Raw genomic sequence first — 53924 nt, 5'->3', positions numbered from 1 at the left:
GTCGACCAGTCGACCGACTCCGGCGAGTGGGGCCCGGCCGACGGCCGGGCCGGGGTCAGACCTCGACCGTGAACTCGTTCTCGTGCTCGGTGCCCTTGGCACGCTCGTAGGAGCGGCGGATCTCCGCCTCGGCGTCGCTGCGGCCCTCCCAGTGGGCCCCCTCGACGCTCTTGCCGGGCTCGAGGTCCTTGTAGACCTCGAAGAAGTGCTGGATCTCCAGGCGGTGGAACTCGGAGACGTCCGTGAGCTCCTGGCGGCGCACCTGGCGCTGGTCGCCCACCGGCACGGCGATGATCTTGTCGTCGCCGCCGGACTCGTCGCGCATGCGGAACATGCCCAGCGCGCGGCAGCGGATCAGGCAGCCCGGGAACGTCGGCTCCTCGAGGAGGACCAGGCAGTCCAGCGGATCGCCGTCCTCGCCCAGCGTGCCTTCGATGAACCCGTAGTCGTCCGGGTAGCGGGTGGCGGTGAACAGCATCCGGTCCAGCCGGATGCGCCCGTTGTGGTGGTCCACCTCGTACTTGTTGCGATTCCCTCGAGGGATCTCGATCGTGACGTCGAACTCCACGTCTGCGGCTCCGTTGCGGTGCTCATCGCCCTGTGGGCGCGGTCAATGGTCCTCACACTCTATGCGGAGAGTGGTCCCGACACTCTATATCCTGGGATCCATGCGGACCGAGAAGCTCTGGCGCGCGATCGCCATCACGCTGTGCGCCGCAGTGCCTGTCAGCTTCTACGTGGTGGGCGACCTCACGGACGCGTTCCCCGGGGTCCTCACGCTCTCGACCGAGCATCAGGGTGAGAACGCGGGCCCGCGCGCGCAGGGCGAGGACTACGACCGGGAGCAGGCCGATCCGATCGTCCCCACCCCCGCGACCGCCTCGACGAGGGACGCCGACGAGGACCTCGCGGGCCGCCTCGCCTCCCACGCGAAGGATCCCGTGATCGACGGGGGACTGTCCTACTCCGTCGTCGACGCCGACTCCGGCGACGTCATTGCCGAGCGCGACGCCGACACCGCGCGCGTCCCCGCCTCGACGCTCAAGCTCCTCACCGCCTCGGCTCTGCTGCGCAGCGTCGACGGCGACCAGCGCCTCACCACGCACGCCGTGCTCGACGGCAGGACCCTGACCCTCGTCGGCGAGGGCGACATGACCCTGACCCGGGAGCGCGTGGACGCGCTCGCGAAGGATGCGGCGAAGCTCGCGAAGAAGAACGGCCAGGACCAGGTCGCCCTGCGCCTGGACACCAGCGCCCTGCCGGGAGGGGAGAACCCGGCCTGGGGCGACAACGGCCGCGCGGGCGGCTGGGTCACGCCCACCGCGGCCCTCGCGGTCGACGAGGGCTGGCTCGACGGCGAGCAGTACGGCAGGAAGTCCGCGGACCCTGCGGGCGATGCCGCGAAGCTCTTCGCGAAGGACCTCGAGAAGCACGGTCTGAAGGTCTCCGGCGGGGCCGACGCGCACGTCGAGGGGGCGAAGGCGCCCGAGGTCGGCGGCGACGTCGTCGAGGTCGCGACGCGCTCGGCGCCGCTCACCGACATCGTCCAGCACGCCCTGCAGACCTCCGACAACACGATCGCCGAGCTCATGGCGCACCTCACGGCCAGGGCCCAGGGTCTCGAGCCGACGCCGAAGAACGCCGCGAAGGCCGTGGACACCGAGGTGCGGTCCCTCGCCGACGAGCTCGGCGTGCCGGAGAAAGACCTCGAGGAGCTCGTGATCCGCGACGGCAGCGGCCTCTCGACGGGCGATCGCGTGCCGCCGCGGCTGCTCAGCGCGATCCTCGGCGAGGTCGCCTCCGGCGGTGCGCCGCAGCTCGAGCCGCTGCTGTACGACGTGCCGATCGCGGGCCTCACCGGCACCCTCGAGGAGCGCTTCGGCGCGAAGGGCGTCGCGGGCGCCCGCGGCACCGTGCGCGGCAAGACCGGATACCTCGCGGGCACGTCGGCCCTCGCCGGCGTGACCGTTCTCCCCGACGGCCGCACGGTCGTCTTCGACATCGTGGTCCACGGGTTCGACGGGGCCGACGCCGACAAGGCCAAGGCCGCCGTGGACGACGTCGCCTACGAGCTCGCCCGTCGGACCTAGGAGCACCCACCCCATGGCAGGACCCCCGCGCGTGGTCGCACGCGCCCGCAGCGCCGTGCGCGCCGCCCTCCTCGCGCGCCTGGCGGACCTCGCCGACGCGACCGGCGGGGGCGCGCTCTCGCCGCGCGTCCTCGTCGGCCTCAGCGGCGGAGCCGACTCCCTCGCCCTGCTGACCACCACCTGCTGGGTCGGTGCGCGGCTGGGCCTGGAGACCGAGGCCGTGATCGTCGACCACGGCCTGCAGGAGCGATCCGCGTCCGTCGCCGAGCGCGCCCGCGCCCAGGCCGAGCGCCTCGGCGCGTCGGCCGTCCACGTGCTCGCCGTGCATGTCGATCCCGACGCGCCGGGCGGGGTCGAGAACGCCGCGCGCGACGCCCGCCACGAGGCGCTCGAGACGCTCCTCGAGCAGCGCGGGGGCCTCGCGCTGCTGCTCGGCCACACCCTCGACGACCAGGCGGAGCAGGTGCTCATGGCGCTCGCCCGCGGCGCGGGGCCGCGCGCGCTCGCGGGCATCCCGGCCGCCCGCGGCCCCCTGCTGCGGCCCTTCCTGGGCGACGGCCGCGACGAGACGACCGCCGTCTCCCGGGCCGACACCGAGGAGATCTGCCGCGTGCACGACCTCGAGTGGTGGGAGGACCCGATGAACGCGGACACCTCCCTGCTGCGCGCCCGCGTGCGCCACCGGGTGCTGCCCGTGCTGCGCGAGGAGCTCGGCGACCAGATCTCCCAGAACCTCGCCCGCAGCGCGGCGCTGGTCAGACCCGACTCCGACATGCTCGACGCCGACGCGGCCGCGCTGCGCGAGTCGCTCGAGCGCGACCTCGGGGAGCTCGAGGAGGAGGGGGACGTGCTCGCCCTGGACGTGCACGCCCTCGCCGCGGCGCCGACGCCCCTGCGCACCCGTGTGCTGCGCGATGCGTCACGGCTCGCGGAGCGGCGCGGCGGCGCCCCGTCGGACAAATCCCTGCTGCGCCGCCACGTGCTCGCGGCCGACGCGCTGGTGGTCTCATGGCACGGTCAGGCAGCCTCGCCCCTTCCGGGTAGGATCGAGGTCGCTCGTCGTGACGGACTGCTGGTGTGGCGACGCTCCCGCGACGGGGGCGCACGCGCGTGAACAGCACTCCGGCGCCGAACCCGCGCGACGCCGAGCCGAAGCCGACCCACGGAGGAGACCGCGTGTCCGTCAACCCTCACCAGGACGTCGAACGCGTCCTGCTCGACGAGGAGACCATCCACGAGCGCCTGCGCGAGATGGGCGCCAGGATCGCCGAGGACTATGCGGACGAACCCCCGCTGCTGGTGGGAGTCCTCAAGGGCGCCGCGATCGTCATGTCCGACCTGGCCCGCACGATCGACCTCGACGTCGACATGGACTGGATGGCCGTGTCCTCCTACGGCTCGGGGACGAAGTCCTCGGGAGTGGTGAGGATCCTCAAGGACCTGGGCACGGACATCTCCGACCGCCGGGTGCTGATCGTCGAGGACATCATCGACTCCGGGCTCACCCTGAAGTGGCTGCTGGCCAACCTCCGCTCGCGCGGCCCCAAGAGCGTGGACGTCGCCGCGCTGCTGCGCAAGCCCGAGGCCGCGCGCGTCGAGATCGACGTGAAATACGTCGGCTTCGACATTCCCAACGAATTCGTGATCGGTTACGGCCTGGACTACGACGAGTCCTACCGGAACCTTCCCTACGTGGGCGTCCTGAAGCGCTCCGTGTACGAGGACTGAGATGGCAAGCACCACCAAGAAGAAGCGGCCGGGCGCGTCCATCGCGATCTGGGTCGCCGTCGCCCTGCTCCTGGGCATCCTCGCGTTCACCTTCCTGGGACGCGACAGCTACCAGCAGGTCGACACCGAGCAGGGCCTCCAGCTCCTGCAGGACGGCAAGGTCGAGCAGGCGAAGATCATCGACGGCAACCAGCAGAGGGTCGACCTCGTGCTGAGCCAGGACTTCGACGACAAGGGCAAGAAGGTCTACTTCTCCTACGTCACCGCGCGCGGTGACGCCGTCGTCGACGCCGTCGACAAGGCCGACCCGAAGAAGGGGTACACCGACGAGATCGCCACCAGTCCCTGGTGGTCGACGCTGCTCGTCTCCTTCCTGCCCCTGCTGCTGTTCATCGGCGTGTTCTGGTTCCTCATCATGAACAGCCAGGGCGGCGGCCGCGCCATGCAGTTCGGCAAGTCCAAGGCCAAGCTGTTCAACAAGGAGGCGCCGCAGGTCACCTTCGCCGACGTGGCGGGGGCCGACGAGGCCGTCGAGGAGCTCGACGAGATCAAGCAGTTCCTCGTCGATCCGGAGAAGTACCACGCCGTCGGCGCGAAGATCCCCAAGGGCGTCCTGCTCTACGGCCCTCCCGGCACCGGCAAGACCCTGCTCGCGAAGGCCGTCGCCGGCGAGGCGAACGTGCCCTTCTACTCGATCTCCGGCTCGGACTTCGTCGAGATGTTCGTGGGCGTCGGCGCGAGCCGCGTGCGCGACCTGTTCTCGACGGCGAAGGAGAACGCCCCGGCGATCATCTTCATCGACGAGATCGACGCCGTCGGCCGCCACCGCGGCGCCGGCATGGGCGGCGGGCACGACGAGCGCGAGCAGACCCTGAACCAGATGCTCGTGGAGATGGACGGGTTCGACGAGAACCAGAACGTCATCCTCATCGCCGCCACCAACCGCGTGGACATCCTCGACCCCGCGCTGCTGCGCCCGGGCCGCTTCGACCGCCAGGTCGCCGTGGGACTGCCGGACCTCAAGGGCCGCCTGCACATCCTCAACGTCCACGCGCAGGGCAAGCCGCTCGCGGAGGACGTCGACCTCGAGATCGTCGCGCGCCGCACGATCGGCATGTCCGGTGCGGACCTCGCGAACGTGCTCAACGAGGCCGCGCTGCTCACGGCGCGCTCGAACAACCAGATCATCGACTCGCGGGCCCTGGACGAGGCCATCGACCGCGTCTCCATGGGTCCGCAGCGCTACTCCAAGGTGATGAGCGACCGCGACCGCCAGATGACCGCCTACCACGAGGGCGGCCACGCGCTCGTGGCGGCCGCGCTGAACTACTCGGCGCCGGTCAACAAGGTGACGATCCTGCCGCGCGGCCAGGCCGGCGGCTACACGATGGTCGTGCCCACCCAGGACCGCAACTACCAGTCGCGCAACGAGCTCCTGGACCGCCTGTCCTACGCGCTCGGCGGCTACGCGGTCGAGGAGGGCATCTTCCACGACGTCACCACCGGCCCCAGCTCGGACCTGCAGAACGCCACCAAGATCGCGCGCACCATGGTCACCCAGCTAGGCATGAGCGCGAAGGTCGGCCAGGTGTTCTACGGCAGCGGCCAGGACGAGGTCTTCGTCGGCATGCAGCAGGGCGGCGACGTCCAGGTCTCCGACGAGACCGCACAGCTCATCGACGAGGAGGTGCGCCGTCTGGTCGACGAGGCGCTCTCCGAGGCCTGGGCCGTGATCTCCGAGAACCGCCCCGTCCTCGACCGCCTGGTGCTCGAGCTCCTGGAGAAGGAGACGCTCAACGAGCACCAGCTGGCCGTGGTCTTCGAGGGCGTCACCAAGCGCCCGCAGCGCGACGTCTGGCAGTCCTCCGCGCAGCGCCCCGTCTTCACGGCGCCGCTCGTGGGCGGCAACCCCGGCGATGCGAGCAGCGAGCACGGCGACGCGGGCGACCCGCTCACCCCCGGTCCGCCCGAGCTGCCCTCCCCGGGCGGCGACGGACCCCAGATCCCCGGCTACCCCGGAGGCACCGATCGCGGGACCGGCGGTTCCGGGCCGGAGGGTCTCCAGGGCACCGACGGTCCTGCGACCGAGGACCGCTGAGATGGACGAGGAGCTGGCTCCCGAGGAGTCCGGCGCTCCCGGCGTCGACGCCCCACGCATCGAGGCGGCCGTGCGCGAGATCCTCGCCGCGATCGGGGAGGACCCCGACCGCGACGGGCTCGTGCAGACCCCCTCGCGCGTGGCCCGCATGTACGCCGAGGTCTTCGAGGGCATGCGCATGGACGCCCACGAGCCCCTCTCGGTGACCTTCGGGGACATCGAGCACCAGGAGCTCGTGCTGGTGCGCGACATCCGCTTCCACTCCATGTGCGAGCACCACCTGCTGCCCTTCTTCGGCACGGCCCACGTGGGCTACATCCCCGGCGCGCGCGGAGTCACCGGCCTGTCGAAGATCGCACGGCTCGTGCACGTCTACGCGCGTCGGCCCCAGGTCCAGGAGCGCATCACCACCCAGATCGCCGATGCCCTCATGGAGGAGCTGCGCGCCGCCGGTGCGATCGTCGTCCTCGAGGCCTCGCACATGTGCATGTCGATGCGCGGCGTGCGCGCCGAGGGCGCGCAGACCGTGACCTCGGCCGTACGCGGCATCCTGCGCAAGGGCACCACGCGCTCCGAGGCCATGTCCCTCATCATGCGGGGCTGACGCCATGAGGACGCGCCCCGACGGACTGCCCGCGGACCTCGCGCGGGATCGCACCCTGGTGATGGGCATCCTCAACGTCACCCCGGACTCCTTCTCCGACGGCGGCGCCCACATGCGCCCCGAGCAGGCTCTCGACCACGCCGAGCGGATGCTCGGCGAGGGAGCCGTGATCATCGACGTCGGAGGCGAATCGACCCGGCCCGGCGCCGAGCGCGTCGAGGAGGCCGAGGAGCTGCGCCGCGTGATCCCCGTGGTCCGCGAGCTCAGCGCGCGCGGCGCCGTCGTGAGCGTGGACACCATGCGCGCCGCCGTCGCGGAGGCCTCCCTCGAGGCCGGCGCCCTCATCATCAACGACGTCTCGGCGGGCCTCGCCGATGCCGCGATGCCCGGGCTGCTCGCGCGCGCCCGGACCCGTCTGGGAGCGCCGCCGGTGGTGATCGCGATGCACTGGCGCGGCCACAGCGACATCATGAACGACCTCGACGAGTACGCCGACGTCCCGCGGGACGTCGAGCGCGAGCTCGGGGCGCGCCTGGCGGCGCTGCGCGAGGCAGGGGTCGAGGACTCCCAGCTGGTCGCCGACCCCGGCCTCGGCTTCGCGAAGAACGGCGCGCAGAACTGGGAGATCCTTGGGGACTGGGACGCCCTGCTCGCCCATGACCTGCCGGTGCTCATCGGGGCCTCCCGCAAGCGCTTCCTGAGCACCCTGCCCGGGGACCGCGACGTCGCGACCGCGTCCGTCAGCGCCCTGTGCGCGCGCGAGGGCGCCTGGGCGGTGCGGGTGCACGACGTCGCGGCATCCGTGGCCGCCGTCGAGGTGGGGGCCCGATGGGCCGCCAGCGAGCGCGCGGCGCACCGCACGATGAGCGCGGACCGGTCGCCTCGGGCCGACGGACCCTCCCTCACGGGAGGCACCCGATGAGCGCCCTCGTCGTCCCGCCTGACCTCGCGCGGGCCCTGCACCCGGGCCCGCCCGACGCGATCGAGCTGATCGGCCTGCGGGCCCGCGGCCATCACGGGGTGCTCGAGCACGAGCGCCGCGACGGCCAGGACTTCCTCGTGGACCTGAGGATGGACGTCGACACCGCGCCCGCCGGACGGGCGGACGCCCTGGGCCGCACGGTGAACTACGCGGAGGTCGCCGATTCCGCCGTCGCCGAGATCGAGGGCGGTCCCCATCAGCTCATCGAGACCCTCGCTGCGCGCATCGCCGGGCGGATCCTCTCCGAGCAGATCCTCGTGCGCCGCATCGAGGTCACCCTCCACAAGCCGTCGGCCCCGATCCCGCACCCCTTCTCCGACGTGCGCGTGCGCATCGAGCGCAGCGCCCCCGCGACGCCTGCGGTGCTCGCACTGGGCACCAATCTGGGTGCGCGCGAGAAGCACCTCTCCCGCGCGCTCGGCCTGCTGCGCGCCGCCGACGGCATCGAGATCGACTGGACCGCGCCGGTCGTCGAGACCGACCCGGTGGGGGGCGTCGCACAGGACGCCTTCCTCAACACGGTCGTGGGCATCCGCAGCGAGCGCGGGCCGTGGCGTCTCCTCGACCTCGCCCACGCCCTCGAGGAGGACGCCCGACGCGTGCGCGAGGTCCGCTGGGGGCCCCGCACCCTCGACGTCGACCTCATCGCCTACGGCGACCTCGTCCAGGACGACGAGGAGCTGACGCTGCCGCATCCCCGCGCCCACGAGCGCGCCTTCGTGCTGGCGCCCTGGCATGCCGCCCGACCCGCGGCGGAGCTGCCCGGGCACGGCCCCATCGGCCCGCTCCTCGCGCGCGCCGAGGATCGCGACGGCGTGCGCCCCGGCCCCGCGCTCGGAGGGTTCGGCGCCTGATGCGCCCGCTCTCGGTGCCGACGCTCGTCGTCCTCGGTCTGCTCGCGACCGTGTTCGGCGCGGTGCTCGCGAACTTCGTGACCGGGCGCGGCGCCGTGCTGCCGGTGACCGGCTGGGTCACCGGGCTGCTGCTGCTCGCCCTGGCCGCCGTGCTGCTCGTGTGCGGCCTCCCGCTGCGCCGTTACACGAAGGAGAGTGAGGAGAGGCGGGAGAACCCGAGCACGGCCCCGCGCCGCCACTCGATCGACATGCTCACCGCCTTCCGCACGATCGTGTTCGCCCGCGCGTGCGCCTACACGGGGTCGATCGTCGGCGGCATCCAGCTCGGCCAGCTCGCCTTCTTCCTGTCCTCGGGGACGGGGACCGTCGTCGGCGCCCTGCTGCCCACGGGCTTCGGCGCCCTGTGCGGCATCGCCCTCGCGGTGCTCGGCGTGATCGTCGAGCGCTGGGGGACCCTCCCTCCGGACGACGGCGAGGGCGGGGCCCGCTCGACCGCCTCCTGAACCTCGCGAGCGGCGCTGCGACGCAGGTCAGGGGTCGCCTCGGACGATCGTCGGGTGCCCCGGCGCCCGGCGGCCTGCGAGGATGGTCCCATGGACGATTCGACGCGACCCCAGCGGCTGGGCGGACGGGAACTCACCCCGGTCTCGCCGCGGCTCGTGCCCGCCCGTTACCTCGCCGCGGTCCCGTGGTGGGTGATCTCCCTGGCGATCGCGATCGCCTGCCTCGTGCTGGGCCTGCGCCTGGGATGGTGGTGGTTCGAGGTGCTCGCGATCGTGCCGATCCTCTGGTGCCTCCCCGGGGTTCTGCTCACGCCGCGCCGCGTGCGGGCGATCGGCTACCGGGCGGGGGAGGAGGAGCTGACCCTCGCGAGCGGACTCATGTTCCGCTCGGTCACCACCACGCCCTACGGCCGCGTGCAGTCCGTGGAGATCCACGAGGGCCCCGTCGAGCGCCGCTTCGGGATCGCCCGTCTGGCGTACTCGACCGCTTCCGACGAGGCCGACGGCACCATCCCCGGGCTCCCGCGCGAGGACGCCGAGGAGCTCAAGGAGCTGCTCACCCGGCGCGGCATCGAGAGGATGCAGTCGCTGTGAGCACCGAGGACGCAGCTCACGGACCGGCCGGGCAGGACGGTTCCCGTCGCACCCATCCGCTCACGCCCCTGCTGACCGGCTGGAAGATCTTCGCCGGTGTGATCGCGGTGATCGCGGCCCAGAACCTGGCACAGCTCGTCGGCGAGTTCACCGTACGGCGCGCGCTGCTGGGACTGGGCGCGCTCGTGATCGCCCTGGTCATCGCTGTCGGCGTGAGTGCCCTGATCTGGTGGCGCACCACCTACGAGATCTCGTCCGACGGTGTCACGCGGCGCTCGGGCCTGCTCACCCGCACCGGCCGCACCGCTCCGCGCGAGCGCATCGAATCCGTGTCGGTCGAGCGGCCCGCGGTGCCGCGCCTGCTGGGCCTGGCGAAGGTGCGCGTCGAGTTCGCGGGCGGCTCCGAGTCCCATCTGGACATCGCGTACATCACGGCGGCCGATGCCGAGACCATCCGCACCGAGATCCTCGACGTGGCTGCCGGCGGGCCGGCCGGGCGGGCCGGGACGACAGGGGTGGTCGGCGCGGCCGCCGGCGGATCGGTCGACGGCGGTCCGGCCGTCGACGGGACGACCGCCGACGACCTGGCCGCCGGCGACGCCCCCGGCACTCCCGCGCAGGCTCCGAAGAGCGCGGAGGACGGGATGCCAGGCGCTCCCGCCCGCGACCGCGGTCTGCGAGAGAGCCTGCGCGAGGTCGCGTACGACGGCGTCACCGACGGCGATCTCATCGCGCAGATCCCCACCACGCGTCTCCTGCACGCGATGCTGCGCGACGTCGGCTGGCTGATCGGGCTGGTCGTAGGCGTGGTCTGGATCATCGTCACGGCGATCATCGCCTGGCGCACCGACGGCGCGGGCACCGGGCTGATCGCGGCCGCGCTGCCCGCGATCGTCGCCGTGCCGCAGGCCGTGCTGCACCGCCTCGAGGGCGGCTGGGGCTTCGTCTCCTGCGACACCGACCGCGGACTGCGCATGCGCCGCGGCCTGTTCTCCACCCGCACGGACAACCTCGGCGCCGGACGCGTGCAGGACCTGCGGCTGCGCCGTCCGCTGCTGTGGCGCGGTCCCGCATGGACCGAGGCGCGGGTGAGCGTCGCCGGGATCGGCGAGGACGACTCCTCGGCCGCGACCAGCGCCCTGCCCGTGGGCACGCGCGAGGAGCTGCTGCGCACCTTCGGCCACCTGCTGCCGACCCTCGGCACCGAGGACGACGCGGCGCTGCTGGACCGTCTGCTCACCGCCCGCGCGCGGGATCTGGGCGGCATCGGGCCGCGCCACCGGCTGTTTTTCATCGGTCGACGCACGCGCCGCGTCCTGCTGCTGCGCGGCGCGCTCGTGCTGCGCAGCGGCGTGATCACCGCGAAGGTGCAGGTCGTCCCGCGCGAGCGCATCCAGGGCCTGGCCCTCGCGCAGGGTCCCGTCGGCCGCATGACCTCCACCGCGACCCTCACGGTCGGCGTCGCCGCGGCCCGCGCCGAGATCGCCGGCGTCGACATCGCCGACGTCCTCGAGCTCGAGGACGCCCTGCGCCCGGACGCCGCGCAGGGCCGCCGCTACCGTGATCGCGACGACTGGCCGCGGCCCCCGCTCGGGCCCCACGCGCACGCGCCGTCGGCCCCCGCGCCGCCCATCGCTCCCGACTCGGCCCCCGCGCCCGACTCGGCGCCCGCCCCCGTCTCGACCCCCGCCCCGGCCCCGGGGGACGACGCATGAGCGCCCCGCGCCTGGGCGTCGGCATCATCGGCGCCGGCCGCGTCGGCGCCGCCCTCGGCGCCGCCCTGCGCGCCGAGGGGCACGCGATCACCGGTGCCTACGCCGTCTCGGACGCCTCCCGCGAGCGCGCCGCGCAGATGCTCCCGGACGTCCCCCTGCTCGAAGTCGACCGGATCGTCGAGCGCAGCGAGCTCGTCCTGCTCGCCGTGCCCGACGACCAGCTCGCGCCGCTGGCCGCGGGCATCGCCGCGACGGGCCTCGCCCCCGGCGGGCAGATCTTCGCCCACACCTCCGGCCTGCACGGCATCACCTCCCTCGCCCCGCTCGAGCGCACCGGCGCGATCGCCCTCGCCCTGCACCCGGCGATGACCTTCACCGGCACCGCCGCGGACCTCCCGCGCCTGGTCGGCTGCCCGGTCGCCGTCACCGCCCGCGAGGCCTTCCTGCCGATCGCCCAGGCCCTCGTCGTCGAGATCGGCGCCGAACCGGTGACCCTTGCCGAGGGGGATCGCGCGCTCTACCACGCGGCCCTGTCCCACGGCGCGAACCATCTGGTGGTGCTCGTGGACCAGGCGCGCGAGCTGCTCGCCAGGATCGGCATCGACCAGCCGGGGGAGTACCTGCGCCCCCTCATGACCGCCGCCCTGGAGGAGTCCTTGCGGCGCGGTGCGAACGCCCTCACCGGACCGGTCTCCCGCGGCGACGCCGGCACCGTCGAGGCGCACCTGTCCGCGCTCGCCGAGGCCGACGGGACGGCGGGCGCCCTGTCCCCGGGCGACAGCGCCCGCACCTACCGGGCGCTGGCGCGCGCGGCGCTCGCCCGCGCGGGACTCGGTGCGGCCGAGGAGCGCGCGATCCGTGAGATCCTGCGGGAGCCCGGCGCAGAGGAGTGACCTGCGGGCCGACGTGCGTCGGAACGGGCGGGACCAGGAGGAGCAGATGACGAAGCCGGCCACGCAGCTGGTGACGACGAAGGACGCCCTGCGCGCCGCCCGCGCGCGGCTCGAGGGGCCCGTCGCGGTGGTGATGACGATGGGCGCCCTGCACGAGGGGCACCTGAGCCTTGTCCACCGCGCCCGCGAGGTCGCCCGCCACGTGATCCTCACCGACTTCGTCAACCCTCTCCAGTTCGGACCGGGCGAGGACCTCGAGACCTACCCGCGGGATCTCGACGCGGACCTCGCGCTCGTGGATGGACTCGTCGACCTCGTCTTCGCCCCGTCGGTCGAGGAGATGTACCCGGTGCTCCCGCCAGCCGTGAGCGTGAGCGCGGGACGTCTGGGCACCGCCCTCGAGGGAGCCGCCAGGCCCGGGCACTTCGACGGCGTGGTCACGGTCGTCACCAAGCTCCTGCAGCTCACCGCTCCCGAGGTCGCCGTGTTCGGCCGCAAGGACGCCCAGCAGCTCGCGATCGTCCAGGCCCTCGTGCGCGACCTCGACCTCCCGGTCCGCATCGAGGCGGCGCCCATCGTCCGCGAGCCGAGCGGGCTCGCGCGCTCGAGCCGCAACGTGCGCCTGGACGCCGCAGGCCGCGAGCACGCCCTCGCCCTCTCGCGGGCCGTGCGCGCCGCCGAGGCCGCCGCGCCGTCGGCCCCCGGGATCCGCGTGGCCCTCGCGGACGCCGTCTCCGCGGGGTCGCCCGGGGTGCGCTGGGACTACGCGCTCGCCCTCGACCCGGTGGCCTTCGAGGAGATCGCCGACGACCACGCCGGCGAGGTGCTCGTGGTGATGGCCGCGCACGTGCACGGGGTGCGTCTCCTGGACGCCGCTGTGGTGGAGGCGACACCGTCCTGAAGACCACCCCGCCTGGGATACTCCGGGCCGGTGATGCGAGAATCACCTCTATGACTGCACAGCCCCCCAGCGATCAGCATCGCGCCCCGGACGCCCTGGACACCTCCGACCAGATCGCTGTCCGCAAGGCCAAGCGCGAGCGGCTGATCGAGCGGGGCGAGGAGGCCTACCCGGTCTCCGTGCCCGTCACCACCACGATCGCCGCGGTGCGCGAGTCCTATGGTCACCTCGAGGCCGGCCAGGAGACGCAGGACGTCGTCGGCGTCGCCGGGCGCGTGGTCTTCCAGCGCAACACCGGCAAGCTCTGCTTCGCGACCGTCCAGGACGGCGCCGGCGAGCGCCTGCAGATCATGCTGAGCCTGGCCGAGGTCGGCGAGGAGCGCCTCGGCGCCTTCAAGGCCGATGTCGACCTGGGCGATCACGTCTTCTTCCACGGTCGCGTGGGTGCCTCTCGCCGCGGCGAGCTGTCGATCTTCGCCGACTCCTGGACGATGGCCGCCAAGGCCGTGCGCCCCCTGCCCGTGCTGCACGCGGACCTCTCCGAGGAGTCCCGCGTGCGCCACCGCTACGTGGATCTCATCGTGCGCGAGGAGGCCCGCGCCTCCGTGCGCCAGCGGGCCGAGGTCATGCGCTCCCTGCGGTCCTCCTTCCAGGACCGCGATTTCGTGGAGATCGAGACGCCGATGCTCCAGGTGATCCCCTCGGGCGCCGCGGCGAGGCCGTTCGTCACCCACATGAACGCCTTCGACATGGACCTGTTCCTGCGCATCGCCCCCGAGCTCTTCCTCAAGCGCGCGGCCGTGGGCGGGCTCGAGCGGGTCTTCGAGATCAACCGGAACTTCCGCAACGAGGGCGCTGATTCCACGCATTCGCCGGAATTCGCGATGCTCGAGGCGTATCAGGCCTACGGGGACTACAACACGATCGGCGAACTCACCCGTTCACTCATCCAGGAGGCGGCAGAGGCCGCGACCGGTTCCCAGGTCGTCACTCTCGCGGACGGCGAGGAATACGACCTCTCGGGGACCTGGGACCGGATCACCGTCTACGGGTCCCTCTCGGAATCCCTGGGACAGGAGATCACGCCGGAGACGACTCCCGAGGAGCTGCGGAGGATCGCGCGCTCGCTCGATCTGGATCTCGACCATCCGAAGTTCGGTCACGGGAAGCTCGTCGAGGAGCTCTTCGAGCACCAGGTCTCCGATCATCTCCACGCCCCCACGTTCGTCCGCGATTTCCCGGTCGAGACCAGCCCGCTGGTGCGCGCGCACCGGGAGACGCCGGGCGTCGTGGAGAAATGGGATCTGTACGTGCGCGGATTCGAGCTGGCGACCGGGTATTCCGAGCTCGTGGATCCCGTCGTCCAGCGCGAGCGCTTCGAGCAGCAGGCGCGTCTGGCCGCCGCCGGCGACGACGAGGCGATGCGCCTGGACGAGGACTTCCTCGAGGCCATGGAGTACGCGCTCCCGCCCACCGGCGGCATGGGCATGGGGATCGACCGCCTGCTCATGGCGATCACCGGCCTGGGCATCCGCGAGACCATCACCTTCCCGCTCGTGAAGCCGGAGGCCTGAGATGGACAGCGGATTCTGGTACGAGGCCGGCTCCCTCCTCCCGCCGATCGGCGTCGGACTGCTGTTCTGGTTCACGATGCGCGCGATCCTGAGGGCCGACCGCCGCGAACGCGAGGCGGAACGCCAGGCGGAGCGCGAGCTCCGCGCCCAGCAGGGGAACTCAGGAGAGCGTCCGGACGCACCGTGACCGAGATTGTTATGAGATGAACAATGCCTGACGCGTGATTCATCGGCCGAGGAACAGCGCGGTGCAGGAATTCGCGTTCGGATTGTATTCTCAGGTGCGGTGTGCAGATAATGGGGCGCGTCCAACATGAGTTAGGCGCTCCACACGCATCAAGGAGAACCATCCCATGGCACGGAAGACTTTCGTTGAACTCATCGACGACGTCGACGGGTCCAAGGCCGAGGAGACGGTGAGCTTCTCGCTGGACGGCGTCGCCTACGAGATCGATCTCTCGGACGAGAACGCGGAGAAGCTGCGCGCGGAGATCGGTGAGTGGGTCACCCGTGCGCGCCGCGTGGCCGGGCGCCGTATCCGCGGCACGGGAAGCGGCTCCACCTCCAGCTCCTCGAACGATTCCGCGAAGATCCGCGTCTGGGCCCGCGAGAACGGCCGCGAGGTCTCGGACCGCGGCCGCATCCCCGAGGAGCTCCGCCAGGCCTACTACGCCGCCAACTGACGGCGCGACGGCCTCCTGCACGAGGGCCCCGGGACGCATCAGCGTCCCGGGGCCCTCGTGCATGCTCGGACGGTCGCGCCGTCCCTCGGCGTCACCAGCCGCGGATGCTCCAGGAGGCCGTGTGCTCGGTGCCGGGGGCGAGCCGCACCAGGTCCTCGCCGCTGCGGAACGCGTCGGGCGGGCAGGTCATCGGCTCCACGGCGAGTCCCTTGCGGTCGTTCTCCGGCTCCGGGCGGTCGCCGGTGTGGACCTGCACCCAGGGACAGGCGCCGTCGGCGGAGATCTCCACCCCGGTCCCACCGGGTGCGGTCGCCGTGACGCGCCAGCGGCCGTCGGCCTCGGCGGAGAGATCGGTAAAAGCGTGGTCGAGGAAGCGGCCGGCGATCGGGCGCGCCCGCCGCAGATCGAGATCCGAGCCCTCCTCGACCGCGCGGGTGCCGACGGGCAGCAGGCGGTCCGGGGTCACCTCGAGGACCGTCGCGGCCGGGCACGACAGCGTCCACTCGTCCAGCGGCTCGGGGCCCGCGAGCAGGTACGGGTGCGGGCACACCCCGTAGGGGGCGTCGGCCGATCCGACGTTGCGGGCGGTGACCGTGGTGGTCAGGCCGCTCTCGGCGTCGAGCCGGTGCTCGACGCGCAGCTCGAGCGCGAAGGGGTACCCGGTGGTCGGGTACAGCACGGTGCGCAGCGCGAGCGCCGCGGCGCTCTGCTCGGCGACTTCGTAGGCCTGGAAGCTCAGCAGCCCGTGCAGGGCGTTGTTCCGCTCGACCTCGGTGATCGGGACCTGCAGCTCCCGCCCGTCCCAGGTGTACCGGCCGTCGCCGATGCGGTTCGGCCACGGGGCGACGACCGCCCCGCGGTAGAAGAGCATCGGGCCCTCGGCCGGACTGCGCAGCAGCAGGTCGCGCCCGCCCACGGTGAGCGACTCGAGGGTCGCGCCGACCTCGGACACCTCGGCCGCGTACTCGCCGGCGGCGATCCTGTGCAGAGCGCCGCGATCGCGCACGCTGCCGGGGGTCGTCACGTCCATCGTCTCCTCGGCCATGGCGGTCAGCTGTCCTCGAGGCCCAGCAGGTGGGCGGTGCGGGCGAGGGACGCCGAGGCCGCCGCCGGGTCCTCGGCGAGGTGGGTGCCGAAGCTCGGGATGATCTCGCGGATCCGGGACTCCCAGGTGCCGAAGCGGTCGGGGAAGACCTTCTCGAGCATGCCCAGCATGATCGTGGTGGCGGTCGAGGCGCCGGGCGAGGCGCCCAGCATGCCGGCGATCGAGCCGTCGGCCGCGGTGATCAGCTGCGTGCCGAACTGCAGCACGCCCACCTTCTTGGGATCGGGGGCGATGACCTGCACCCGCTGACCGGCGGTGATGAGCTCCCAGTCGTCCGCGCGGGCCGAGGGCATGTACTCGCGCAGCGCGTCGAAGCGCTTGGCGGGCGAGGCGATGAGCTCGCCCGCGAGGTACTTCATGAGGTCCAGGTTCGGCGGGGCGACCGCCATCATCTGCGCGATGTTGCCCGGCTTGATCGACTCGAACAGATCGAGGTTCGAGCCCGTCTTGAGGAACTTCGGCGACCAGCCGGCGTAGGGGCCGAACATGAGCGCCCGCTTGCCGTCGATGTAGCGGGTGTCCAGGTGCGGGACGCTCATCGGCGGGGCGCCGACGGCGGCCTTCCCGTACACCTTCGCCTCGTGGCGGTCGATGATCTCGGGGTCGGTGCAGCGCAGCCACTCGCCGGAGATCGGGAATCCGCCGAATCCCCGGATCTCGGGGATCCCGGAGTCCTGCAGGATCGGCAGCGCGTTGCCGCCGGCGCCCACGAACACGAAGGGCGCGCGGACCACGCGCACCTCGCCGGAGGTCGAGCGGGCCATCACGCCCCAGTCGCTGCCCATGCGGCGCAGGGAGGTGACCTCCCAGCCGGTGGAGACCGTGGTGCCGGCTGCCTTCGCGACGTCCAGGAGCTCGCGGGTCAGGCGCCCGAAATCGACGTCGGTGCCGTCGGGGGAGTAGGTGGCGGCGATCGTCTCGGTCTCGGGACGGGCCTCGGTGACCAGCGGCGCCCATTCGCGCAGCTGTTCGTGGGACGTCGTGAACTCCATCGAGTCGAACAGCGGGTTCTTCACGAGCGCATCGTGGCGGCGGCGCAGGTAGTCCACGCTCTCCATGCCGTGGACGAAGCTCATGTGCGGCACCGGGTTGATGAAGGCGCTGGGGTCCTCGATCTTCCCGGTCTCCACGAGATGCGCCCAGAACTGGCGGCTGACCTGGAACTGCTCGTTGATCGAGATCGCCTTCGCAGGGCTCACCGAGCCGTCGATGTCCTGCGGGGTGTAGTTCAGCTCGCACAGGGCGCTGTGGCCGGTGCCGGCGTTGTTCCAGCCCTGGCTGGACTCGAGGGCGACGTCGTCGAGCTTCTCGAGCACCTCGATGCGCCAGCTCGGCTCGAGGTCGGTCAGCAGGGCCGCCAGGGTCGCGCTGGCGACCCCACCCCCGATCAGCACCGCATCCGCTCGGGTCACGTCCACCGTGAGCTCGCCCATGACACTCCCGTCCTCATCGCTGATGTGCTCCGAAGAGGCTACCCCGGTCCACCTGGGCGGGGTGCTCGACCGACGGAGGGCGGGCTGTGGTCCGTGGCACGGCGGGGCGTCGTCCGGCCCGGGCCCGTGGAGCTCGAGCGCAGCACGATGAGGCGCGCGAGGGCGCATCAGCGCGCCGCTCCGGGCCCCGCCCGGATCTCTGATGAGGTGGGTGCATGTCCGACGACGTGCATCCCGAGTCACCGCAGCGCCCCGTCCCACCGCTGCAGCCGAGCGACCCCCTGCGGCCGACGACTGAGCAGCTCGCATGGCAGCGCGAGGGGCTGGGCGTCTTCTTCCACGTGGGCGTGAACACCTTCGCCGGTCTGGAATGGAGCGACGGGACCCTCTCGCCCGGCATCTTCGACCCCACCGATCTGGATGCCGACGAATGGGTGCGCACCGCGCACGACCTCGGTGCCGCCTACGTGGTGCTCACCGCCAAGCATCACGACGGGTTCTGCCTGTGGCCCACCGCGACCACCGACTACAGCGTGCGCGCGAGCCCGTGGCGGCAGGGGCGCGGCGACCTCGTCGCCGAGGTCGCCGCGGCCTGCGAGCGCTGGGGACTCGGTCTGGGTCTGTATCTCTCGCCCTGGGACCGGCACGCGCCCGAGTACGCGGATCCCGCGCGCTACGACGCCTTCTACCTCGCGCAGCTGCGCGAGCTGTGCACGGGGTACGGGCCCCTCCACGAGCTCTGGTTCGACGGCGCGGGCTCGGCGGGCCGCGAGTACGACTGGGAGGCCATCGGCGATCTCGTCGACGAGCTGCAGCCGGGGGCGATGGTGTTCAACATGGGGCGCGCGACCATCCGCTGGGTGGGGAACGAGGACGGTCTGGCGAGCGATCCCGTGGAGTACGTGACCACGAGCGCCGACCTCAACAACTATGACGACGACGTGATCGAGACGGCGGCCCCGCGCTACCTCCCGCCCGAGTGCGACGTGTCCCTGCGCGACGGCTGGTTCTGGCAGGAGGGTGAGCAGCCCAAGTCTCTCCCGCACCTGCTCGCGATCCACGACCGCTCGATCGGCCTGGGCGCGAACCTGCTGCTGAACATCCCGCCGGACCGCCGCGGCCGCATCGATCCGGCCGATGCCTCCCGGGTCTCCGAGCTCGCCGGGGCCCTGCACGCCCGGTTCGGCTCGCCGATCCCGGCCCGCTGCGAGCCCGCCTCCGCGGTGCTGCGCCTGCCCGGGCCGACGACCTTCGACCATGTCGAGCTGCGCGAGCACCTCGAGGACGGCCAGCGCATCCGCCGCCACCGGATCCTCGACGCAGAGGGCCGGGAGCTCGCGGCCGGCGGCACCGTCGGCGTGCGCAGGATCCACAGGCTCGCTGCGCCCGTCACCGCCGAGGTGCTCCAGCTGGAGATCGAGGGGGAGGGCGCCGCGCTCGATGCGGCCTGCGTGCACGACGCCCGCGGAACCGTCGTCCCGGACCTCTCCGGCTCCCGGCGGGCCCCGACCACGGCGCCGGACGGGCCTCTGCCGGAGTGACCGCTGCCGGGGCGACCGCTGTAGGACTGATCTGCGGGCCCCCGTCGCGCGCCGTCACGCCCGCGGCGAACAGCCATCGATCGACGGTGGGGTTCCGACTAGTCTCGATCCATCACCACCGCCCGATGGGGGAGAGACATGTTCGAACGCTTCACCGACCGCGCGCGGCGCGTCGTCGTCCTCGCACAGGACGAGGCCCGCCTGCTGAACCACAACTACATCGGCACCGAGCACATCCTGCTCGGCCTCATCCACGAGGCCGAGGGCGTGGGCGCGAAGGCCCTCGAGGCGCTCGGGGTCACCCTCGACGCCGCCCGGGACCAGGTGCGGGACATCATCGGCGAGGGGAACCAGGCCCCCACGGGTCACATCCCCTTCACGCCGCGCGCCAAGAAGGTCCTCGAGCTCTCGCTGCGCGAGGCGCTCCAGCTGGGCCACAACTACATCGGCACCGAGCACATCCTGCTCGGCCTGCTGCGCGAGGGCGAGGGCACCGCGGTCAAGGTGCTCTCCCGTCTGGGCGCCGAGCCCGCCGCAGTGCGCCAGGAGGTCATCGAGCGCCTGTCCGGCTACCAGGGCAAGGAGCCCGCGAACGCGGGCGGCCCCGCGGAGGGCCAGCCCGCCGGCTCGCTCGTGCTGGACCAGTTCGGCCGCAACCTCACCCAGGCCGCGCGCGACGGCAATCTCGACCCGGTCATCGGCCGCGAGCACGAGGCCGAGCGGGTCATGCAGGTCCTCAGCCGCCGCACCAAGAACAACCCGGTGCTGATCGGCGAGCCCGGCGTGGGCAAGAGCGCCGTCGTCGAGGGCCTCGCCCAGTCGATCGTGCGCGGCGACGTGCCCGAGACCCTCAAGGACAAGCAGCTGTACACGCTGGACCTGGGCTCGCTGGTCGCCGGCTCGCGCTACCGCGGTGACTTCGAGGAGCGCCTGAAGAAGGTGCTCAAGGAGATCCGCACGCGCGGCGACATCATCCTGTTCATCGACGAGATCCACACGCTCGTCGGCGCGGGGGCGGCCGAGGGCGCGATAGACGCCGCGAGCATCCTCAAGCCGATGCTCGCCCGCGGCGAGCTGCAGACGATCGGCGCGACCACGCTCGAGGAGTACCGCAAGCACATCGAGAAGGATGCCGCGCTCGAGCGCCGCTTCCAGCCGATCCAGGTCGACGAGCCCTCGATCGCCCACACGATCGAGATCCTCAAGGGGCTGCGCGACCGCTACGAGGTGCACCACAAGGTGACCATCACCGACGGCGCACTCGTGGCCGCGGCGAACCTCTCGGACCGCTACGTCAACGACCGCTTCCTGCCGGACAAGGCGATCGACCTGATCGACGAGGCCGGCGCGCGCCTGCGCATCCGCCGCCTCACCGCGCCGCCCGAGCTCAAGGAGTACGACGAGAAGATCGAGGACGTCCGCAAGCGCAAGGAGGAGGCGATCGACGGCCAGGACTTCGAGAAGGCCGCCTCGCTGCGCGACGAGGAGCAGACCCTCAAGACCGAGCGCGACGAGAGCGAGGACGCATGGCGCAACGGCGAGACCGACGCGGTGACCACGGTCTCCGAGGAGGTCATCGCCGAGGTGCTCGCCGCCTCGACCGGCATCCCGATCGTCAAGCTCACCGAGGAGGAGTCCTCGCGCCTGCTCCACATGGAGGACGAGCTGCACAAGCGCGTCATCGGGCAGAACGAGGCCATCAAGGCGCTCTCGCAGGCGATCCGCCGCACCCGCGCCGGCCTCAAGGACCCCAAGCGTCCCGGCGGCTCGTTCATCTTCGCGGGCCCCACAGGCGTCGGCAAGACCGAGCTCGCCAAGGCCCTCGCGGAGTTCCTGTTCGGCGACGAGGAGTCCCTCATCCAGCTGGACATGTCCGAGTTCGGCGAGAAGCACACGGCCTCGCGGCTGTTCGGCTCGCCCCCCGGGTACGTCGGCTACGACGAGGGCGGCCAGCTCACGGAGAAGGTGCGTCGCAAGCCCTTCAGCGTGGTGCTGTTCGACGAGGTGGAGAAGGCCCACGTGGACATCTTCAACTCGCTCCTGCAGATCCTCGAGGACGGCCGCCTGACCGACTCGCAGGGCCGCGTCGTGGACTTCAAGAACACCGTGATCATCATGACCACGAACTTGGGCACCCGCGACATCGCCAAGGGCGTCTCCATGGGCTTCACCGCCGGCGGGGATCTCTCCACCGACTACGAGCGCATGAAGTCGAAGGTCCACGAGGAGCTCAAGCAGCACTTCAAGCCCGAGTTCCTCAACCGCGTCGACGACGTGGTGGTCTTCCCGCAGCTCTCCCAGGAGGAGATCGTGCAGATCGTCGACCTCATGGTCGCCAAGCTCGGCACGCGCCTCGCGGAGAAGGACATGGACATCGAGCTCACCGAGGGCGCCAAGGAGCTGCTTGCGGAGAAGGGCTACGACCCCGTGCTCGGCGCGCGTCCGCTGCGCCGCACGATCCAGCGGGACATCGAGGACGCGCTCAGCGAGCGGATCCTGTTCGGCCAGGTCTCGGCGGGCGACCACATCGTCGTCGACTCCGAGGGCGAGGGCCTGCTGGGCGAGCTCGTGTTCCGCCGCCGCACCGACGGCGGGTCCCTCGAGGCCCTCTCGGACGACGTCTCCGTCAGCGCGATGACGGAGGCCCGCACCGAGGACGCCGCCCACCCGGACGTGCCGGAGGGCGAGAGCTCCTTCGGGAACGACGACGGGACCGACGCGGGCACCGGCTCCGGCACGGAGTCCTCCGCGGACACCGATGTGAGCTCCTCGCGCTGACCTCCGGGTCGGCAGAGCAGTGAGCGCCCGGCGCCCCCTGAGGGCGCCGGGCGCCGTCGCCGGAGGCACGGCGCAGGCGGACGGAGAGGCGGAGCGCGATCGTGGGAGTGGGCACGTTCCAGGCGTGGATGACCGGTCTGCAGGACTGGATCGTCGCCGCGGGCGATACCTGGTGGGTGCACCTGGTGGTGTTCGCGCTGTGCGCGATCGACGCCTTCTTCCCCACGGTCCCCAGCGAATCGGTCATCGTCGCCCTGTCCTCCCTGTGGGCATCGTCCTCCGTGCCCCCGATCTGGCTGACGGTGCTCGCGGCCTGGGGCGGCGCCTTCCTGGGCGACAACATCGCCTACCTGATCGGACGCACCGTGGGCTGGCAGCGCTTCGGCTTCCTGCACCGAGGACGCGGGCTGAAGGCGGTCCAGGCGGCGGAGCGCGGCCTGGACCGGCGCGCCCTGCTCTTCCTCATGACCGCCCGCTACATCCCCTTCGGCCGCACCGCCGTGAACCTCACGGCCGGTGCGGTCCGCTATCCCTGGCGCCAGTTCTGGCACCGCTCGCTCGCGGCGACCTTCGTGTGGGCCGTGTACTCGTGCGGCATCGGCGCCGTGGCCGGCAGCTGGTTCGAGGACAATCATCTGCTGGCCATCACGGTCGCCGTGGTCATCGCGGTCGTCGTGGCCCTCGTCGTCGAGCGCCTGGTCTCCCTCATGAACCATCTCCTGGACGGCCGCCACGAGCGCGCCGCCCAGCAGGCCGAGCAGGAGGCGGCGCAGCGGGAGGACGGAGGCTCCGACGAGCAGCCGTCGGACGGCGCCGAGGACCATGCGCAGAGCGGCGACGGCCCGTCCGCGGCGCCGCGCGAGACGACCGACGGCGTCGACGCCCGGGCGAGTAGCGTCGGGGAGCACGAATCGTCGGACGAGGACCGATCGGCCGAGAACCCGGGGGCCGAGAGCGACGCCGACACGGACCCCCGAAGGACGGCATCCCCCGCATGAGCATCGAGCTGCGCCCCGCGCTCCCGGCCGACGTCCGGGCCATCGATCGCCTGGTGCAGCCCTTGGCCGCCCGCCAGATCCTGCTCGGCAAGGAGCTCGTGGTCTATTACGAGGCCATCCAGGAGTTCCTCGTCGCGGTCGACGAGGACGGCACCGTGATCGGCTGCGGCGCGCTCCACGTGATGTGGGAGGACCTCGGCGAGGTGCGCACTCTGGCGGTGAGCGAGGACGCGCGCGGCACGGGTCTGGGCCATCGCATGCTCGAGGCGCTCCTGCAGCGCGCCCGCGACCTGGGGCTCGAGCGCGTGTTCTGCCTGACCTTCGAGGTCGACTTCTTCGCCCGCCACGGCTTCCGCGCCATGAGCCCGGATCCGCTGCCGCCCGAGGTCTACGCCGAGCTGCTGCGCTCGAGCGACGAGGGCGTGGCGGAGTTCCTGGACCTCGCGCGGGTCAAGCCCAACACCCTGGGCAACACGAGGATGATCCTGCGCCTGGCCGACGCACCGGTCTGACCCCCAGTCTCGGCTGCGGTGTCAGGGCAGGCGCACGGTCCCGTCCTCGATCACCGCGAGCCCGTCGGCGACGAGGGAGTCCAGGCAGCGCGGCACCCTGTCGTCGGCCTCGTCGCTGCGCAGGAGCGCGATCCGCTCCCTGCGCGCGGGGCCCTCGCGCAGCAGCGCCATGATCCGTCCGCGCATCTGACGGTCGGTGCCCTCGAAGGCCTGGGGACGCGACGGCGTCCTGGAATCCGCAGGGCGCCCCTTGGCCAGCCACGCGCAGTGCGGGGCGAGCGGGCAGATGTCGCAGTGCGGGGAGCGGGCCGTGCACACGAGCGCCCCGAGCTCCATCACCGCCTGGTTCCAGCGCACCGACCGTTCCGTCTCGGCGGGGAGGACCTCGGTGGCCAGCGCCCGCTGGGATGCGGTGAACGTGCTGCCGGGGGAGGCCTCCCCGCGCACGCAGCGCACGACCACCCGCCGGATGTTGGTGTCCGCGACCACCGCGCGGCCGTGGTGGGCGAATGCGGTGACGGCGGCCGCGGTGTACTCGCCGATCCCCGGCAGGGCGCGCAGGGCGTCGAGCCCGAGGGGCACCTCGCCGCCGTGCTCCTCGACGATCGCGCGGGCGCAGGCCTGGAGGCGCAGCGCCCGGCGGGGGTAGCCCAGGCGGTCCCATGCGCGCAGCACCTCGGCCGTCGGCGCCTCGGCGAGATCCTGCGGTCGCGGCCAGCGGCGCATCCATTCCTGCCAGCGGGGGAGGACCCGCACCACGGGGGTCTGCTGGAGCATGATCTCCGAGACCAGGATGCTCCAGGCGCTCGCATCGCTCGCCCGCCAGGGCAGGTCGCGCCCCGCGTCGGCGAACCAGTCGATCACCGCGTCGATCCCGCTGCCGTCGAGGAGTCCGACGGGATCAGGGACGGTCGCGGGGGAGTCGGCGGGCACCCGGGAACGGTACCGCACGGGCGGGGCCGCCAGGCGAGCCGCACAGGCTGGCCCGCCCGGCGGGCTCCCCTGCGGTCGGGCATGAGAAACGGGGCGGGACCATGTGGTCCCGCCCCGTCCGTGCGCCGCTCTCACGGCGTCGTGCGGAGCCGCCGGCAGGGCCGGAGGGGTTCCTTCACTGCTGCGGGGTCTGCCCCGGGGTGCTCGCGTCCCTGTTCTGGAGGGCGTCGCGGATCTCGGTGAGCAGCGCGATGTCCTCCGGGGTCGCCTCCGGCGCGTCGGGGTCCTCACCGCGACGGATCATGGCCATGCGACGGGCCTTGGCCATCGGCAGCACGAACACGAAGTACACCACCGCGGCGGTGATGAGGAACGTGATGACGGCGGAGATGACCGAGCCGATGTCCACGAACGTCTTGTCATTGCTGGCGATGACGTGGAAGCCCAGGCCGATGCCGTTAGCGCCGCCGGCCGCGGCCACGATCGGGTTGATGATGTACGAGACGAAGGCGGTGACCAGAGCGGTGAAGGCACCGCCGATCACGACACCGACGGCGAGGTCGATGACGTTGCCCTGCATGACGAAGTCCTTGAAGCCCTTCACGGTGCTTTCCTCACTGCTCGGAGACGCGGGGGATCGGGTGACACAGTGGATGCTGGGGAAGTACCCGCTGGGGAGATTAGAACATGATCGCGATCTCGAGCCAGCCTTCACGCACGGCGTGAGCGACTTCTCCCGTGTGCGACGGATCCACGGCGACGAGGATCTCCACAGCATCCGTGCTGGATACGGCGCCCATCGGGCCCGTCGCCGTCGCGTCTGCCGGGACCTCGACGACCATCGCATCGATCCTGCGCGTGTCACCGGGCATCTCGGTCGAGACGACGAGGCTGAGCTCGTCGCCCGGCGCGAGGTGCGGAAGCAGCGCGGGGGCCACGGGCACGACCACCACGCCCCGTCCGGCGAGCGGCGGTGACTCCGCCTCCTCGCGCAGCCTCTGCGGGGCGAGGACCTCCCCGGCGCCCACGCCGCGCGAGACGCGCAGGCCCTCCAGGTGAGAGGGATCCGAGGTCGAATCGTCGGGGACGAGAGCATCGGCGACCTCGGTCTCGCGCAGGTCCCCGGATCGGATCACGGTGCCCGCAGGGAGGTCGTGCGCTGCCACGAGCACGCCGCGCGCATCGGCCGACGCGGGCAGCAGGCCGGGCAGGACCGCGACCGCGAGCAGCGCGGCGAGCAGGATGCTCAGCAGGCGTCGGCGCCGACGGACGGCTCGATGCCAGCGGGGGAGGGAGTCGTGCAGTCGTCGCAGCATGCTCCGACGCTAGGGCGAGCTGGTGGGAGCCGGGCGTCGCCCGTCGTCACTGTGGACGACGGGGTGATGTGGAGGAACGGCGGCGGAGCGCTCAGTCCGCGGCGGAGGCGGCCGCAGGGGCCGCGGATGCGCTGCTCGACGCGCTCGAGGACTCCTTCGACGAGGAGGTGCTGCTCGAGGAGTCGGAGGAGCTCGAGGAATCGGACGAGCTCGAGGAGCCCGAGGAGTCCGATGACGCCGAGGAGGCGGTGCGCGAGGATGCGGAGTCCGTCGAGTAGAAGCCCGAGCCCTTGAACACGACGCCCACGCTGTCGAAGACCTTGCGCAGAGCGGACTGCCCGCACTCGGGGCAGACGGTCAGCGAGTCCTCGCTGAAGCTCTGGTACTTCTCGAAACGGTGGCCGCAGTTCTTGCAGGCATACGCGTACGTGGGCACTAGGGTCCTCCACATCCGGGGTGATCGGCGCCTCCCGAGGCGCCCGCACGAGCTTACCGCCGCGCGGGGCCGACCAGCAGGGCCGCCCGGGGTGATGCTCGCCGCGCCCCTCACCGGCAGCGCCGCGCGGAGGGCGCACCACCCGGGCGACGAGCCCGGCCCGTCAGGAATCGAGCCGTCAGGAACCGAGCCGCTCCACCCCTTCCGTGGTGAGCACGGCGTGCGCCGGCCGGTCGTGCGCCTCGCGAGGCAGGGCGTCCGGGGCCAGCACCTCCCAGGGATGGACGACGGCCACGACCGCCGTCGTGCGCCCATGGACGAGCGCCCTGTCGTAATAGCCTCCGCCGTGCCCGAGGCGCGTGCCGGAGCGGTCCACCGCGAGAGCCGGGGCGAGCACGAGATCCGCCCGAGCCAGGGCGTCGGTCCCCTCGCGCGGTCCCGACGGCTCCCCGCCGAAGCCTCGCGCGGGCGGCGGTGCCAGGGGGGACGACCCGTCCCATGCGGCCCAGTCGATCCGCTCGCCCGCGTGGACCGGCAGCAGGATGCGGTGGCCGCGGGCAGCGAGCACGCACAGCAGCATCCGCACGTCGGGCTCGGTGGGCGTCGGGTCGAAGGCGGCGATCCGCAGCTGGCCCGTCGCGCGGGGCAGGAGGGCGAGCAGCTCGTCGGCCCGGCCCGCGAGGCGCGCGTCCTCGTCGGGCGCGCGGTGGCCGGTCGCGGCGCGCTCGGTGCGCAGTCCCGTGCGCAGGGCCTTCTTGCGCACGGCGGGGGTCTGCTGAGAGTTCTCCTCCACCGCCCCAGCATGGCACCGCGGATGCCGCCCACGCGATGGCTACGATGCCCGGATGCCCCCTGTCTGGCCGCTCGTGCTCTCGGATGCGGAGCTCACCCTGCGCCCGCTGCGCCGTCGCGACCGCCGCGCCTTCGAAACGCTGCTCGTGCGCAACCGCGAATGGCTCGCGCCCTGGGACGCCACGGACCCCGAGCGCCGTCGGCCCCGGCCCAGCCACGGGGAGCTCCTGCGCTGGGCGGAGCGGGAGGGGCGCGCCGGTCGCCACCTCAGCCTGCTGCTGTGCGCGGACGGCCGGCCTGCGGGGCAGGTGAGCGCGGGACCGATCCTGTACGGCGCGCAGTCCTCGGCGACGATCGGCTACTGGATCGACCACGCGCGCGCCGGCCGCGGGTATGCGCCGCGCGGCGTCGCCCTGCTCATCGACCATCTCTTCGCCGAGGTCGGGCTGCACCGGGTGGAGATCAACATCCGGCCCGAGAACGAGGCCAGCCTGCGGGTGGCCCGCAAGCTCCACCTGCGCGAGGAGGGGCTGCGCGAGCGGTTCATCCATGTCGACGGCGCCTTCCGCGACCACCTGAGCTTCGCCCTCACGGCCGACGAGGTCGAGACCGACGAGCGCGGCAGGGGAGTGCTCGCGCGGTATCGCCGCGAACACATGGGCGCCACGGGCGCGTCGTGACCAGCTGAATCACAGCTGTGTCATTAGGGTGGGCGAGGTGGAGACCTTCAACCTCGGGGCTGTCCTGTTCGCCCTCCTGCTGCTCGTCTGGGTCGGCTATGCCGTTCCGCGCAGCGCGGAGCGCCGGGAGCTGATCTCGAGAGCGCGCGACGCGATGCGCTCCCGGGACTCCCGCACCGCGCGGGATCTCTCCGAGGCCGCCCACTCCCGCCCGAGAGCCCGTGAGGTGCACGTCATGAATGACGACCGTCTGCTGCTGCGTCCCGCCGATCCGACCGCCCGCCCGCGCTTCGACGCGTCGCCCGGCACTCGCGTCGACCCCTATGAGGAGGCCGGACGCCAGCGACGCACCCTGCGCGTGGTGCTGCTCGCGCTCGCGCTGGTGACGATCGGCGTGGGCGTCCTCGCCGGCTTCTCGATCCTGCCGGTGTGGAGCGTGCTGCTGCCGCTCGCGGTCCTCGCCGCCTACGTGGTGGGCCTGCGCCGCGCCGAGCTGGACCGCCGGTCCCGTCTGCGCCGCGCCGCCGAGCTGCGAGGCGCGGGTGCGGCGACGTCGGCCACCGCATCGAGCCCCGCCGGGAAGAGCACCTCTGCCGAGGAGGCCCCGCAGGTCGCTGCACCGGCCGCGGCGACCGATCGGTCGGACGAGCTCTCCACCTCCACAGCGACGACCGCGCGCACGCCCGGCGACAACGCCGCGCACACGCAGGAGCACGCGGAGCTGGGCGAGGAGATCGAGTCCGCGAGCGCCGCCCTCGCCGCGCCCGGCGAGTGGATCCCGCGTCCCGTGCCGCGCCCGTCCTACGCCCTGCACGGCGAGGTCGAGGATCTCGCCACCCGCCACGCGGCCCACCGCAGCAGCGTCGCCCCCCGGCAGGTCGCACTCGAGGTCGAGGTCGACGACGTGGCCGACGAGGCCCTGCGCGAGGAGCCGCAGCGCACGCCCGCCTCGGATCTCGGCCTTGACGAGATCCTCGCGCGCCGCCGCGCCTGAGACCCCGAGCCGACCACAGCCCGCGCCAGCCACAGGAGGCACAGTGACCGCACCCGAGGAGCTTCTGGAGGCGGCCGAGGCCGCCGCGTCCCTCGCCGCCGACTACGTGCGGGGACTGGATCGCACCGCCCTGCAGCGGGAGTACAAGAACGACAGCCACGACATCGTGACCGCCCACGATCGAGCGTGCGAGGAGATCATCGTGCGCGAGCTCGCGCGCCGCGTGCCGGGGGCACGCGTGATCGGCGAGGAGGGCGGCGAGCGGCCCGGTGCCGGGGCCGACGGCGGCGCCTCCGACTCCGAGATCACCTTCTACGTCGACCCGATCGACGGGACCAGCAACTTCGCGGCCGGGCTGCCGCTGTTCTGCGTCTCGATCGGCGTCGCCGTCGGCGGTGAGCTGGTCGCGGGAGTGGTCGACGCGCCCGTGCTCGGCGAGGTGATCAGTGCGGCCGACGGGCCGGTGCGGCTGAACGGGGTCGAGGTCGCCGGGCGCCCGACCCTTCCCGCGAAGGACGCGCTCGTGCTCACCGGCTACCCGGGCTACCGCGCCTACCGCGAGCTGCCCGAGCTGTCTGCCGCGCACGGACGGCGCCTGTCCGACGGGGTCTCGGCTGTGCGCCACCTGGGCTCGGCCGCGCTCGAGCTCGCCTACGTCGCCCTGGGCCGCGCCGATGCGACGCTGCTGCCCTCGATCAACGCCTGGGACGTCGCCGCCGGATTCCACCTCGTCCAGAGCGCGGGCGGCAGCCTGCGCACCTGGCCCGGGACCACGGGCCAGGGGCGGCCCATGCAGGAGCAGCCCGCGTACGTCGCATGCACCGGTCCCGAGCGCCTCGCGGTGCTCGACGAGATGATGGACGAGGTGCAGGCGGCCCGCGATGAGCGGGTCGCGTGACAGCGGGCGACGGCCGTCGCCAGGGCCCCACTCCGGCTCCGTGACCAGTCGCTGTGATCCTCGTCAAGGCGGCTCGTGACGGTCGTGAGCACCGGCTTCGCGATGCTAGGCTTGCCAGGTCGCCACGCGGCACGGGGCTTTAGCTCAGTTGGTAGAGCGTTTCGTTCGCAATGAAAAGGTCAGGGGTTCGATTCCCCTAAGCTCCACGGCACGACAGAAGGCCCCTCACCAGGACGGTGAGGGGCCTTTTCATGGCGACGAAGCAGTGCCATCCTTCGGGGAAACTTGATCGAGATGCCCATGAGGTTGCCCATCCTGGAAGCGGATGCCCAACACCCTCCCCGCACTTTCCCTACCGATACAGCCTCACCTGTCCCAACCGACGCGCAGACTTCCTCCATGAGGAGCATGCGAGAGCGAGACGCCGAGTGGGCGCTGATGGTGCGCCAGCGGATCGAGGGACATCGGGTGCACCCGTACTTCGAGCCACCCGCCCCGCCGGCGGATGATGAGTGGGCGCGCCGTGGCGAGGAGTCGCAGGATCCCGGTGGCTGGGAGGCAGCGTGAGGGACGTCGACCGTTTCGCGGCATCGGAGCGCATCGAGCAGGTGATCTCCTCCGTGCTCATCGGGTACCGGCTCGCGATCCGCGGAGGCTCCCCGTGGAGTCGATGCCGTGTCACCGCGACGAGACACTCCCCCGCTACTCCTTGCGCGTCGCGATCCCGGACGGCTCGAACGTCTACTCCGCGCTCGTGTGGGCGGCCCGCGACGACGAGGTCGAGGACCACCTCCGTCGGTGGCTTCTCGAGCGGATCCACCTTGAGGGCACGAAGAGCGGCCGCGGCCGCAGGTATGACCCGTGGTGGTCGTCCGCGTGGCGGCAGGTGAACCCCGGGCGGGCATGACGAAAGCGCCCCCACGCCGACCGTGAGGTCAGGATGGGGGCGTTCTCATGGGCGCTCGCGTCAGGGGCTCTCGATGAGCTCGATCGTGGATCCGTCCGCATCACGTAGGTAGGTGAAGCGCGTGCCGGCGCGGGGGCCATCGGGCATGCGCTGGGGTTCACCGAGCGTGTGCCACCCGTAGCTGCTGCACGCCTGAACGGTCGCATCCAGGTCGTTCACTCCGAGTGCGAGATGCCACGACCCCACCTCGTTCGATGCGGGGCGGTGGTGCCGCGCGCCCTCTGGCCGGGTGTACTGGAGGAGTTCGATGGCGTAGCCGTTGAGATCGATGACAGCAGCGTCGATCTCGGCTCCCGCGACGCCGACGACTTCTGCCGCGAACTCGCCACCCAAGTGGAACCTTCTCTCGATCTCCGCTCCGAGCGCTCCAGCCCAGAAGGCGAGCGAGGCTTCGAGGCTTCGGACCGTGATTCCCGTGTGCACGACAGAGGGCTGCTGAGTTGGTGGCATTTCCCCACCGTAGGACTGTGGGGCTGTGGTGGTGAAGGTGGAGGGCGGCTACGCGAGCTCGCGCTGCGACCGGCACCGGGCGACGGCGAGTCGCGTGCCGCCGGGATCGCGAGGTGCCCACTTTGCCCGCGGCCACGCCTGACACGTCCTCGCCGCCGTGGAGCATGACATCGACCGGAAGTCGCCTGCGGCCTCATCGACGTCGACGTGCTCGGCGAAGCCGCCGCCTGGTTCCCGCTCCCGATCGTCATCGCGCAGTACTCGACGTCATGCCCGAGACCGTCGTTGACCGCCTCCACACCTTCACCGACCACGAGCGCGCCGCCCGCACCGAGCGGCTCCACAATGCCCGCTGGGCCCCCTGGGGAAGGTCACAGTCACGGTTCCATCACGGACCGTCCAGAATGTCGGCGCTTCTGCCTCCTCTCAGCTCATCCCGACCCACTCTCCAGGAGAACCCCATGAAGCGCAGGTGGGCGTGCGCTCAGTCCTTCAGCGTCCCGCTGTCGATCGCGGGTTCCTGCGCCCAGGTCGCCTCGCCGGCTCGAGCACGCTCATCGTGCCGTGGGCGGTCAGCTCCCCGGCCTCGGTGCCGAAGAAGGTCGCGGAGAGTCCGCCTCCCTGGGAGGCGGGAGCGAGCGGGAACGTGAACGAGGAGGCGGTGGTGCCCGTGGCCGGGGACGCGACCCAGCCCGCGCCGACCGAGCTCAGCTGGGCCGGCTGGGAGAGGTCGATGACGATCTGCAGCGTGGCCCCGTCCGGCGGCGAGACCCAGGGATCCGCCCGGTAGCTGACCTGGGCGGAGACCTGGAACTGCAGATGGCTCTCTGCGGCGGCGACGGTGATGAAGTGCGCGTTCGCCGCGACGTTCCAGTAGTAATTGGCCTCGTCATTCGGTGCCGGCCCGGGTTCCGAGGCGGCGATGGCAGGGGCTGCGGTGGACACGAGGATCAGCGGGGCGGTCCACGCCGCGCCGCGGAGGATGCCTCGGCGGCGGAGCTCTCTGGAGGGCGGGGGCCGAGGGGGCATGGGGATCCTCGTTCTCGGCACATATCGGGCCGTCGGGTCCAGATGCTACGCCCGAGCGGCGCGCCGGTCGCCTCCGGCTACCATCATGGACACCTGACGAGGAGGCCCTCATGTGCGGACGGTTCGTGCTCGACTTCGACGAGGCAGGGCTGCTGCGCGCCTACGTCGCCACCAAGGCGGACCAGGACGGTCCGGACTGGTCGCCGGCCTACTCGATCGCCCCGTCGACCCTCGCGCCCGTCGTTCGCGAGCACTATGACGAGGACGGCGAGCTGCGCCGCACCCTCGAGCCCGCACGCTGGGGCCTGCATCCCTCCTGGGCGAAGGATAAGGGGCCCCGCCCCATCAACGCGCGCTTCGAGACCGTGACCACCAACGGCATGTTCCGCGGTCCCTTCGCGAGCGCCCGCGTGGTGGTCCCGATGAACGGCTACTACGAGTGGGTCGAGCAGGCCGACGGCGCCAAGCAGCCCTTCTACGTGCACGCCGAGCACGGTGGTCTGCTGCACGCGGCCGGTCTCGCCTCCGCGCGCAAGGACGGCGAGTCCTGGCAGGTCTCCTTCACGATCATCACCCGCGAGGCGAAGGACGCCGCGGGCGACGTCCACGACCGCATGCCCGCGTACCTCCCGGACGACCTGCTCGGGCGCTGGCTCGCACCCGACAAGCTCGAGGGCGAGGAGAAGAACGCGCTGCAGCACGAGCTCGGCGAGGCCTCCGACCAGATCGCCACGACGCTGGTCACCCATCCGGTGGACCGCCAGGTCAACAGCGTCCGGAAGATCGACCGCACCGATCCCTCGCTCATCGAGCCCGTCGAGCTGGTCTGAGGGCGGGCGCGAGACGGCACGGTTCGCGCTCCGCCTGCATGCGGCGTCCGTCTACACTCGCCGCCATGGGACACGTGCTCGGCATCGGCGGATGCTTCCTGCGCGCCTCGGATCCGCAGGCGCTCACCACCTGGTACCGCGAGGTGCTGGGACTCGACATCGACGAGAACGGACTGTGGCACCAGCAGGCGGGGCCGACGGTCTTCGCCGACTTCCCCCAGGACACCGATTACTTCGGGGACTCCGGGCAGACGGCCATGCTCAACCTGCGCGTCCACGATCTGGATGCGCTGCGCGCGCGGCTCCGGAGGACCGGGGCGATGGTCGAGGACGAGGTGCAGGAGATGGAGAGCATGGGCCGCTTCGGTTGGGTGCGAGACCTCGAGGGGAATCGCATCGAGCTGTGGGAGCCGGCACCGGGCGGCTCTTGAGCCGTCGTGCCATGGCGCAGCGGGCTCTGATGAGCGTCTTTCCGCGCACCTGCGCGAACCCGCATTTCCGCGTGTGACGAGGCCCTTCCGTGCGGCGCAGGGCGCCGCATACGTTCGGCACAGGTCGCGGCCGTGAAGCCGTGACCGGACGAACGACTCCCGAGCCGGAAGGTGCCGCCGCCGTGACCTCACCGAAAGATGCAGAGAAGATCGCACGGAGGTTCCGCGAGGTCTTCGCGCGGATCGCCCCGGGCGCCGTGGAGCGCGAGCGCGAGCACCGGCTGCCGCGCGAGGAGGTCGCCGAGCTCGCGGCCCTGGGCTTCGGCGCGCTGCGCGTCCCGATCGCCGACGGCGGCGCGGGCCTGAGCATCCCGCAGACCGCCCGCATCTGGGTGGACGCCGCCGCGGCGGACTCGAGCCTGCCGCAGATCTTCCGCGGCCAGTTCGCGATCGTGGAGGACCGCGTCCACACGAGCGACGACTCGCGCGAGGACTGGCTGCGCCGTTTCCTGGACGGCGAGATCGTCGGCAACTCCTGGAGCGAGGCCTCGGGCTCCACGACCGCGAGCCCCTCGACCCGCCTGGTCTCCACGCCGCAGGGCCTGCGTCTGCGCGGCCGGAAGTACTACACGACCGGCAGCATCTTCGCCCAGTGGACCGATGCCACCGCGGCCGACGACTCCGGCGAGACCGTCGCCGTGCTCGTGCCCACGGACGACCCCGGCGTGAGCGTGAGCGACGACTGGAACGGCTTCGGGCAGCAGCTCACCGGGACCGGCACGATCGTTTTCGACGACGTCCCCATCGACCCCGAGAACGTCATCGTCCTCACGGACCGCTTCAGCTACCAGACGGCGCTCTACCAGCTCGTCCTCCTCGTGGTGCAGGCGGGCATCGCACGCCGGGCCGCCGAGGACGCGGCCGACGCCGTCCGCGCCCGCACCCGCGTCTACAGCCACGGCCTCGCCTCCCGGGCGCGGGACGACGGCCAGATCCTCGCCGTCATCGGACAGGTCCGCTCCGCGGCCTTCGCCGCCGAAGCCGTCGTCGACCGCGCCGCCGAGGCGCTCCAGCGCGCCTCCGACCTCGAGCCCGAGCGCGGGTCCGAGGCGCAGCGGGAGGCCCTCGCCGAGGCCGAGCTCGCCACCGCCGAGGGCCAGGTCGTGCTCGCCGAGCTCGTCCCCGAGGCCGTGACCCTGCTCTTCAACGCCCTCGGCGCCTCCGGCACGAGCACCGATCTGGGCCTCGACCGCCACTGGCGCAACACCCGCACGGTCTCCTCCCACAACCCGGTGATCTACAAGCAGCGCATCATCGGCGACCACCTGGTCAACGGCGCGACCCCCGTCCATCTCTGGGGCGTCGGCACGGACGCCGCGGCAGGCGGAGAGGGGACGAGGGCCGAGCCCGATCCGGTGCTTCGCCCCGTCGAGGCCCGAGAGGCGGTCGCCCGCGCATGAGCAAGCAGATCCGCTTCAACGCCTTCGACATGAACTGCGTCGCCCACCAGTCGCCGGGGCTCTGGCGCTGTCCCGGGGACCAGTCCTGGCGCTACAAGGACATCGAGTACTGGCAGGACATCGCGCGGATCGCCGAGCGCGGACTCTTCGACGCCGTCTTCATCGCCGACGTGCTGGGCACGTACGACGTCTTCGACGGCAACGACCTGGCCGCGATCCGCCAGGGCGCGCAGGTGCCCGTGAACGATCCGGTGGAGCTCGCCGCGGTCGGCGCGGCCGTCACGGAGCACGTGGGCTTCGGGATCACTGCGGGCACCGCCTTCGAGCACCCTGTGCCCTTCGCGCGGCGCCTGTCGACCCTCGACCACCTCACTAAGGGCCGGGTGGGATGGAACGTCGTCACCGGCTACCTGCCCTCGGCGGAGAGGAACCTGGGCCAGCACGATCTGGTCGAGCACGACGCGCGCTACGACCACGCCGACGAGTACCTCGAGGTGATCTATAAGCTCCTCGAGGGGTCGTGGGAGGACGACGCCGTGGTCCGCGATGCCGAGTCCGGTGTGTTCACGATCCCGGAGAAGGTGCACCACATCGGGCACCACGGCACCTTCTTCGACGTCCCCGGCATCCACCTCTCGGAGCCCTCGCCACAGCGCACCCCGGTGGTCTTCCAGGCCGGAGCCTCCCCGCGCGGTGTGCGCTTCGCGGCCGAGAACGCGGAGGCGATCTTCATCGGCGGCCCCACCAAGGAGGTCGCCCGCAGCACCGTCCAGCGCATCCGGAAGGCGCTCGTGGACGCCGGCCGTGGGCCCTACGACGCCAAGATCTACCTGCTCAGCACGATCATCACCGACGAGACGGCGGCCGGGGCGCGCGCGAAGCACGCGGATCTGCTGTCGTACGCGAGCGTCGAGGGCACCGAGGTGTTCTTCTCCGGCTGGCTCGGTGTCGATCTCGCCGGCTACGACCTGGACGCGCCGCTGGGCGACGTGCAGTCCAACGCCATCCAGTCCGCGCTCGCCGCCTTCCAGGGCGACAACGAGCGCGGGGAGACATGGACCGTGCGCGACATCGTGCGGCTCGGCGGCATCGGCGGGCTGGGGCAGGTCTTCGTCGGCTCTCCCTCGGAGATCGCCGACACGCTGCAGGACATCGTCGAGGAGACCGAGGTGGACGGCTTCAACCTCGCCTATGCGACCACGCCGGGGACCTTCGAGGACGTCGTGGACCTGGTGGTGCCGGAGCTGCAGCGCCGAGGGGTCTACCCGCAGGAGTACGCGCCGGGGACGCTGCGCCACAAGCTGCTCGGGGCGGGAGACCGCCTGCCCGCGAACCATCGCGGTGCGCAGTACCGGGTGGGAGGCCCGCTCTCCACGATCGACGACGTCACGGGGACGGGCAGACCCGGCCCGGCCTCCGGTCCCGGCCGGGCGACCGCCTGACGGGCGTCGCGGGGGAGAGGGTCAGGACCGCACGAGTCGACGGATCGCCTCGGTGGCCTCGTCGATCTTCTCCTCCGCGTTCGCGCCGCCGCCCTTGACGGCGTCCGCGACGCAGTGGCCCAGGTGGTCGTCCAGCAGCTCGAGGGCGACGTTCTCGAGCGCCCGGCTGACGGCGGAGATCTGGGTGAGCACGTCGATGCAGTAGCGGTCGTCCTCGATCATCTTGGCGACGCCGCGCACCTGGCCCTCGATGCGCTTCATGCGGCGCTCGAGAGCCGCCTTGTCCTCGCTGTACCCGTTCATGGCGCTCCTCCCCGTCGGCCGCACGTCCTTCGGCCCGGCATCGCACGATACCCCTCCCCGGTATGCCGGGCAACGGTCGGTCGGTCGGATGCTCGGCCGGTCGGCCCGGCCCGGCGCCGGGCTCGGCGCGCCGGGCCGACCGAGCCGATCCGGGGAGCGGCGCGCGGTGCGGCTCAGGCGGCGGCGCGGCTCCCGGCCGAGCGGCGACGCAGCGTCGGATCCAGGATCGGGGGAGTGCTGTACTCCTGGTCCATGCGCCCCACGCCCGTGCCGGGTGCGACGATCTCGTCGATGCGGTCCAGGACGTCGTCCGTCAGCTCGACCTTCCCGGCGGCGAGAGAGTCCTCGAGGTGCTCCATGGTGCGGGGACCGATGATCGCGGCGCTGACGCCCGGGTGGGCGATCACGAAGGCGAGCGCCATGTGCGTCAGCGTGAGCCCGGAGTCCTGCGCGAGGGCGAGCAGATCCTCCACGGCGTCGATGCGCCGCGGGTCCCGGAGCGCCCCGAACATCTGCGTGCGGCGCAGGTCGCTCTGCTGCCCCCGCCGCACCCTGCCGGTGAGCATGCCGCTGGCCAGGGGGCTCCAGATGATCGTGCCCATGCCGTAGCGCTCGGCGACGGGGAGCACCTCGCGCTCCACGGTGCGGTCCAGGAGCGAGTAGTGGGGCTGCTCGGTGCGGAAGCGCTCGAGCCCGCGGTCGCGGGCCACCCACTGCGCCTCGACGATCTCGGAGGCCGGCATGTCGGAGGTCCCGATCGCCCGCACCTTCCCGCTGCGCACCAGATCGGTGAGCGCGGAGAGGGTCTCCTGGATGTCGGTGGCCGGGTCGGGGCGGTGCAGCTGCAGCAGGTCCAGATGGTCCGTCCCCAGACGGCGCAGCGAGTTCTCGATCGCCGTCATGATCCAGCGGCGGGACCCGCCGCGGTGGTTGGGGTCCTCGTCGAGCGGTAGCCCGAACTTGGAGGTGAGGACCACCTCGTCGCGGCGGCCGCGCAGCGCGCGCCCGAGCATCTCCTCGGACTCGCCGTAGGCGTCGGCGGTGTCGACGAGGTTGATGCCCGCGTCCAGCGCGCGCCCCACCATCGCATCCACCTCCTGCTGGTCGCCGTTGCCGAACGAGCTGAACATCATGGCGCCGAGGGCGAAGGGCGAGACCTGGATCCCTGTGCGGCCGAGCGAGCGGTGCTTCATCTGAGTCCTCCTGGGACGGGGCCGGGCCCGGGCGGATCCCGGGTATGCTGACCGAAGAAACGGAACCTGCGTCCACAACTATGCGGAACGGTGTTCCGGTTTGTCAACGTCCTGCCGCGGGACCCTGCGCCCGCTTCAGATCCGAGAGGAGGGTGCGCGTGAGCCAGGAGAGGCCGGAGAGCCCCGAGAGCCCGGAGAGCGAAGGAGCCCCGCGGCGTCGGCGTGCGGATGCCGTGCGCAATGCCGAGGCGGTGCGCGCAGCGGCGAAGCAGGTGTTCGCGGAGTCCGGGGTCGACGCCCCGATGCGCGAGATCGCCGCGCGCGCCGGGGTCGGCGTCGGCACGGTGTACCGCAGCTATCCGCTGCGCTCGGATCTCATCATCGCCGTGTTCCGACACGAGCTCGAGGCCACGGCCCAGGACGCGCGGGCCCTGGCCGACGAGCATCCTCCGCGCGAGGCGCTGCGACTGTGGACGCGCAGCCTGGCGCGCTTCCTGGCGACGAAGCGGGGCTTCGCGACCGCCCTGCATTCGGGCGACCCCGCCTACGCGCCCCTGCCCGCGCAGTTCCTCGGGGTGCTGGCACCCGAGGTCCAGCGCATCCTGGACCTCGGGGCGGCCGACGGGACCATGCGCCGCGACATCCGCGCCGAGGACCTGATCCCCGCGCTCGGCCGGCTCAGCGACGCGGGTCCCGCCGACGGCACGGACGCCGACGCCTCGCGCATGATCGACGTCCTGCTCGACGGCCTCGCCGCGCGGTGAGAGGTGGAAGCGGCCGTAGTCTGAGCGCATGAACCGTCGGCCCCGACCCTCCGCCGCGCGCTCCGGCCGCACCGCCGCCTCCTCGCGTCGCACGGGACGCACCGCCTCGGGACGCGGCGCTTCGGGACGGAGCGCCCCGGAACGCAGCGCCCCGGGACGCGCCGCCACCACCGCGCGGACGACACCCGCCGAGCTCCCGGTGCTGCGCGTCGGGTTCATCCCGGGCGTCGAGCCCGACCGGTTCGCGCGGCGCTGGCGCAGCGGGCAGCGCCCCGCCCGGCTCGAGCTGGTCCCCGTCCCGCTCTCCCGTCAGGCCGAGGTGCTCGGGACGGGTGAGGTCGACATGTGCTTCGTGCGCCTGCCGCTGGAGGCCGACGGGGAGGACACGGCGGGCGGACCGGGGGAGCTGCATCTCGTCGAGCTCTGGGAGGAGCGCCCGATGGTCGTCGTCGGCAGCGAGAACATCCTCTCCCTTCACGAGGAGCTCACCGTCGCCGACCTCGCCGAGGACCCGGAGATCCCCTCCGCGCACCCCGACGACGCCGCGGACCGGGTCGCCGTGGTCGCCACCGGGGTCGGCCACGCCCTGCTGCCCATGTCCCTCGCGCGGCTGCACCACCGCAAGGACGTCGTGCACCGGCCGCTCGCGGATGCGCCCGCCACCCGGATCGCCCTGGCCTGGCCGAGAGCCGCCGACGACGCCGTGCGCCAGGAGTTCGTGGGCGCCGTGCGCGGACGCACCGCCCGCTCCTCCCGCTGAGGCCCGCAGCGGTCTGACCACGCCGGACGCCCCGTGCGCGCTGCCGGGCGCGGCGTTAGGGTCGTATCACCGCCGTCGCACCCGAGGAGAACGCCGTGACCGAGTCGCCCCGCATGAACGTCGAGAGCTTCAACCTCGACCACCGCGCCGTGCATGCCCCCTACATCCGCATCGCCGACCGCAAGACGCTGCCCCACGGCGACGTGCTCACGAAGTTCGACGTGCGCTTCACCCAGCCCAACGTCGCCCACCTCGACTCGGAGGTCGTCCACTCGCTCGAGCACCTGATGGCCGAGCACATGCGCAACCACACCGGCGACGTCATCGACGTCTCCCCGATGGGCTGCCGCACGGGCTTCTACGCGCTGCTCTCCGGAGAGCACGAGGTCGCCGACTTCGCGCCGGTCCTCGAGGCCACCCTCCACGACCTGCTGCAGGCCGATGAGGTCCCCGCCGCGAACGAGGTCCAGTGCGGCTGGGGCGCCCACCACACCCTCACCGGGGCGAAGGACGCCGCCCAGGCGTTCCTCGCCCGCCGCGACGAGTGGGAGGACGTCGGCGCCTGACTCAGGTCGCGTCCATCGCCTCCCGCACCGCGGCGAGCAGTCGCGCCGTCCGGGCGCTGGCGGCGATGTCGTCGACGGTGACGACCTCGCCGTCCTGATCGGCCAGCGGCACGCGCCAGTTCGGGTACTCCGAGTCCGTGCCCGGCTGGTTCTGGATCCTCCGCTCGCCCACGCAGTCCACGAGGGACACGCCCACCAGCAGTGACGGGGTCTGGGCGAGATAGCGGTGCAGGGCGATGACGGTCGCCTCCACGTCCTCGCGAGGATCCGCGTCCTCGTCGAGCAGGCCGCGCGCGCGGACCGCGTCCAGCACCTTCGCCTGGGCAGCGGCGTCCACGGCGATCTCCTCGTCGAGGTCCCGCTCGAGCAGTCCGAGCTCGTGGCGCAGGCGCACGTGGTCGCCGGCCAGGTAGCCGGCCGTCGGCGGCAGGTCGTGCGTGTTCACCGAGGCCAGGCACAGGCGGCGGTAGTCCTCGGGCGGCAGCGGGTTCCCCGCGGCGTCGTTCTCGAACCACAGGATCGAGGTGCCCAGGATCCCGCGCTCGGTGAGGTAGTCGCGCACCCACGGCTCGAAGGTCCCCAGGTCCTCGCCCACGACGATCGCGCCGGCGCGCTGCGCCTCGAGGGCGAGGACGCCGATCATCGCCTCGTGGTCGTAGGTGACGTAGGTGCCCTCTGAGGCGGGGGCGCCGTCGGGGATCCACCAGAGGCGGAACAGGCCCAGCACGTGGTCGATCCGCAGGGCTCCCGCATGGCGCAGCAGCGTGCGCAGCTGGTCGCGCCAGGGCCGGTACCCGGCCGCCGCGAGGGCCTCCGGATGCCAGGGCGGCTGATGCCAGTTCTGCCCCTGCTGGTTGTACTGGTCGGCGGGAGCGCCCACGCCCACGCCCCGTGCGAGGACGTCCGCGAGCCGCCAGGCGTCCGCGCCCACCTCGGTGACGCCCACGGCCAGGTCATGCATGAGCCCGATCCGCATGCCGCCCTCGCGCGCTCCCGCCTGGGCGGCCGCGAGCTGCTCGTCGAGCACCCACTGCACCCAGGCGTGGAAGGTGATGCGGTCCGCGAGCTCGGTCCGGGCCCGCTGCGCGGCGGGGGAGTCTGGCGAGGCGAGCTCCTCCCGCGTCCGGTCCGGGAGTTCCTCGCGGTGCTCGTCCAGTGCGCACCACAGGGCGAAGTCCTCGAGGCCCCGGCCCTCGCGCGCCCGATAGGCGTCGAACAGGGCCTGGCGCGCGGGGGTGCGGGGCGCGGCGAAGATCTCCTCGAGCGCCTCCATCTTCGACGCGAGCACGGGGTCGCGCTCGAGGCGATCGGCCCGCGCGTTCGCGGGGGAGACCTCGCTGCGCAGCGCGGCGATCCGCTGACGGGCGTGCTCCGGCAGGTCCCGGAACTCGGGGACGTCCTCGGGGCGCACGTACAGGGCGCTCGTGAAGCGGCGGGTCACCGGCAGGTAGGGGGAGGGCAGCATCGGCGGCACGGGCCGGGAGGCGTGCAGAGGGTTGATGAGCAGGAAATCGGCGCCGTGGCGCACACCCAGGATCGCGGCGAGGTCGCGGGCGTCGGCCAGGTCGCCGATGCCCCAGGAGCGGGGCGAGCGCACCGAGTACAGCTGCGCCTGCACACCCATGGCCCGGCGATCGCCGAGCCCGTCCTGCACGGTGATGCGCGCCGGGGTCACCACGAGCGGGCACTCGTGCGCGCCCTCGCTCGTGTGCGCGCGGATCGTGTGCCACCCCAGGGGCAGGCCGCGCGGGATCCGGAACGAGGCCTGGCCCCGCCGGGTCCCGTCGAGGTCGTAGGGAGCGGTGAAGTCCTCGACCTGCGTCAGCGGCCGACGGGAGCCGTCCTCGAGGATCGCCTCGACGTCGACGGGGGTGCCGTCCACGACGTGCACGGCCAGCGACTCCTCGCGGTCCTCGCGCAGGACGACCACGCGGGGCAGCGTCGCCGCCCAGGCGGCGCGGGCGCGATCGCCGCGGATGCGGCGCACGTCGGCGTCGTCGGCGACCTCGTGGCCGAGGGCGGCCAGCACGCGCACCAGGGTCGTATCGGCCACCTGCTTGCGGGTGCCGTCCCACCCCCAGAAGTCCGTGCTGACGCCGAGGTCGCGGGCGAGGGAGCGCAGCGCTCCGGGATCCAGGGACATGGCCACATGCTAGTGGCGTCGGCCACGTGCGGCGCCTTCAAATCCGCGCGGCTCCGATCAGGTCCAGCTGGGCAGCCACATCCTCCACTCCCACTGGTCGACGTCGATCACCTGACCCGTCCAGATCGGCCAGAAGAACGCGGAGACCAGCACGATCAGCGTGAGCAGGCTGCCGGCGAGCAGGGTCCCCGCGAGCCGGCGCTCGCCGTCGGCCGACCGCGGGCCGACGAGAAGGCCGATCACGTACGCGAGGCACAGGATCATCCAGGGCTCGTAGACCACGGAGTAGAAGGTGAAGATCGTGCGGTCCATGTACATCAGCCACGGCAGGTAGCCGCCGATGATGCCCGTCAGCGCCGCCCATGCCCGGCCGTCCCGCTTCCAGATCGCGACCACGAGCACGATCAGGATGCTGAGCGCGCCGAACCACCAGATCAGGGGATTGCCGACGGAGAGCACCTGCGAGGCGCACTTCTCGACCTCGCAGCCCATCTCCCCGTAGTCGTAGGAGCGGTAGTAGAAGTTCGTGGGCCGTATCTGCAGGAGCCAGCCCAGCGGGTTCGCCTGGTAGGGGTGCGGGGAGTCCAGGTGGATGTGGAAGTCGTAGGCCTGCGCGTGGTAGCGCCACAGGGAGCGCAGGGCATTGAGCACAGGGTTCCCGCCCGCGTGTCCGTTCTCCTCGGCCCAGTGGCGCATGTAGCCCTTCGAGGACGCGAACCAGCCGGACCACGAGGCCACGTACACCACGAGCGAGGTGCCGACCATCGCGACGAACGCGGGGACCGCATCGCGGAACAGGCCGTTCTCCCACCAGCGCCGTTCGCCCACCCGGCGCCGGGCCCACCAGTCCCACAGCACGGTCATGATGCCGAAGACCGCGAGGAAGTAGATGCCCGACCACTTCACCGAGCAGGCGAGCCCGAGCAGCACGCCGGCGCTCAGGCGCCAGGGCCGGAATCCGGCCCGATAGCCCAGCAGCGGGAGCTCCTCGCCGCGGGCGCGGGCTGCGGCGACCGAGCGCGCGAGGCCCTCACGGAAGCGGTCGCGGTCGATGAGCAGGGCCCCGAAGGCGGCCAGGGCGAAGAACATGAGCACGAGGTCCAACAGGGAGGTGCGGGACATGACCAGGTGCAGGCCGTCGACCGCGAGCAGCAGGCCCGCGATCAGGCCGATGCCCGTGGAGCGGAAGAGGCGCCGCCCGATCCGCGCGAGCATGAGCACCGAGAGCGCCCCCAGCAGCGCGACGGAGATCCGCCAGCCCCAGGCGGAGTCCCCGCCGAGGGCGAGCATCCCCAGCCCGATCACCCACTTGCCGATCGGGGGATGCACGACGTACTCGCCGCTGTCCTCGGAGGAGTTCACCTCGCCGGAGGTGAAGGCGGGGTCGGGGTCGTCGGGCCAGCTCATCTCGACGCCGTGGTGGACGATCGTCCAGCCGTCCTTCACGTAGTAGGTCTCGTCGAAGATCAGCTCGTGGATCGAGCCCAGGTGATAGAGCCGCAGCACCAGGGCGAGGGCGCACACGAGCAGCGCCCCGAGCCAGGGCTTCGTGCGCGCGGTGAGGTCCATGCAGTGCAGGCGCGTGCGCAGCGTCGCCAGGAGCGCGCCCTCGCTCTCGGCCTCGACGGCGTCCTCCCGGGCGTCGCGCAGGTGCCGGTGCGGATCCGCGTGATCGGGCTCGGCTCCGGGACTCCGGGGGTCCTCCGGCCCCTCGGCCCCGTCCGCTGGCGTGGTCTGCTGCACGCGGTCATGCTAGGGCATGCCACCTGCGGATCCTCGGTCGACGGGGCCGGGGCGGGGCGGCCGTCGGCCCCGTCCGCCCGCCCTATCATGGGGCGCATGCTCGTCCCCGGAGCCCTGGTCCTGGCCGCCACCCCGATCGGCAACCCGCTGGACGCCTCGGTGCGCCTGGTGCGCGCCCTGGGCGAGGCGGATCTCATCGCCGCGGAGGACACGCGGCGGCTGCGGCGCCTGACCCGCGAGCTCGAGGTCGAGCCGACCGGCCGGGTCATCTCGTACCACGAGCACAACGAGGACGAGCGGACCCCCTGGCTGCTCGACGCCCTGCGCGAGGGGCAGCGCGTGCTGCTGGTGACCGACGCCGGCATGCCCGTGGTCTCCGACCCCGGCTACCGCGCGGTGCGCGCCGCGGCTGACGCAGATCTCCCGGTGCAGGTCATCCCGGGCCCGTCGGCCGTCCTCACCGCGCTCGCCGTCTCCGGGTTGGCCCCTGACCGCTTCTCCTTCGAGGGCTTCGTGCCGCGCGGCCCCGGGCAGCGCGAGAACCTCTTCGCCCAGCTCGCCGACGCCCGCCGCACCCTCGTCTTCTTCGAGTCCCCGCGCCGCACGGCCTCCGCGCTCGCCGCGATGCGCGACGGCTTCGGGCCCGCGCGCCGCGCCGTGCTCGCCCGCGAGCTCACCAAGACCCACGAGGAGGTGCTGCGCGGCACCCTCGCCGAGCTCGCCGCGCACACCGCCGAGCACGAGGTGCTGGGCGAGGTCGCGATCGTCGTCGCGGGCGCGGACACCGTCGAGGCGGACCCGCAGGACCTCGTGGCGGAGGTGCTGCGCCGCACCGAGGCGGGCGAGCGGATGAAGGACGCCGCCAAGGCCGTCGCCCGCAGCGCCGCGGGCGTGGGCGCCCGCGAGCTCTACGACGGGGCGCGGAAGCGGCGCGGCTGAGCGCGCTCGGGGAGCGAGCGCGCTCCGAGGAGCGGCGCCGGTCCCCGGACATGCGAGAGGGCCCCGACCATGCGGTCGGGGCCCTCTCGTGGGTATCTGCTGCGGGAGATCAGTCGTCGATCTCGATGAGGCCGCGCTGGTAGGCCTTCGCCAGACGGCGCGGCACGGACGCGGTGCGACCGCGGACCGTCACCTGCACGAGGTCGGCGTTCTGGGCCTTCCACTGCGATCGACGCGAGTGGGTGCGAGCCCGGGACATCTTGAACTTGGGCACTGCCATGGGAACGCTCCTTGACGGTCCTGGATGATGGTCGGCGAGGGTGTCCGCCCAGCGGGCTGGCCCGTCCCGGAGGACTGAGGCGACCCGGGGTCGCCGGGCGCGCGGAAGGACACGCAACGGTCGATCATTCTGCCACATTCCCCTGGCCACGGCCCGGGCGGGGCAGGTGAGATGCACCACCGGCCTCGCCGTCGGCGTCGGCGGGCTCCGTCGGGCGCGCGCGGGCTCCCGCCTACGATGTTCCCATGCCGAACGCCCCCGAGGACCCGCGCGCAGCAGGGTCCGCAGCGCCCGACCCCGCCGCGCCCGTGCACCACCGGGAGGACCTCGATCCCCGGCGCTCCTCGCGCGACCGCTCCTGGCCGCCGGTCCCGGAGGCCCTGCCGGCACCGGTGATCGACAACCACTGCCACCTCGACTTCGCCGACGGCGAGGAGGGGCTGAGCATCTCCGAGCACGTCGCACGCGCGGCGGGGGCCGGCATCACCGCGCAGATCACCATCGGCTCGGACCGCGAGGCGGCCCTGTGGACCGCGCGCCTCGTGGGCGCCGAGGACTGCCCGCCCAGCCTGCGCGGCGGCGTCGCCGTCCACCCCAATGAGGCAGCCCTGCACGCCCTCGGCCACGACCACGAGGGCCGGGAGCTCATCGGCCTGGACGAGGCGCTCGCAGAGATCGACTCCCTGGTGCGCGGCCCGGGGATGGTCGTCGTCGGCGAGACGGGGCTGGACTGGTTCCGCACCTCGAGGAAGGACGAGCAGGCGCGCTCCGCGCAGATCGACGCCTTCCGCCACCACATCGCGCTGGCCAAGGAGACGGGCCTGCCGATGCAGATCCACGACCGCGACGCCCACGCGGACGTCCTGGAGATCCTCGACGCCGACGGCGCGCCCGAGCGCACCGTGCTGCACTGCTTCTCCGGCGACGTCGAGTTCGCGCGCGAGTGCGTCGCGCGCGGCTTCTACCTCTCCTTCGCCGGCAACGTCACGTTCAAGAACGCCCAGAACCTGCGCGACGCCCTGGCCGACGTGGGCCTGGGCCGCGTGATGGTCGAGACCGACGCTCCCTTCCTCACCCCCGTGCCCTACCGCGGGCGCCCGAACTCCTCGTACCTGATCCCGCACACGATGGCGACGATCGCCGAGGTCACCGGCACCGACCTCGGCGCCGCCTGCGAGCGGATCGCCGCCACCACGCGGGAGGTCTACGGATGGCCGGCGGCATGAGCGGGGACGCGGGCACGGGGGAGAGCGGCTCGATCCTGCTCAGCGGACGCGACATCCGCGCGCTCGCCGAGGGCGCGGGCCTGAGCCCCAGCAAGCAGCGCGGCCAGAACTTCGTGGTGGACCCCAACACGGTCCGCGTCATCGTCGAGCGCGCCGGGGTGCACGCGGGGGAGGCGGTCCTCGAGGTCGGTCCGGGACTCGGGTCCCTCACCCTGGGACTGCTCGAGGCGGGGGCCGACGTCGCCGCGATCGAGCTCGACCGGGGTCTCGCCGATCTGCTGCCGCGCACGCTCGCGGGCCGCGGCGTCGACGAGGACCGCTTCCGCCTGGTCCACGCCGACGCGCTCGCCGTCACCGAGCTGCCCGCGCTGCCGGACGCGGGGCAGCCGACGGCCCTGGTCGCGAACCTCCCCTACAACGTCGCCACCCCGATCCTGCTGACCGTCCTCGAGCGCTTCCCGGGCATCGAGCGCTGCCTGGTCATGGTGCAGTCCGAGGTCGTCGACCGTCTGGCCGCCGAGCCCGGCTCGCGCGTCTACGGCGCCCCGAGCGCGAAGGCCGCCTGGTACGGGGAGCGGGAGCACGCGGGCCGGATCTCCCGGCGCGTGTTCTGGCCCGTGCCGAACGTCGACTCCGCGCTCGTGCTGCTCACCCGGCGCGCCGAGCCGCTCGGCACCGAGGACGAGCGCGCCCTGACCTTCCGCGTGATCGACGCGGCCTTCGCCCAGCGCCGCAAGATGCTGCGGGCGGCCCTTGCGGGCTGGGCCGGGAGCTCGGCCCGCGCGGGAGAGATCATCGCGTCGGCCGGGATCGATCCCACCCGCCGCGGGGAGACGCTCGCGATCGAGGACTTCCTCGCCGTCGCACGGGCCGGCGCCGAGGGAAGCGACGGGGCCGACGCCGGGGGCGGCGACGGTGGCGGGTAGGCTGCGCCGCCGGCGTGAGACCGCGCGGCCTCGTCGGCGCGTCGCCTGTAGCGTGAGCTCGGTGCCGTCCGCCGCAGGGGCGGGCGCAAGGTTCGGACGGAGCGGGACGCGACCCCATGTGCGGAATCGTCGGCATGGTCGGCAACGGGCCGGTCAACCAGGACATCTACGACGCCCTCCTGCTGCTGCAGCATCGCGGGCAGGACGCGACCGGGATCGCGACCGCCGAGGCGGACGGGATGATGCACATCGCCAAGGGCCAGGGCATGGTCCGCGAGGCCTTCCGCACGCGGGATATGCGCGCCCTGCGCGGCGGGACGGGACTGGGGCACGTGCGCTACGCGACCAAGGGCGAGGCCTCCCGCGAGGAGGAGGCGCAGCCCTTCTACGTCAACGCGCCCTACGGGATCGTCCTCATCCACAACGGGAACCTCACCAACACCCGGGAGCTCACCGAGGAGATGGCCCGGCACGACCGCCGCCACGTGAACTCCACGAGCGACACCGAGCTGCTCGTGAACGTCCTGGCCGGGGAGCTGCAGGAGACCACGTCCTCCGAGCTCCTCGAGCCCGAGGCGATCTTCGAGGCCGTCGGCCGCACCCACGCCCGCATCCGCGGCGCCTACGCCGTGATCTCCGTGATCGCCGGCCACGGCCTGCTCGCCTTCCGCGATCCCCACGGCATCCGCCCGCTGATCCTGGGGCGGCGCCCGGGCGCGACCGGCGAGCAGCACGACGAGTGGGCCGTGGCCAGCGAGTCCCTGGTCCTGGAGAACGGCGGCTACGAGATCGTCCGCGACGTGGAGCCCGGCGAGGCCGTCTTCATCCGCCACGACGGAGCCCTGTTCATGCGCCAGTGCGCGGCCGCCGAGGGCGCATCCCCCGCCGCCTTCACCCCGTGCGCCTTCGAGTACGTCTACCTCGCCCGTCCCGACTCCGTGATGAACGGCGTGAGCGTCTACGAGTCGCGCCTGCGGATGGGGGAGAGGCTCGCCGCCACCATCGCCGCCCACGTGCCCGTCGAGGAGATCGACGTGGTGATGCCGATCCCGGACTCCTCGCGGCCCGCCGCGATGGAGGTCGCCCGCAGGCTCGGCATCGAGTACCGCGAGGGCTTCTACAAGAACCACTATGTCGGCCGCACCTTCATCATGCCCGGTCAGGCCGTGCGCCGACGCAGCGTGCGCCAGAAGCTCAACGCGATGTCCCTCGAGTTCCGCGGCAAGCACGTGCTGCTCATCGACGACTCGATCGTGCGCGGCACCACCAGCCAGCAGATCATCGAGATGGCCCGCCGCGCGGGCGCCGCCTCCGTCACCTTCGCCTCCGCCGCGCCCCCGATCCGCCACCCCCACGTGTATGGGATCAACATGCCCTCGCGCGAGGAGCTCGTGGCCCACGGGCGCACGATCCCCGAGATCGCCGACGTGCTGGGCGCCGACCACCTCGTCTACCAGGAGGTCGAGGACCTGCGCGCCGCGATCGTCGAGGGTTCCGAGCTCACCGACCTGGACATGTGCTGCTTCGACGGCCGCTACGTCACCGGCGACATCGACGAGGAGCACCTCGCCTGGGTCCAGGCGTCGCAGGCGTCGTGACCCGCCGCGCGGTTGGGGTGCTATAATCCTCGCCGAACGATCTCGTTCGCAGGATTGTGACTCCCCGCGGGGAGCCCGCGGCCGTCGGCCCGAGGCTCCCGGGAACGGGGAGGCAAGACCTGGGACGCACCCCGCAGGGGCGCATCCCGGGTCTTTTTTCATGCCCGAATGCAGCACCCCGAGGATGCGAGGACGCAGCCATGAGCACACCCCCCAGCGGGACCGGCACGATCGCGGAGGACATCGTCCGCGGCGTGGGCGGCCCCGAGAACATCGAGAGCCTCACGCACTGCGCGACGCGGCTGCGCTTCCAGCTCCGCGACGGCCAGCAGGTCGACCGGGGGTCCCTGGACGGCCTGCCCGGCGTGATGGGCACGGTCCCGCAGTCCGGCGACCGCTTCCAGGTCGTCATCGGCGGCGCCGTCGCCGGCGTCTACTCCGAGATCATGAACCTGCCGGTGATGAGCAGCGCCTCGGGACGTCCCCGCTCCGACGCCGAGGTCAAGGCCGCGATCCGCGCGAAGAGCCGCGGCCGCTTCGCCTGGCTCGACAGCTTCTTCGAGTACCTCTCGGACTCCTTCCGCCCGCTCATGGGCGTGCTGCTCGGAGCCTCCCTCATCATCGCGATCGCCTCGGTGCTCGACGCCCTCGGGGTCGTCGACTTCCGCGCCGAGGACAAGTCCGCGACCTGGGTCTTCGTCGACGCCATGTGGCGCTCGGTCCTGTACTTCCTGCCGGTCATGGTCGCCTACAACGCGGCGAAGAAGCTCGCGATCGACCCGTGGGTCGGCGCCGCCGTGATGGCCGCCGTGATGACCCCGAACTTCACCGGGATGCTCAACGCGGACTCCGGGATCCCCGGCGTCACCTGCACCACCAATGCGACGCTCGGCACCCAGCAGTGCGTGGCGAGCGTGTTCGGCCTGCCCATGCAGCTCAACGACTACGGCGGCCAGGTGTTCGTGCCGCTGATCATGGTCGCCCTGCTCGCCCTGCTCTACAAGGGCCTGCAGAAGGTGTTCCCGCAGAACGTGCAGCTCGTCTTCGTGCCGTTCTTCGCCATGCTCATCATGATCCCCGTGACCGCCTTCGTCCTGGGCCCGATCGGCATCTGGGCCGGCAACGGCCTGGGCATCGGCCTCTCCTGGCTGAACTCGCACGCGCCGATCGTCTTCGCGATCCTCATCCCGCTGCTCTACCCGTTCCTGGTCCCGCTGGGCCTGCACTGGCCGCTGAACGCGCTCATGCTGCAGAACATCAACGCCCTCGGCTACGATTTCATCCAGGGCCCCATGGGCACGTGGAACTTCGCCTGCTTCGGCGCGACCGCCGGCGTGCTGCTGCTCTCCCTGCGCCATCGCGAGACCGAGATGCGCCAGACCGCGACCGGCGCACTGCTCGCGGGCCTGTTCGGCGGCATCTCGGAGCCCTCGCTGTACGGCATCCACCTGCGCTTCAAGCGCATCTACCCGCGCATGCTCGTGGGCTGCCTCGCGGGCGGCCTCATCGTGGGCCTGCTGGGCGGCGTCGACACGAGCGCCTTCGCCTTCACGTCGCTGCTGACCATCCCGGTCTTCGACCCCATGGGCGTCTACGTCATCGCGATCGCCGCGGCCTTCGTGATCTCCATGGTCCTCGTCTACTTCTCGGACTACATGAACCCGGCCGAGCGCGCCGAGGCCAACGCCCGGCGCGACGAGCTCGAGGCCTTCCACCGCGGCGACGCGGCCGGTGCCGAGGGCGCTGTCGAGGCGAGCGCCGAAGAGCGCGCGCAGGAGCGGACGGAGGAGAAGGTCGGCGCTGCGGCCGTGCCGATGGGTGCGGGTGCCGGCGCCGGTGTAGGCGCCGTGACCGGCGCCGCCACCGCGACCGCGACCGCGGGCGGAGCGCTGCGCGAGATCGCGGCTCCCATCGGCGGCAGGGTCGTCGGCCTCGACGAGGCAGGGGATCCGGTCTTCGCCTCCCGTGCTCTCGGCGAGGGCGTCGGCATCGAACCGGTCGACGGCCGGATCCTCGCCCCGGTCGACGGCACGGTGGCCTCGGTCGCGCAGACCGGGCACGCGATCGGCCTGCTCACCTCCGACGGCGTCGAGGTGCTCATCCACGTGGGCATCGACACCGTCCAGATGAAGGGCGAGGGCTTCGACGTCGCCGTCTCGCAGGGCCAGAAGGTCTCGCGCGGGGATCTGCTGGTCACCGTCGACCTCGACGCCGTGCGCGCGGCCGGGCACCCGACGGTCACGCTGATGACCATCACCAACACGGCGTCCCTCGCGGGCGTCGAGCCCGTCGGGGACGGCGAGGTCGCCGCCGGCGACACCGTGGTGCGCGTGCGCCGCTGAGTCGGGCGGTTCGAAGAGGCCGACGGCCTCTTCTCTGCGCAGGGGGCGGGCTCATCCGGCAGGATGGAGCGCAGGGAGCAGGAGAAGGTCCGGGGTCGCCGAGACGTCCTGAGGAGTTCCCGGAGCCGAGCCGCCGACGACGAGGTCGGAGATCGACGACGGGCGAGGAAGGGAGGAGCCGCGATGAAGGTGCTCCGCGTCCTGAACAACAACGTGGTCCTCTCGCGCGACGGCGAGGGCCAGGAGGTCATCCTCACCGGTCGCGGCCTCGGCTTCCGAGCCCGCCCCGGCGACGAGGTCGACGCCGAGGCGATCGTGCGCGTCTTCGTCCCGGTCGACGGCCGCGACCCCGACCACCTCGCCGAGGCCCTCTCGATGATCGACGAGGAGGTGCTGCGGGCCGTCGTCATCGCGCTGGGCACCGCGGGCATCGAGGGTCGCGAGTCCACCCGGCCGACCCTCGCGATCGCCGTGGCGGACCACGTCGCGGGGGCGCTGGATCGCGTGCGCCGCGGCCAGGTCGTGGAGTACCCGCTGCGCGCCGAGGTCCAGACCCTGTACGGACGGGAGTACGAGCGCGCCAGGGGCCTGCTCGACGCCATCAACGAGCACGTGGACCCCGCGTTGGGCCCCGAGGAGGCGACGGCGCTCGCGCTGCATCTGGTCAACGCCGGCTTCGCGTCCGGCGATCTCGCCTTCACCTACACGATGACCGGCGTCATCCAGCAGATGCTCGCCGTGGTCTCCGAGCGCTTCGGCCTGGACCTGGACAGCCGCTCGATGAGCGCCGCCCGGTTCATCACCCATGTGCGCTACCTGTTCGTGCGCATCCAGTCCCGACGCCAGCTGGGCGGGCAGGAGTCCACGATCGGACTCAGCATCCGCGAGAACTATCCCGAGGCCACCCGCACCGCCGAACAGCTCGCGACGATCGTCCAGCTCCGTCTGGGGGAGGCGCTCTCCGCCGACGAGGTCTCCTACCTCGCCCTGCACGTCGCCCGGATGACACTCGATGCCGGAGGCCACGGGGCTGGTTGAGGCGTCCCGGGGCAGCGGCCCGGGCAAGGTGGCGAGTTGGTCCCGGCATGGAAGGACGCATTGGCGCACCGTGTCTGCTGTGCGAGCACAGTGGGTCGGGCCGGAAGTCGGGGTGCCGTCGTCGAGTCCTCGGCGGGGAATCGGTTCCTCCACAAGGGGGTGTTTTCCACGGGGTTATCCACTGAGGAGCCAGTGGGCATGGAGGAGGGGAAGTTCTTCTCCGGCTTATCCACATTCTTGATAGAGGTCTGGTTTTCCGCGGCGCGGCGGGATAGAATCAGACATATCGATCGGGCGACGGGGATCACGGGTTCATGGGTGAGGCCGAAGGATCTTCTGGATGCGTCCGTTGAATCAGTGTTCTCGATCGAGAGAGCGCGTGCCGATTCATGGATAGCCAGGGAAGGGGGTGGGTGGTGTGAGTGCAGTCGAGCAGCCGGAGTCGCAGGGTCGTCTGGACCTTCCCGGGCAGCCGGCGGTCGAGTCGACGTTCACGGTCCTGGATGACCTGGAGAAGATGACCGAGCGGCAGCGCGAGGACATGCACGCCCACACGCCCCGGTTCGTGACCGCGCCCCCGGAGGGCGTCAAGCCCTTGTTCATCGTGAAGGAACCCAAAAAGGCGGTCTGCCGGGAGGTGGTGGCGCGCAGGGTGACGGCCCGCCCGGATGCGGAGCTCACTGCGCAGGTCCGTGCCCTGTGGGACGAAGGGGTCGACGAGTCCTACGAACTCTCCCGCCGCTTCGTGGCGCTGGCGCCGTTCTGGGCGGGGCGTGAGGACATGGACGCCGACCCGTTCGAGGTCGAGCAGCAGGACCTCATGGTCGCTGTGGCGATGCGCTGCACCCGCGGGCAGGCCGCCAAAGCCATCACCGACGCCCACCGGGCCGTGGACCTCCTCCCGCGCTGCACCCAGGCCCTGGAAGCAGGTGAATTCCCGGCGGAATGGTTCCGCACCCTGTTGCGGCGGACCGCGTATTTCACGCCGGCGGAGATGGTGCTGGTGGATGTCACGGTCGCGTCGTGGTGTTTGGCGATCATGCCGAGAGCATTCACGAAATGCCTCGAACTCCTGGTGACGAAGATTCAGCAGCGACATCCGAAAGAACCCGAAGAAATCTCCGCCACTCGCCGCCGCATGGTCCTGGACCCCGGAACCCTCGATGGGGTCGCGTCCCTGCGGATCATCGGTCCGGCGCCGGAGATCAAAGCATTGGCTGGGCGGTTCGATCAGGCGGCGCGGACGATCCAGAACGCCCAGCGCCACGCCCTGATCGAGGGCACGGAGATCCCCCTGGATCCGGACCGGCGAGTGGAGAACGAGGGCATGCCCCTGTCACTGAACCTGATCCGCTACCACCTCGCCCATGCCGCGCAGCTCGACACCGGCGGCATCACCGTCCCGGAGGCCAGGTTCCGGTTGAACGTCCTCGTCCCGTTCCTGACCCTGGTTGGTGGCGACGACGCCCCGGGTGTCCTCGAGGACGGGACGCCGATCCCGGCGCAGATGGCCCGTGAGATCGCGGGCAAGAGCGAGGAATGGTTCCGAGTCCTCACCGACCCGTCCTCGGGTGAGTTCTTGCCGCGGCCGGCGGAGAAGTACCGGCCGACCGGGGCGATGCTCGAACACCTGAGACTGCGTGGCCAGTCCTGTGGTGTCCCGGGCTGCGAACGCACCGCATCGGTCGCCTCGGAAGCGGACCACATCGTGGAGTACAACCACGCGGACCCGGTCTGTGGTGGTCGGACGGCGGTGGAGAACCTGCATTTCCTGTGCTGGTTCCACCACGCGATGAAGACCGCCGGCAAGCTCGACCCGATTCGTGTGGAGGCGGACGAGTCGCCCGCGGGGACCGCGG

53 protein-coding genes and 1 tRNA gene are annotated in these 53924 nt (G+C 72.1%); 39 read left to right on the top strand and 15 right to left on the bottom strand.

All coding sequences use genetic code 11. The features are described from left to right. Positions 1-55: 55 nt before the first annotated feature. Positions 56-568 (bottom strand): inorganic diphosphatase, encoded by a 513-nt coding sequence (locus I8D64_RS16410; RefSeq protein WP_200503873.1) that lies wholly within the window; start codon positions 566-568, stop codon positions 56-58. Positions 569-668: 100 nt separating this feature from the next. Between I8D64_RS16410 and I8D64_RS16405 the strand changes: the two genes are divergently transcribed. The 15 genes from I8D64_RS16405 (at position 669) to I8D64_RS16335 (ending at position 15219) form a co-directional block, all read left to right on the top strand. Next, positions 669-2090: a D-alanyl-D-alanine carboxypeptidase/D-alanyl-D-alanine-endopeptidase gene (locus I8D64_RS16405; RefSeq protein WP_200503872.1), complete on the top strand. Its 1422-nt coding sequence runs from the start codon at positions 669-671 to the stop codon at positions 2088-2090. A gap of 13 nt (positions 2091-2103) precedes the next feature. Next, entirely contained in the window at positions 2104-3204 is a 1101-nt protein-coding gene (tilS, locus tag I8D64_RS16400; RefSeq protein WP_200503871.1) for a tRNA lysidine(34) synthetase TilS, read from the top strand. A gap of 62 nt (positions 3205-3266) precedes the next feature. Beyond that, the gene (hpt, locus tag I8D64_RS16395) at positions 3267-3818 is read left to right on the top strand and encodes a hypoxanthine phosphoribosyltransferase (protein ID WP_200503870.1); all 552 of its coding nucleotides are present in this window, start codon (positions 3267-3269) and stop codon (positions 3816-3818) included. 1 nt (position 3819) lies between these two features. After that, positions 3820-5916: an ATP-dependent zinc metalloprotease FtsH gene (gene ftsH, locus I8D64_RS16390; RefSeq protein WP_200503869.1), complete on the top strand. Its 2097-nt coding sequence runs from the start codon at positions 3820-3822 to the stop codon at positions 5914-5916. 1 nt (position 5917) lies between these two features. Then, positions 5918-6520 (top strand): GTP cyclohydrolase I FolE, encoded by a 603-nt coding sequence (gene folE / locus I8D64_RS16385; protein WP_200503868.1) that lies wholly within the window; start codon positions 5918-5920, stop codon positions 6518-6520. 4 nt (positions 6521-6524) lie between these two features. After that, positions 6525-7442, top strand: a complete 918-nt coding sequence (folP, locus tag I8D64_RS16380; protein WP_200503867.1) for a dihydropteroate synthase — start codon at positions 6525-6527, stop codon at positions 7440-7442. Further along, on the top strand, positions 7439-8356 hold the full coding sequence (gene folK, locus I8D64_RS16375) for a 2-amino-4-hydroxy-6-hydroxymethyldihydropteridine diphosphokinase (RefSeq protein WP_200503866.1): 918 nt from the start codon (positions 7439-7441) through the stop codon (positions 8354-8356). Before folP ends, folK begins: the two co-directional genes overlap by 4 nt. After that, the gene (locus I8D64_RS16370) at positions 8356-8859 is read left to right on the top strand and encodes a DUF3180 domain-containing protein (RefSeq protein ID WP_200503865.1); all 504 of its coding nucleotides are present in this window, start codon (positions 8356-8358) and stop codon (positions 8857-8859) included. Before folK ends, I8D64_RS16370 begins: the two co-directional genes overlap by 1 nt. Positions 8860-8949: 90 nt before the next feature. After that, positions 8950-9453: a PH domain-containing protein gene (locus I8D64_RS16365; RefSeq protein WP_200503864.1), complete on the top strand. Its 504-nt coding sequence runs from the start codon at positions 8950-8952 to the stop codon at positions 9451-9453. Beyond that, positions 9450-11168: a PH domain-containing protein gene (locus I8D64_RS16360; RefSeq protein ID WP_200503863.1), complete on the top strand. Its 1719-nt coding sequence runs from the start codon at positions 9450-9452 to the stop codon at positions 11166-11168. Before I8D64_RS16365 ends, I8D64_RS16360 begins: the two co-directional genes overlap by 4 nt. Continuing rightward, positions 11165-12061 (top strand): Rossmann-like and DUF2520 domain-containing protein, encoded by an 897-nt coding sequence (locus I8D64_RS16355; protein WP_200503862.1) that lies wholly within the window; start codon positions 11165-11167, stop codon positions 12059-12061. Before I8D64_RS16360 ends, I8D64_RS16355 begins: the two co-directional genes overlap by 4 nt. A 46-nt stretch (positions 12062-12107) precedes the next feature. Further along, complete coding sequence (panC, locus tag I8D64_RS16350; protein ID WP_200503861.1) at positions 12108-12962, top strand: pantoate--beta-alanine ligase; 855 nt, start codon at positions 12108-12110, stop codon at positions 12960-12962. Between the two features lie 50 nt (positions 12963-13012). Continuing rightward, positions 13013-14536 (top strand): lysine--tRNA ligase, encoded by a 1524-nt coding sequence (gene lysS, locus I8D64_RS16345; protein WP_200503860.1) that lies wholly within the window; start codon positions 13013-13015, stop codon positions 14534-14536. Position 14537: 1 nt separating this feature from the next. After that, positions 14538-14723 carry a hypothetical protein gene (locus I8D64_RS16340; protein ID WP_200503859.1) on the top strand — a complete coding sequence of 62 codons (186 nt, stop codon included), beginning with the start codon at positions 14538-14540 and terminating at the stop codon, positions 14721-14723. Positions 14724-14889: 166 nt separating this feature from the next. After that, positions 14890-15219, top strand: coding sequence for a histone-like nucleoid-structuring protein Lsr2 (locus tag I8D64_RS16335; protein WP_200503858.1), 330 nt, complete (start codon positions 14890-14892; stop codon positions 15217-15219). Positions 15220-15310: 91 nt separating this feature from the next. On the opposite strand, the gene I8D64_RS16330 is transcribed toward I8D64_RS16335, so the two are convergent. Both I8D64_RS16330 and I8D64_RS16325 read right to left on the bottom strand, forming a co-directional pair. Then, positions 15311-16264: an aldose 1-epimerase family protein gene (locus I8D64_RS16330; RefSeq protein WP_246483116.1), complete on the bottom strand. Its 954-nt coding sequence runs from the start codon at positions 16262-16264 to the stop codon at positions 15311-15313. Positions 16265-16269: 5 nt separating this feature from the next. Further along, positions 16270-17757 carry a malate:quinone oxidoreductase gene (locus I8D64_RS16325; RefSeq protein WP_200503857.1) on the bottom strand — a complete coding sequence of 496 codons (1488 nt, stop codon included), beginning with the start codon at positions 17755-17757 and terminating at the stop codon, positions 16270-16272. 215 nt (positions 17758-17972) lie between these two features. On the opposite strand from I8D64_RS16325, the gene I8D64_RS16320 reads away from it, so the two are divergent. The 4 genes from I8D64_RS16320 to I8D64_RS16305 all read left to right on the top strand — a co-directional run bounded on the left by I8D64_RS16320 (position 17973) and on the right by I8D64_RS16305 (position 23586). Further along, a complete protein-coding gene (locus tag I8D64_RS16320; protein WP_200503856.1) occupies positions 17973-19298 on the top strand; it encodes an alpha-L-fucosidase in 1326 nt (441 codons plus the stop codon). 138 nt (positions 19299-19436) lie between these two features. Further along, the gene (locus I8D64_RS16315) at positions 19437-22076 is read left to right on the top strand and encodes an ATP-dependent Clp protease ATP-binding subunit (RefSeq protein ID WP_246483115.1); all 2640 of its coding nucleotides are present in this window, start codon (positions 19437-19439) and stop codon (positions 22074-22076) included. A 101-nt stretch (positions 22077-22177) separates the two neighbouring features. Then, positions 22178-23074 carry a DedA family protein gene (locus tag I8D64_RS16310; RefSeq protein ID WP_343068616.1) on the top strand — a complete coding sequence of 299 codons (897 nt, stop codon included), beginning with the start codon at positions 22178-22180 and terminating at the stop codon, positions 23072-23074. Then, complete coding sequence (locus tag I8D64_RS16305) at positions 23071-23586, top strand: amino-acid N-acetyltransferase (RefSeq protein WP_200503855.1); 516 nt, start codon at positions 23071-23073, stop codon at positions 23584-23586. Before I8D64_RS16310 ends, I8D64_RS16305 begins: the two co-directional genes overlap by 4 nt. 21 nt (positions 23587-23607) lie before the next feature. On the opposite strand, the gene I8D64_RS16300 is transcribed toward I8D64_RS16305, so the two are convergent. The 5 genes from I8D64_RS16300 to I8D64_RS16280 form a co-directional block, all read right to left on the bottom strand. After that, on the bottom strand, positions 23608-24519 hold the full coding sequence (locus tag I8D64_RS16300; RefSeq protein ID WP_425490330.1) for an HhH-GPD family protein: 912 nt from the start codon (positions 24517-24519) through the stop codon (positions 23608-23610). 175 nt (positions 24520-24694) lie between these two features. Continuing rightward, complete coding sequence (gene mscL, locus I8D64_RS16295; protein WP_200503854.1) at positions 24695-25123, bottom strand: large conductance mechanosensitive channel protein MscL; 429 nt, start codon at positions 25121-25123, stop codon at positions 24695-24697. A 76-nt stretch (positions 25124-25199) separates the two neighbouring features. After that, a complete protein-coding gene (locus tag I8D64_RS16290; protein ID WP_200503853.1) occupies positions 25200-25835 on the bottom strand; it encodes an SAF domain-containing protein in 636 nt (211 codons plus the stop codon). 91 nt (positions 25836-25926) lie between these two features. Continuing rightward, positions 25927-26271: an FmdB family zinc ribbon protein gene (locus I8D64_RS16285; RefSeq protein WP_200503852.1), complete on the bottom strand. Its 345-nt coding sequence runs from the start codon at positions 26269-26271 to the stop codon at positions 25927-25929. 178 nt (positions 26272-26449) lie between these two features. Continuing rightward, positions 26450-27064, bottom strand: coding sequence for a 5-formyltetrahydrofolate cyclo-ligase (locus tag I8D64_RS16280; protein ID WP_200503851.1), 615 nt, complete (start codon positions 27062-27064; stop codon positions 26450-26452). A gap of 52 nt (positions 27065-27116) precedes the next feature. On the opposite strand from I8D64_RS16280, the gene I8D64_RS16275 reads away from it, so the two are divergent. The 6 genes from I8D64_RS16275 (at position 27117) to I8D64_RS16250 (ending at position 30542) form a co-directional block, all read left to right on the top strand. Further along, positions 27117-27743 (top strand): GNAT family N-acetyltransferase, encoded by a 627-nt coding sequence (locus tag I8D64_RS16275; protein ID WP_200503850.1) that lies wholly within the window; start codon positions 27117-27119, stop codon positions 27741-27743. 37 nt (positions 27744-27780) lie between these two features. Further along, on the top strand, positions 27781-28737 hold the full coding sequence (locus tag I8D64_RS16270) for a hypothetical protein (RefSeq protein ID WP_200503849.1): 957 nt from the start codon (positions 27781-27783) through the stop codon (positions 28735-28737). Between the two features lie 43 nt (positions 28738-28780). Beyond that, positions 28781-29635: an inositol monophosphatase family protein gene (locus I8D64_RS16265; protein ID WP_343068615.1), complete on the top strand. Its 855-nt coding sequence runs from the start codon at positions 28781-28783 to the stop codon at positions 29633-29635. 133 nt (positions 29636-29768) lie between these two features. Continuing rightward, positions 29769-29841, top strand: a tRNA-Ala gene (locus I8D64_RS16260). Positions 29842-30034: 193 nt separating this feature from the next. Beyond that, positions 30035-30202, top strand: coding sequence for a hypothetical protein (locus I8D64_RS16255; RefSeq protein WP_200503847.1), 168 nt, complete (start codon positions 30035-30037; stop codon positions 30200-30202). Between the two features lie 103 nt (positions 30203-30305). Continuing rightward, a complete protein-coding gene (locus I8D64_RS16250) occupies positions 30306-30542 on the top strand; it encodes a hypothetical protein (protein WP_200503846.1) in 237 nt (78 codons plus the stop codon). Positions 30543-30602: 60 nt separating this feature from the next. Here the strand turns inward: I8D64_RS16250 and I8D64_RS16245 are convergent, their stop codons facing one another. Next, complete coding sequence (locus I8D64_RS16245) at positions 30603-31052, bottom strand: VOC family protein (RefSeq protein WP_200503845.1); 450 nt, start codon at positions 31050-31052, stop codon at positions 30603-30605. 492 nt (positions 31053-31544) lie between these two features. After that, complete coding sequence (locus I8D64_RS16240; protein ID WP_200503844.1) at positions 31545-31997, bottom strand: hypothetical protein; 453 nt, start codon at positions 31995-31997, stop codon at positions 31545-31547. 194 nt (positions 31998-32191) lie between these two features. Here I8D64_RS16240 and I8D64_RS16235 point away from each other — a divergent pair, with 194 nt between their 5' ends. The 4 genes from I8D64_RS16235 to I8D64_RS16220 all read left to right on the top strand — a co-directional run bounded on the left by I8D64_RS16235 (position 32192) and on the right by I8D64_RS16220 (position 36244). Further along, positions 32192-32911, top strand: coding sequence for an SOS response-associated peptidase (locus tag I8D64_RS16235; protein ID WP_200503843.1), 720 nt, complete (start codon positions 32192-32194; stop codon positions 32909-32911). 65 nt (positions 32912-32976) lie between these two features. Next, on the top strand, positions 32977-33342 hold the full coding sequence (locus tag I8D64_RS16230) for a VOC family protein (RefSeq protein WP_200503842.1): 366 nt from the start codon (positions 32977-32979) through the stop codon (positions 33340-33342). A 182-nt stretch (positions 33343-33524) separates the two neighbouring features. Continuing rightward, complete coding sequence (locus I8D64_RS16225; RefSeq protein ID WP_200503841.1) at positions 33525-34802, top strand: acyl-CoA dehydrogenase family protein; 1278 nt, start codon at positions 33525-33527, stop codon at positions 34800-34802. Next, a complete protein-coding gene (locus I8D64_RS16220) occupies positions 34799-36244 on the top strand; it encodes an LLM class flavin-dependent oxidoreductase (RefSeq protein WP_200503840.1) in 1446 nt (481 codons plus the stop codon). Before I8D64_RS16225 ends, I8D64_RS16220 begins: the two co-directional genes overlap by 4 nt. A gap of 21 nt (positions 36245-36265) precedes the next feature. On the opposite strand, the gene I8D64_RS16215 is transcribed toward I8D64_RS16220, so the two are convergent. Together I8D64_RS16215 and I8D64_RS16210 are read right to left on the bottom strand one after the other, a co-directional pair. Further along, positions 36266-36547 carry a metal-sensitive transcriptional regulator gene (locus tag I8D64_RS16215; RefSeq protein WP_200503839.1) on the bottom strand — a complete coding sequence of 94 codons (282 nt, stop codon included), beginning with the start codon at positions 36545-36547 and terminating at the stop codon, positions 36266-36268. A 173-nt stretch (positions 36548-36720) separates the two neighbouring features. Then, complete coding sequence (locus I8D64_RS16210) at positions 36721-37740, bottom strand: aldo/keto reductase (RefSeq protein WP_200503838.1); 1020 nt, start codon at positions 37738-37740, stop codon at positions 36721-36723. Between the two features lie 158 nt (positions 37741-37898). On the opposite strand from I8D64_RS16210, the gene I8D64_RS16205 reads away from it, so the two are divergent. From I8D64_RS16205 to I8D64_RS16195, 3 genes are all read left to right on the top strand, one after another. Next, on the top strand, positions 37899-38504 hold the full coding sequence (locus tag I8D64_RS16205; protein WP_343068614.1) for a TetR/AcrR family transcriptional regulator: 606 nt from the start codon (positions 37899-37901) through the stop codon (positions 38502-38504). 28 nt (positions 38505-38532) lie between these two features. Next, a complete protein-coding gene (locus tag I8D64_RS16200) occupies positions 38533-39264 on the top strand; it encodes a type 2 periplasmic-binding domain-containing protein (RefSeq protein ID WP_246483114.1) in 732 nt (243 codons plus the stop codon). Positions 39265-39359: 95 nt separating this feature from the next. Beyond that, the gene (locus I8D64_RS16195; protein WP_239203360.1) at positions 39360-39830 is read left to right on the top strand and encodes an S-ribosylhomocysteine lyase; all 471 of its coding nucleotides are present in this window, start codon (positions 39360-39362) and stop codon (positions 39828-39830) included. Position 39831: 1 nt separating this feature from the next. Here I8D64_RS16195 and malQ read toward each other — a convergent pair whose 3' ends face one another. Beyond that, positions 39832-41973: a 4-alpha-glucanotransferase gene (malQ, locus tag I8D64_RS16190; RefSeq protein ID WP_200503837.1), complete on the bottom strand. Its 2142-nt coding sequence runs from the start codon at positions 41971-41973 to the stop codon at positions 39832-39834. A gap of 57 nt (positions 41974-42030) precedes the next feature. Then, positions 42031-43716 carry a dolichyl-phosphate-mannose--protein mannosyltransferase gene (locus I8D64_RS16185; protein ID WP_343068613.1) on the bottom strand — a complete coding sequence of 562 codons (1686 nt, stop codon included), beginning with the start codon at positions 43714-43716 and terminating at the stop codon, positions 42031-42033. A 96-nt stretch (positions 43717-43812) separates the two neighbouring features. On the opposite strand from I8D64_RS16185, the gene rsmI reads away from it, so the two are divergent. Then, on the top strand, positions 43813-44655 hold the full coding sequence (gene rsmI, locus I8D64_RS16180; RefSeq protein WP_200503836.1) for a 16S rRNA (cytidine(1402)-2'-O)-methyltransferase: 843 nt from the start codon (positions 43813-43815) through the stop codon (positions 44653-44655). Between the two features lie 109 nt (positions 44656-44764). Here rsmI and rpmF read toward each other — a convergent pair whose 3' ends face one another. Further along, positions 44765-44935, bottom strand: a complete 171-nt coding sequence (rpmF, locus tag I8D64_RS16175; RefSeq protein WP_152353254.1) for a 50S ribosomal protein L32 — start codon at positions 44933-44935, stop codon at positions 44765-44767. 245 nt (positions 44936-45180) lie between these two features. On the opposite strand from rpmF, the gene I8D64_RS16170 reads away from it, so the two are divergent. The 6 genes from I8D64_RS16170 to I8D64_RS16145 form a co-directional block, all read left to right on the top strand. Beyond that, on the top strand, positions 45181-46161 hold the full coding sequence (locus tag I8D64_RS16170) for a TatD family hydrolase (protein WP_200503835.1): 981 nt from the start codon (positions 45181-45183) through the stop codon (positions 46159-46161). Continuing rightward, positions 46158-47087, top strand: coding sequence for a 16S rRNA (adenine(1518)-N(6)/adenine(1519)-N(6))-dimethyltransferase RsmA (gene rsmA, locus I8D64_RS16165; RefSeq protein ID WP_200503834.1), 930 nt, complete (start codon positions 46158-46160; stop codon positions 47085-47087). The genes I8D64_RS16170 and rsmA overlap by 4 nt, the downstream gene beginning before the upstream one ends. Before the next feature lie 116 nt (positions 47088-47203). Continuing rightward, positions 47204-48685: an amidophosphoribosyltransferase gene (gene purF / locus I8D64_RS16160; protein WP_200503833.1), complete on the top strand. Its 1482-nt coding sequence runs from the start codon at positions 47204-47206 to the stop codon at positions 48683-48685. A gap of 200 nt (positions 48686-48885) precedes the next feature. Continuing rightward, positions 48886-51027: a glucose PTS transporter subunit IIA gene (locus tag I8D64_RS16155; RefSeq protein WP_200503832.1), complete on the top strand. Its 2142-nt coding sequence runs from the start codon at positions 48886-48888 to the stop codon at positions 51025-51027. A 183-nt stretch (positions 51028-51210) separates the two neighbouring features. Continuing rightward, entirely contained in the window at positions 51211-52065 is an 855-nt protein-coding gene (locus I8D64_RS16150) for a PRD domain-containing protein (protein ID WP_200503831.1), read from the top strand. A 418-nt stretch (positions 52066-52483) separates the two neighbouring features. Continuing rightward, the coding region (locus I8D64_RS16145; protein ID WP_200503830.1) for a DUF222 domain-containing protein at positions 52484-53924 on the top strand (1441 nt) is incomplete at its 3' end.

This window comes from Brachybacterium halotolerans, assembly GCF_016623465.1.
GTDB lineage: Bacteria > Actinomycetota > Actinomycetes > Actinomycetales > Dermabacteraceae > Brachybacterium > Brachybacterium halotolerans.
This window is presented reverse-complemented; position numbering and strand designations above follow the sequence as displayed.

What these genes read in the sequence shown, in the direction of transcription:
- I8D64_RS16325 (WP_200503857.1), bottom strand. Translation starts at nt 17,757, where the DNA reads ATGGGCGAGCTCACGGTGGACGTGACCCGAGCGGATGCGGTGCTGATC.
- folE (WP_200503868.1), top strand. Translation starts at nt 5,918, where the DNA reads ATGGACGAGGAGCTGGCTCCCGAGGAGTCCGGCGCTCCCGGCGTCGAC.
- I8D64_RS16215 (WP_200503839.1), bottom strand. Translation starts at nt 36,547, where the DNA reads ATGAACGGGTACAGCGAGGACAAGGCGGCTCTCGAGCGCCGCATGAAG.
- purF (WP_200503833.1), top strand. Translation starts at nt 47,204, where the DNA reads ATGTGCGGAATCGTCGGCATGGTCGGCAACGGGCCGGTCAACCAGGAC.
- rsmA (WP_200503834.1), top strand. Translation starts at nt 46,158, where the DNA reads ATGAGCGGGGACGCGGGCACGGGGGAGAGCGGCTCGATCCTGCTCAGC.
- I8D64_RS16305 (WP_200503855.1), top strand. Translation starts at nt 23,071, where the DNA reads ATGAGCATCGAGCTGCGCCCCGCGCTCCCGGCCGACGTCCGGGCCATC.
- I8D64_RS16170 (WP_200503835.1), top strand. Translation starts at nt 45,181, where the DNA reads ATGCCGAACGCCCCCGAGGACCCGCGCGCAGCAGGGTCCGCAGCGCCC.
- malQ (WP_200503837.1), bottom strand. Translation starts at nt 41,973, where the DNA reads ATGTCCCTGGATCCCGGAGCGCTGCGCTCCCTCGCCCGCGACCTCGGC.
- I8D64_RS16335 (WP_200503858.1), top strand. Translation starts at nt 14,890, where the DNA reads ATGGCACGGAAGACTTTCGTTGAACTCATCGACGACGTCGACGGGTCC.
- I8D64_RS16290 (WP_200503853.1), bottom strand. Translation starts at nt 25,835, where the DNA reads ATGCTGCGACGACTGCACGACTCCCTCCCCCGCTGGCATCGAGCCGTC.
- tilS (WP_200503871.1), top strand. Translation starts at nt 2,104, where the DNA reads ATGGCAGGACCCCCGCGCGTGGTCGCACGCGCCCGCAGCGCCGTGCGC.
- I8D64_RS16245 (WP_200503845.1), bottom strand. Translation starts at nt 31,052, where the DNA reads ATGCCACCAACTCAGCAGCCCTCTGTCGTGCACACGGGAATCACGGTC.
- I8D64_RS16370 (WP_200503865.1), top strand. Translation starts at nt 8,356, where the DNA reads ATGCGCCCGCTCTCGGTGCCGACGCTCGTCGTCCTCGGTCTGCTCGCG.
- I8D64_RS16150 (WP_200503831.1), top strand. Translation starts at nt 51,211, where the DNA reads ATGAAGGTGCTCCGCGTCCTGAACAACAACGTGGTCCTCTCGCGCGAC.
- ftsH (WP_200503869.1), top strand. Translation starts at nt 3,820, where the DNA reads ATGGCAAGCACCACCAAGAAGAAGCGGCCGGGCGCGTCCATCGCGATC.
- I8D64_RS16365 (WP_200503864.1), top strand. Translation starts at nt 8,950, where the DNA reads ATGGACGATTCGACGCGACCCCAGCGGCTGGGCGGACGGGAACTCACC.
- panC (WP_200503861.1), top strand. Translation starts at nt 12,108, where the DNA reads ATGACGAAGCCGGCCACGCAGCTGGTGACGACGAAGGACGCCCTGCGC.
- folP (WP_200503867.1), top strand. Translation starts at nt 6,525, where the DNA reads ATGAGGACGCGCCCCGACGGACTGCCCGCGGACCTCGCGCGGGATCGC.
- I8D64_RS16275 (WP_200503850.1), top strand. Translation starts at nt 27,117, where the DNA reads ATGCCCCCTGTCTGGCCGCTCGTGCTCTCGGATGCGGAGCTCACCCTG.
- I8D64_RS16210 (WP_200503838.1), bottom strand. Translation starts at nt 37,740, where the DNA reads ATGAAGCACCGCTCGCTCGGCCGCACAGGGATCCAGGTCTCGCCCTTC.
- I8D64_RS16405 (WP_200503872.1), top strand. Translation starts at nt 669, where the DNA reads ATGCGGACCGAGAAGCTCTGGCGCGCGATCGCCATCACGCTGTGCGCC.
- I8D64_RS16250 (WP_200503846.1), top strand. Translation starts at nt 30,306, where the DNA reads ATGCCGTGTCACCGCGACGAGACACTCCCCCGCTACTCCTTGCGCGTC.
- I8D64_RS16315 (WP_246483115.1), top strand. Translation starts at nt 19,437, where the DNA reads ATGTTCGAACGCTTCACCGACCGCGCGCGGCGCGTCGTCGTCCTCGCA.
- I8D64_RS16330 (WP_246483116.1), bottom strand. Translation starts at nt 16,264, where the DNA reads ATGGCCGAGGAGACGATGGACGTGACGACCCCCGGCAGCGTGCGCGAT.
- I8D64_RS16220 (WP_200503840.1), top strand. Translation starts at nt 34,799, where the DNA reads ATGAGCAAGCAGATCCGCTTCAACGCCTTCGACATGAACTGCGTCGCC.
- I8D64_RS16340 (WP_200503859.1), top strand. Translation starts at nt 14,538, where the DNA reads ATGGACAGCGGATTCTGGTACGAGGCCGGCTCCCTCCTCCCGCCGATC.
- rsmI (WP_200503836.1), top strand. Translation starts at nt 43,813, where the DNA reads ATGCTCGTCCCCGGAGCCCTGGTCCTGGCCGCCACCCCGATCGGCAAC.
- rpmF (WP_152353254.1), bottom strand. Translation starts at nt 44,935, where the DNA reads ATGGCAGTGCCCAAGTTCAAGATGTCCCGGGCTCGCACCCACTCGCGT.
- I8D64_RS16320 (WP_200503856.1), top strand. Translation starts at nt 17,973, where the DNA reads ATGTCCGACGACGTGCATCCCGAGTCACCGCAGCGCCCCGTCCCACCG.
- lysS (WP_200503860.1), top strand. Translation starts at nt 13,013, where the DNA reads ATGACTGCACAGCCCCCCAGCGATCAGCATCGCGCCCCGGACGCCCTG.
- folK (WP_200503866.1), top strand. Translation starts at nt 7,439, where the DNA reads ATGAGCGCCCTCGTCGTCCCGCCTGACCTCGCGCGGGCCCTGCACCCG.
- I8D64_RS16255 (WP_200503847.1), top strand. Translation starts at nt 30,035, where the DNA reads ATGAGGAGCATGCGAGAGCGAGACGCCGAGTGGGCGCTGATGGTGCGC.
- I8D64_RS16230 (WP_200503842.1), top strand. Translation starts at nt 32,977, where the DNA reads ATGGGACACGTGCTCGGCATCGGCGGATGCTTCCTGCGCGCCTCGGAT.
- I8D64_RS16235 (WP_200503843.1), top strand. Translation starts at nt 32,192, where the DNA reads ATGTGCGGACGGTTCGTGCTCGACTTCGACGAGGCAGGGCTGCTGCGC.
- I8D64_RS16200 (WP_246483114.1), top strand. Translation starts at nt 38,533, where the DNA reads ATGAACCGTCGGCCCCGACCCTCCGCCGCGCGCTCCGGCCGCACCGCC.
- I8D64_RS16155 (WP_200503832.1), top strand. Translation starts at nt 48,886, where the DNA reads ATGAGCACACCCCCCAGCGGGACCGGCACGATCGCGGAGGACATCGTC.
- I8D64_RS16355 (WP_200503862.1), top strand. Translation starts at nt 11,165, where the DNA reads ATGAGCGCCCCGCGCCTGGGCGTCGGCATCATCGGCGCCGGCCGCGTC.